Annotated in this window: 45 protein-coding genes (1 of these 45 running past the window's edge); 26 read left to right on the top strand and 19 right to left on the bottom strand. The window is 68.9% G+C overall.

Annotated features, from left to right (window positions below; genetic code table 11):
* From HUK65_RS10245 to HUK65_RS10230, 4 genes are all read left to right on the top strand, one after another.
* Positions 1–497: the 3' end of an ABC transporter substrate-binding protein gene (locus tag HUK65_RS10245; protein WP_179906074.1), read on the top strand. 1102 nt of this gene lie to the left of the window's left edge; only the last 497 of its 1599 coding nucleotides appear in the window; its start codon lies beyond the left edge, outside the window; the stop codon is at positions 495–497.
* 116 nt (positions 498–613) lie between these two features.
* A complete protein-coding gene (locus HUK65_RS10240; RefSeq protein ID WP_179906073.1) occupies positions 614–1591 on the top strand; it encodes an ABC transporter permease in 978 nt (325 codons plus the stop codon).
* Positions 1588–3309 carry an ABC transporter permease subunit gene (locus HUK65_RS10235; RefSeq protein ID WP_179906072.1) on the top strand — a complete coding sequence of 574 codons (1722 nt, stop codon included), beginning with the start codon at positions 1588–1590 and terminating at the stop codon, positions 3307–3309. Before HUK65_RS10240 ends, HUK65_RS10235 begins: the two co-directional genes overlap by 4 nt.
* Positions 3306–5600: a dipeptide ABC transporter ATP-binding protein gene (locus HUK65_RS10230; RefSeq protein WP_235441887.1), complete on the top strand. Its 2295-nt coding sequence runs from the start codon at positions 3306–3308 to the stop codon at positions 5598–5600. The genes HUK65_RS10235 and HUK65_RS10230 overlap by 4 nt, the downstream gene beginning before the upstream one ends.
* 195 nt (positions 5601–5795) lie before the next feature.
* On the opposite strand, the gene HUK65_RS10225 is transcribed toward HUK65_RS10230, so the two are convergent.
* Together HUK65_RS10225 and HUK65_RS10220 are read right to left on the bottom strand one after the other, a co-directional pair.
* A complete protein-coding gene (locus HUK65_RS10225) occupies positions 5796–6890 on the bottom strand; it encodes a site-2 protease family protein (protein WP_179906071.1) in 1095 nt (364 codons plus the stop codon).
* Positions 6891–6964: 74 nt separating this feature from the next.
* Positions 6965–8749 (bottom strand): gamma-glutamyltransferase family protein, encoded by a 1785-nt coding sequence (locus tag HUK65_RS10220; protein ID WP_179906070.1) that lies wholly within the window; start codon positions 8747–8749, stop codon positions 6965–6967.
* Positions 8750–8952: 203 nt separating this feature from the next.
* On the opposite strand from HUK65_RS10220, the gene HUK65_RS10215 reads away from it, so the two are divergent.
* The 3 genes from HUK65_RS10215 (at position 8953) to HUK65_RS10205 (ending at position 13227) form a co-directional block, all read left to right on the top strand.
* Positions 8953–9390, top strand: a complete 438-nt coding sequence (locus HUK65_RS10215) for a rhodanese-like domain-containing protein (protein ID WP_179906069.1) — start codon at positions 8953–8955, stop codon at positions 9388–9390.
* Between the two features lie 63 nt (positions 9391–9453).
* A complete protein-coding gene (locus HUK65_RS10210) occupies positions 9454–11571 on the top strand; it encodes a methyl-accepting chemotaxis protein (RefSeq protein ID WP_235441886.1) in 2118 nt (705 codons plus the stop codon).
* A gap of 456 nt (positions 11572–12027) precedes the next feature.
* Entirely contained in the window at positions 12028–13227 is a 1200-nt protein-coding gene (locus tag HUK65_RS10205; RefSeq protein WP_327787098.1) for a CaiB/BaiF CoA transferase family protein, read from the top strand.
* 15 nt (positions 13228–13242) lie between these two features.
* On the opposite strand, the gene HUK65_RS10200 is transcribed toward HUK65_RS10205, so the two are convergent.
* The gene (locus HUK65_RS10200) at positions 13243–14211 is read right to left on the bottom strand and encodes an NAD(P)H-quinone oxidoreductase (RefSeq protein WP_179906068.1); all 969 of its coding nucleotides are present in this window, start codon (positions 14209–14211) and stop codon (positions 13243–13245) included.
* 313 nt (positions 14212–14524) lie between these two features.
* Here HUK65_RS10200 and HUK65_RS10195 point away from each other — a divergent pair, with 313 nt between their 5' ends.
* From HUK65_RS10195 to HUK65_RS10185, 3 genes are all read left to right on the top strand, one after another.
* Positions 14525–16180 (top strand): thiamine pyrophosphate-binding protein, encoded by a 1656-nt coding sequence (locus HUK65_RS10195; protein WP_179906067.1) that lies wholly within the window; start codon positions 14525–14527, stop codon positions 16178–16180.
* A gap of 77 nt (positions 16181–16257) precedes the next feature.
* A complete protein-coding gene (locus tag HUK65_RS10190) occupies positions 16258–17217 on the top strand; it encodes a Bug family tripartite tricarboxylate transporter substrate binding protein (RefSeq protein ID WP_179906066.1) in 960 nt (319 codons plus the stop codon).
* Positions 17218–17288: 71 nt separating this feature from the next.
* Positions 17289–18011 carry an RraA family protein gene (locus HUK65_RS10185; protein ID WP_179906065.1) on the top strand — a complete coding sequence of 241 codons (723 nt, stop codon included), beginning with the start codon at positions 17289–17291 and terminating at the stop codon, positions 18009–18011.
* Positions 18012–18057: 46 nt separating this feature from the next.
* Here the strand turns inward: HUK65_RS10185 and HUK65_RS10180 are convergent, their stop codons facing one another.
* Complete coding sequence (locus HUK65_RS10180) at positions 18058–18843, bottom strand: IclR family transcriptional regulator (protein WP_179906064.1); 786 nt, start codon at positions 18841–18843, stop codon at positions 18058–18060.
* Between the two features lie 115 nt (positions 18844–18958).
* On the opposite strand from HUK65_RS10180, the gene HUK65_RS10175 reads away from it, so the two are divergent.
* The 7 genes from HUK65_RS10175 (at position 18959) to HUK65_RS10145 (ending at position 25704) form a co-directional block, all read left to right on the top strand.
* A complete protein-coding gene (locus HUK65_RS10175) occupies positions 18959–20137 on the top strand; it encodes an acyl-CoA dehydrogenase family protein (protein ID WP_179906063.1) in 1179 nt (392 codons plus the stop codon).
* 1 nt (position 20138) lies between these two features.
* On the top strand, positions 20139–20912 hold the full coding sequence (locus HUK65_RS10170; protein ID WP_179906062.1) for an enoyl-CoA hydratase/isomerase family protein: 774 nt from the start codon (positions 20139–20141) through the stop codon (positions 20910–20912).
* 14 nt (positions 20913–20926) lie between these two features.
* Positions 20927–22117, top strand: coding sequence for a CaiB/BaiF CoA transferase family protein (locus tag HUK65_RS10165; RefSeq protein WP_235441885.1), 1191 nt, complete (start codon positions 20927–20929; stop codon positions 22115–22117).
* On the top strand, positions 22114–23247 hold the full coding sequence (locus HUK65_RS10160) for a thiolase family protein (protein ID WP_179906060.1): 1134 nt from the start codon (positions 22114–22116) through the stop codon (positions 23245–23247). The genes HUK65_RS10165 and HUK65_RS10160 overlap by 4 nt, the downstream gene beginning before the upstream one ends.
* Positions 23244–23645 (top strand): Zn-ribbon domain-containing OB-fold protein, encoded by a 402-nt coding sequence (locus tag HUK65_RS10155; protein ID WP_179906059.1) that lies wholly within the window; start codon positions 23244–23246, stop codon positions 23643–23645. Before HUK65_RS10160 ends, HUK65_RS10155 begins: the two co-directional genes overlap by 4 nt.
* 95 nt (positions 23646–23740) lie before the next feature.
* Positions 23741–24184 carry a tripartite tricarboxylate transporter TctB family protein gene (locus HUK65_RS10150; RefSeq protein WP_179906058.1) on the top strand — a complete coding sequence of 148 codons (444 nt, stop codon included), beginning with the start codon at positions 23741–23743 and terminating at the stop codon, positions 24182–24184.
* Entirely contained in the window at positions 24184–25704 is a 1521-nt protein-coding gene (locus tag HUK65_RS10145; protein ID WP_179906057.1) for a tripartite tricarboxylate transporter permease, read from the top strand. The genes HUK65_RS10150 and HUK65_RS10145 overlap by 1 nt, the downstream gene beginning before the upstream one ends.
* A 94-nt stretch (positions 25705–25798) precedes the next feature.
* On the opposite strand, the gene HUK65_RS10140 is transcribed toward HUK65_RS10145, so the two are convergent.
* The 4 genes from HUK65_RS10140 to HUK65_RS10125 all read right to left on the bottom strand — a co-directional run bounded on the left by HUK65_RS10140 (position 25799) and on the right by HUK65_RS10125 (position 29891).
* Positions 25799–26605: an enoyl-CoA hydratase/isomerase family protein gene (locus tag HUK65_RS10140; protein ID WP_179906056.1), complete on the bottom strand. Its 807-nt coding sequence runs from the start codon at positions 26603–26605 to the stop codon at positions 25799–25801.
* A gap of 51 nt (positions 26606–26656) precedes the next feature.
* Complete coding sequence (locus tag HUK65_RS10135; RefSeq protein ID WP_179906055.1) at positions 26657–28027, bottom strand: MmgE/PrpD family protein; 1371 nt, start codon at positions 28025–28027, stop codon at positions 26657–26659.
* Between the two features lie 32 nt (positions 28028–28059).
* On the bottom strand, positions 28060–28854 hold the full coding sequence (locus HUK65_RS10130) for an SDR family NAD(P)-dependent oxidoreductase (protein WP_179906054.1): 795 nt from the start codon (positions 28852–28854) through the stop codon (positions 28060–28062).
* A gap of 113 nt (positions 28855–28967) precedes the next feature.
* Complete coding sequence (locus HUK65_RS10125; protein ID WP_179906053.1) at positions 28968–29891, bottom strand: LysR substrate-binding domain-containing protein; 924 nt, start codon at positions 29889–29891, stop codon at positions 28968–28970.
* Between the two features lie 129 nt (positions 29892–30020).
* Between HUK65_RS10125 and HUK65_RS10120 the strand changes: the two genes are divergently transcribed.
* Genes HUK65_RS10120 through HUK65_RS10105 form a run of 4 tightly spaced genes read left to right on the top strand, consistent with a single transcriptional unit; the run spans position 30021 to position 33506 of the window.
* Positions 30021–30821 (top strand): SDR family NAD(P)-dependent oxidoreductase, encoded by an 801-nt coding sequence (locus HUK65_RS10120; RefSeq protein ID WP_179906052.1) that lies wholly within the window; start codon positions 30021–30023, stop codon positions 30819–30821.
* Complete coding sequence (locus HUK65_RS10115) at positions 30814–31935, top strand: AbrB family transcriptional regulator (RefSeq protein ID WP_327787097.1); 1122 nt, start codon at positions 30814–30816, stop codon at positions 31933–31935. Before HUK65_RS10120 ends, HUK65_RS10115 begins: the two co-directional genes overlap by 8 nt.
* 14 nt (positions 31936–31949) lie before the next feature.
* Positions 31950–32951: a D-2-hydroxyacid dehydrogenase family protein gene (locus tag HUK65_RS10110; RefSeq protein WP_179906050.1), complete on the top strand. Its 1002-nt coding sequence runs from the start codon at positions 31950–31952 to the stop codon at positions 32949–32951.
* 3 nt (positions 32952–32954) lie between these two features.
* Entirely contained in the window at positions 32955–33506 is a 552-nt protein-coding gene (locus HUK65_RS10105; RefSeq protein ID WP_179906049.1) for a carboxymuconolactone decarboxylase family protein, read from the top strand.
* Between the two features lie 119 nt (positions 33507–33625).
* On the opposite strand, the gene HUK65_RS10100 is transcribed toward HUK65_RS10105, so the two are convergent.
* The 3 genes from HUK65_RS10100 to HUK65_RS10090 form a co-directional block, all read right to left on the bottom strand.
* Entirely contained in the window at positions 33626–34576 is a 951-nt protein-coding gene (locus HUK65_RS10100) for a Bug family tripartite tricarboxylate transporter substrate binding protein (RefSeq protein WP_179906048.1), read from the bottom strand.
* 186 nt (positions 34577–34762) lie between these two features.
* Positions 34763–36277 carry a tripartite tricarboxylate transporter permease gene (locus HUK65_RS10095; RefSeq protein ID WP_179906047.1) on the bottom strand — a complete coding sequence of 505 codons (1515 nt, stop codon included), beginning with the start codon at positions 36275–36277 and terminating at the stop codon, positions 34763–34765.
* Positions 36277–36729, bottom strand: a complete 453-nt coding sequence (locus HUK65_RS10090; RefSeq protein ID WP_179906046.1) for a tripartite tricarboxylate transporter TctB family protein — start codon at positions 36727–36729, stop codon at positions 36277–36279. Before HUK65_RS10090 ends, HUK65_RS10095 begins: the two co-directional genes overlap by 1 nt.
* Before the next feature lie 167 nt (positions 36730–36896).
* Between HUK65_RS10090 and HUK65_RS10085 the strand changes: the two genes are divergently transcribed.
* A complete protein-coding gene (locus tag HUK65_RS10085) occupies positions 36897–37331 on the top strand; it encodes a PaaI family thioesterase (protein ID WP_179906045.1) in 435 nt (144 codons plus the stop codon).
* Between the two features lie 15 nt (positions 37332–37346).
* Here HUK65_RS10085 and HUK65_RS10080 read toward each other — a convergent pair whose 3' ends face one another.
* The 5 genes from HUK65_RS10080 to HUK65_RS10060 form a co-directional block, all read right to left on the bottom strand.
* A complete protein-coding gene (locus tag HUK65_RS10080; protein ID WP_179906044.1) occupies positions 37347–39446 on the bottom strand; it encodes an acetate--CoA ligase family protein in 2100 nt (699 codons plus the stop codon).
* A gap of 66 nt (positions 39447–39512) precedes the next feature.
* Entirely contained in the window at positions 39513–41582 is a 2070-nt protein-coding gene (locus HUK65_RS10075; RefSeq protein WP_179906043.1) for a 3-hydroxyacyl-CoA dehydrogenase NAD-binding domain-containing protein, read from the bottom strand.
* The gene (locus HUK65_RS10070) at positions 41579–43654 is read right to left on the bottom strand and encodes an acetate--CoA ligase family protein (RefSeq protein ID WP_179906042.1); all 2076 of its coding nucleotides are present in this window, start codon (positions 43652–43654) and stop codon (positions 41579–41581) included. Before HUK65_RS10070 ends, HUK65_RS10075 begins: the two co-directional genes overlap by 4 nt.
* A 14-nt stretch (positions 43655–43668) precedes the next feature.
* Positions 43669–44817: an acyl-CoA dehydrogenase family protein gene (locus HUK65_RS10065; protein WP_179906041.1), complete on the bottom strand. Its 1149-nt coding sequence runs from the start codon at positions 44815–44817 to the stop codon at positions 43669–43671.
* A gap of 135 nt (positions 44818–44952) precedes the next feature.
* Entirely contained in the window at positions 44953–46110 is a 1158-nt protein-coding gene (locus tag HUK65_RS10060; RefSeq protein ID WP_179906040.1) for a PrpF domain-containing protein, read from the bottom strand.
* A 245-nt stretch (positions 46111–46355) separates the two neighbouring features.
* Here HUK65_RS10060 and pcaF point away from each other — a divergent pair, with 245 nt between their 5' ends.
* A complete protein-coding gene (gene pcaF / locus HUK65_RS10055) occupies positions 46356–47555 on the top strand; it encodes a 3-oxoadipyl-CoA thiolase (RefSeq protein WP_179906039.1) in 1200 nt (399 codons plus the stop codon).
* 16 nt (positions 47556–47571) lie between these two features.
* Here the strand turns inward: pcaF and HUK65_RS10050 are convergent, their stop codons facing one another.
* Both HUK65_RS10050 and HUK65_RS10045 read right to left on the bottom strand, forming a co-directional pair.
* The gene (locus HUK65_RS10050) at positions 47572–50730 is read right to left on the bottom strand and encodes an efflux RND transporter permease subunit (protein WP_179906038.1); all 3159 of its coding nucleotides are present in this window, start codon (positions 50728–50730) and stop codon (positions 47572–47574) included.
* Positions 50731–50798: 68 nt separating this feature from the next.
* Positions 50799–52013, bottom strand: coding sequence for an efflux RND transporter periplasmic adaptor subunit (locus HUK65_RS10045; RefSeq protein WP_179906037.1), 1215 nt, complete (start codon positions 52011–52013; stop codon positions 50799–50801).
* A gap of 249 nt (positions 52014–52262) precedes the next feature.
* Between HUK65_RS10045 and HUK65_RS10040 the strand changes: the two genes are divergently transcribed.
* A complete protein-coding gene (locus HUK65_RS10040) occupies positions 52263–53342 on the top strand; it encodes a hypothetical protein (RefSeq protein ID WP_179906036.1) in 1080 nt (359 codons plus the stop codon).
* A gap of 91 nt (positions 53343–53433) precedes the next feature.
* Here the strand turns inward: HUK65_RS10040 and HUK65_RS10035 are convergent, their stop codons facing one another.
* Entirely contained in the window at positions 53434–54150 is a 717-nt protein-coding gene (locus tag HUK65_RS10035; protein ID WP_179906035.1) for a hypothetical protein, read from the bottom strand.
* Positions 54151–54644: 494 nt separating this feature from the next.
* Here HUK65_RS10035 and HUK65_RS10030 point away from each other — a divergent pair, with 494 nt between their 5' ends.
* Positions 54645–55949, top strand: a complete 1305-nt coding sequence (locus tag HUK65_RS10030) for an AAA family ATPase (RefSeq protein WP_179906034.1) — start codon at positions 54645–54647, stop codon at positions 55947–55949.
* On the top strand, positions 55946–57007 hold the full coding sequence (locus HUK65_RS10025) for a ParB/RepB/Spo0J family partition protein (RefSeq protein ID WP_179906033.1): 1062 nt from the start codon (positions 55946–55948) through the stop codon (positions 57005–57007). Before HUK65_RS10030 ends, HUK65_RS10025 begins: the two co-directional genes overlap by 4 nt.
* The last annotated feature ends 664 nt before the right edge of the window (positions 57008–57671 follow it).

Here is a 57671-nt window from a genome sequence, read left to right as displayed (position 1 = left end):
GCTATGACCGCGGCGAGTTCATGTCCCTGACCACCTATGGGGATCATTTCCACGCCGATGAGATTGCGGTCGATGCGGTGGAGTTCCTGATCTTTGCCGATGCCGAAGGGGTGTTCACCGCCATGCAGACCGGGCAGATCGACATGACCGCCTGGCGGCTGGAACCGGGGCAGATCCCGCTGGCCGAGGGCAATGACGATCTGACCGTCGTCTCGGTCCCGGATTTCGGGTATTACCACATGACCTTCAACCTGCGCCGCGCGCCCTTCGATGACCGTGCCGTGCGCCGCGCGCTGACCATGGCCATGGACCGGGAGCGGATGGTGAATGTGCTGCTGGACGGGCGCGGCGAGGTCGGCACCTCGATCATCGCGCCGGTCAATGCCTTCTGGCATGCGCCCTTCATTGAGCGGTTCGAGTTCGACATGGACGCCGCGCGGGCCGAGCTTGAGGACGCAGGCTACAGCTGGGACAGCGACGGCCGCTTGCAGCGCTGATCCGGCCGGACGCACTTGCCCGTCGCAGCACCGCTGCGGCGGGCCGCTTTTTTTGAGTATTTCTGGCAAGAAAATGACAGGGCCGGGCGCGCGCGCCTGCCGGGGGACCAAGGGCGATGACGCGACGTAGCTATCTGATCAAGCGCGTGCTGCAGGCGATATTCTCGCTCTGGATCATTGCAACGATCCTGTTCTTCCTGTTCCGCATGGGTCTGCCGGACCCCACGGCGGCGCTGGTGACCGAGGGGCTGAACGCCGAGCAGCGCGCGGCCATCCGTGCCCAGTTCGGGCTGGAGGAGCCGCTGTGGCGGCAATATGTGCTGTTTCTGGGCAATGCGGTTCAGGGGGAGTTCGGGACCTCGTTCAGCTATCGCGCGCCGGTTTCGGAGATCGTCTGGGAGCGGCTGGCCAATACCATGGTGCTGATGCTGGCGGCGATCGTGCTGGCCTATGCGATCGGTGTGCCGCTGGGGGCGTGGCTGTCCTGGCGGCGGGGGTCGCGCACCGATACTGTGGGCATCTTCTTCGGGTTGATGTTCCGCTCGGCGCCGATGTTCTGGACGGGGATGATCGCCATCCTGATCTTTGGGGTGGGGCTGTCGATCCTGCCCACATCAGGCATGCGCACCCTGCCCTATGATGCGGACGGCTGGTGGGACAAGATCCTGACGCTGGATTTCCTGTGGCACGCGGCGCTGCCGGTGCTGATCGTGGCGCTGTATTACCTGGGCTCGCCGCTTCTGATCATGCGCAACACGATGCTGGAGGTTTACGGCGAGGATTTCATCGAGATGGCCCGTGCCAAGGGCCTGCCGGAGCGCGACATCCTCTACAAGCACGCCGCGCGCAACGCGCTGCTGCCGGTGGTCACGCAGCTGGCCGTCACCATTGGCCTGGCCGCGGGCGGGCAGGTGGTGGTGGAGGTCGTCTTCTCCTGGCCGGGGCTGGGGCGTGAGATCCTGAACGCGGTGCGGACCTCGGATTTTCCGCTGGCGCAGGCGTCATTCCTGATCATGGCGGCCTTTGTGATCTTCCTGAACCTGCTGGTCGATATCCTTTACACCACGCTTGACCCGAGGGTGAGCTTCCGATGACCCTTCCCCCTGTTTTGCGGGCCGCTGCCGGTCCGTTGCGGATCATGATGCAGGACCGGCTGGCCGTGATCGGCATGTGCGTTCTGGGCGTGATCATCGCCATGGCGCTGTTTGCGCCGCTGCTGTCCACCCATGACCCGCGCCATATCAACGAGATCGAGGATGGCTCGGTCCTGCAGCGCGGGGCCGAGGGGTGGGAATTGCAGGAGAGCCTGGGCCCGCTGGCGCTGAATGATGCGGACCATCGCGGTGATGTGGCGATCATCGTCGGGCGGGGCGGCATGGGCTGGGCGCGCGAAGGCGCGGGCGACTGGGCCCCGCTGGACCTGCCGACCGAGGCTGATCTGCACGCCGTGGCGCTGTCGCCTGCGGGGCGGGCGCTGGCGGTGGGCGAGGATGGCGTGATCCTGCTGCGCACGGGCGCCGACTGGGCGCAGATCGACGCCCCCGAACCCGCCCGTTTGCGCGGCGCTGTCTGGCTGGATGACGCAAGCGCGCTGATCGTTGGCACGCGCGAGGAAATCTGGCTGCTGGAGGTCGATAGCGGTGCGATCACCGCGATCGACAGCCCCGTGGGCCGTGGCTTCCCGCTGCAATCGGTGGCGCTGGATGTGGACGGCACCGCGCTGATCGTGGGTGAGCGGGGGCTGGCGGTGCGCTATGACCCCGAGGGTGGCAGCGCCACGCTGGAGCGCCTGGGCTCCTCGCGCGATCTCAACCATATTCATATCGACGAGGGCGGCGCGGCGCTGGTGGTGGGCGAGCGCGGCACGCTGTTGCGCCGTGAAGGCGCCGATACCGGTTGGTCCGTGGATCAGGCACCCGATACGCGCGCCCTGCGCGCCGGCTGGATCGGTGATGATGGCCGGGCGATTGCTGCCGGGCGCAACGGGCTGATCATGGAATGGGACGGCGCGGCCTGGCAGATCATCCCCACCGAGAGCGAGCGCCATCTGCGCGCGCTGCTGGTGGTGGGCGACGAGATGCTGGCGCTGGGGTCGGACCGGTTTGTGAGCCGCCTTCTGCCGCCCTCGCGCGAGCATTGGTTCGGCACGGATCATCTGGGGCGGGATCTCTTCAGCCAGAACGTGCATGGCAGCCAGATCGCGCTGCTGGTGGGCTTTCTGGGGGCCACGCTGGTGGTGCTGATCGGCACCAATGTGGGCTTGATCGCGGGCTATTACCGGGGGCGGACGGAAACGGTGCTGATGCGCACGGTGGATGTGATGTATGGCATCCCGTTCGAACCCTTCGCGCTGATCCTGGTGCTGCTGTTCCAGCCATCGCTGACCATCGTCATTCTGGCAGTCTCGCTGCTGACATGGCGCACGGTGGCGCGGCTGATCCGAAGCCAGGTGCTGTCCCTGCGCGAACGCCCGTTTGTGAAGGCCGCGCGGGTGGCCGGCGCCTCGGACCTGCGGATCATGTATCTGCATATCTTCCCCAACGTGTTGCCGCTGGTGTTTCTGGAACTGGCGATCATCGTCGGCGTGAGCATCATTGCCGAGGCGACGCTGTCCTTCCTGGGCCTTGGCCCGCCGCAGGCGATTTCCTGGGGTGGTATCCTGCATGATGCGCGGCTTTCGGGCGCGTGGCGGACGGCGTGGTGGTGGAACCTGCCACCGGGCATCCTGATCATGACCACGGTGCTGTCGGTCTTCTTCATCTCGCGGTCGCTGGAAGTGGTCGCCAACCCACGGCTGAGGGCGCGGCAATGAAGGATATGGCGCAGAAGACCCTGCTGGATGTGCGCGATCTGGCGATCCATTACCGCACCGGCGCCGGGCCGGTGCAGGCCGTGGACGGGATCGATTTCACGATTGCCCCGGGCGAGGCTTTGGGGCTGGTGGGCGAATCCGGCTGCGGCAAGACTACCGCCGCCAAGGCGATGCTGAAGCTGCTGCCGCCCAATGGCGAAATCCCGCGCGGGGCGATCGATTTCGCCGGGCGCGATCTGGTGCCCTTGCAGGGCGAGGATATGCGCCGCGTGCGCTGGAAGGAGATCGCCTGGATCAGCCAGGCCGCGATGAACGCGCTCGACCCGGTCTATCGCGTGGGCGACCAGATCCTGGAGGCGATGCAGGCGCATATCCAGATCGACAAGGCGACCGGATGGGCGCAGGCCGAGGATCTGTTCCGCGCCGTGGGCCTGGACCCCTCACGCCTGCGCGCCTATCCGCATGAGATGTCGGGCGGCATGAAACAGCGCGCGGTGATCGCCATGGCGATGGCGTTGCAGCCGCAGCTTCTGATCGCGGATGAGCCGACCACGGCGCTGGATGTGGTGACGCAGGCGCAGATCCTTTCGCGCCTGGCGCGGCTGCGGCGGGAACGGGGCATGGCGCTGCTGTTCATCACGCATGATATCTCGGTCGTGGTGCAGACCTGCGACCGGGTGGCGGTGATGTATGGCGGCAAGATCATGGAGACGGGGCCAGTGCGGCAGGTCTTTGGCCAGCCCTTCCACCCCTATACCATGGGCCTGACCAATGCCTTTCCCACGCTGGAGGGCGCGCAGCGGGAGCTGATCTCCATCCCCGGCACGCCGCCCAACCTGCTGAACCCGCCCGCGGGCTGCCGCTTTGCCGAACGCTGCCCCTTCGCCACCGACCGCTGCCGCGCCGAAGAGCCCGCGCAGCACCCGGTGGGCGACGGGCGCTTTGCCGCCTGCCATTACCCGGACCGGGTAGAGGAATTCCGCCGCACGGCCGCCACCAATGACGCCTGGGTCGAGGTGGGGCGGCGGTTGAATGAGGAACTGGTTGCCGCCCCCCTGCGCGAACGGCGCGAGGGGGCCGAGGTGCTGAAGGTCGAGGGGCTGGTCAAGCATTTCCCCGTGGCGGGCGGGTTCTTCGGCGGGTCCGATGACAAGGTCCATGCGGTGGACGGGATCGATCTGGACCTGCAGGCGGGGGAAATCCTGGGGCTGGCGGGCGAATCCGGGTCGGGCAAGACGACCACGGGCGAAATGCTGGTGCGTCTGCAGGAGCCCACTGACGGGCGTATCCTGTCCGAGGGCGAGGATATCGCGCATCTGAAGAAGGGCGATCTGAAAGCCTTTCGCCGCCGCGCGCAGATGATGTTTCAGGACCCGTATCAGACGCTGAACCCGCGCTTTACCATTCAGGATATCGTGGGCGAGCCGCTGACCATACACGGGCTGGCGCGCGGGGCGGACAAGCGCGCCCGGGTGGTGCAGGCGCTGGAACGCGCGGGGCTGAAACCGGCGGCGACCTATATGGAGCGCTTCCCGCATGAACTTTCGGGCGGGCAGCGCCAGCGGGTGGCGATTGCCCGCGCCATCGTGCTGGAGCCGCGCTTCATCGTGGCCGATGAGCCGGTGTCGATGCTGGATGTGTCCATCCGCGCGGGTGTGCTGAACCTGATGCGGCATTTCCGGGATGAGATGGGGATTTCCTTCGTCTATGTCAGCCATGACCTGCCCACGATCCGCTATGTCGCCGACCGCACCGCGATCATGTATCTGGGCGAGATTGTCGAGGTTGGCCCCACGGAAAAGGTCATCGCCGAGCGCAAGCACCCCTATACGCAGCTGCTGCTCGATGCCTCGCCCGAGCCGGACCCGAGCGTGGAGAAACCGCCGCTGGAATCGGCGGGCGAGATCCCCTCGGCGGTGGACCTGCCCAATGGCTGCCGCTTTCACAACCGCTGCCCGCTGGCCACCGTCACCTGCGGCTGGGAAGGGCGCGATGTGATCGCGGCGCTGGCGGAACGGGACCTGCTGGAGCGCCCGCGCGATGCACTGGGGGTGCCAGAGCGCGACGGTCTGGACCTGCGTATCCCGGCGCCCAAGGGCGTGGCGGCGGCGCGGGCGCAACTGGCCGAGGTGCTGGCCGCGCGCCCGCCCTCACTGGCCGAGGCGGCGGAGGTATCCGAGGATGGTGCGGCGCTGCGGTTGCGCTTTGCGGCCCAACCCTCACCCCGCCGACGCCGGATCGCCGAGGGGCATGAGGTTGCCTGCGTGCTTTATCCCGAAGCTGACGCCTGAGGCTGAGGGAGGGAGCGCCCCCTCAGGGCGCGGTTTGCGCCCTTCGGGGGCGCTGCCCCTGCGGGGCAGATGGGGTGCGCCGGGGTGGCAGGCGCTGGAGCATGTTGCGCAAAGTGGGAACCGGTTTTGCGCGCAAAACATGCGACCACAATAAGTTAGAGCGTGTCGCGTGAATGCGAATGAACGCGACACGCTCTAACGGTCCTGCAATGCGGCCTGGATGCGCAGGAATTCCGAGATGTTTTCCATGTCGATCACTCCGATCAGCGCGCCGCGGTGCAGGATGCAGATCAGGCGCGCGTCCGGCGTCTGTTGCAGGGCCTCGAGCAAGGTCGCCAGGTCATCGCTGCTTTCGGCCGTGACGGGGGCGGACATGATATCGGCCACGCGCCCCTCCAGCCCGTGATCGCGCAGGCCCCGCAGGATGGCCGATTGCGTGGCCACCCCCACCAGCCGCGGCCCGTCCAGCACCGGGAAGTCCCTTTGCTTGCCCGCCAGTGTCAGGTTGACCGCGCGGGACAGGCGGCTGTCCGGGGACAGGATGTGGAAATCGGTGATCATGGCGCGGGCCACGGGTTTGCGCCGCAACCGGGTTTCCATCTCGGTGGCGCCAGCTTCGGAGGCGGCACCGATCCAGATGAAGACGGCGATCAGGATCAGCAGCGGATTGCCGAAGAGCCCCAGCACCCCGAAGCCAAGCGCCAGCGTCTGGCCGATGCGCGCGGCCAGCACCGTTGCCCCCGTCCGCCCCATGCGAAAGCTGAGCGCCGCGCGCAGCACCCGCCCGCCATCCATGGGAAAGGCCGGGATCATGTTGAACACCGCCAGGAAGATATTGGCAAGGAGCACGCTTTGCAGGAAGCTGGCGGGGATCATCAGGGGGGCTTCGGGGTCCATGGGCGTCCAGCCGCCGGTCAGGGTCAGCACCAGCGCCAGCCCCAGCGCGATGGCGATATTCACCGCCGGGCCCATCAGGGCGACGATGATCTCCTGCTGCGGGTCCTTGGGCATCCGCTCCAGCATGGCCAGCCCGCCGATGGGCAGCAGCGTGATATGGCGCGTGCCGATGCCGAATCGCCGCGCGGTCAGCGCGTGGCCGTATTCATGCGCCACCACACAGAGGAACAGCACCCCGATGAAGGCCAGCCCGAAGGCGACCCCCCCCAGCGTTCCGGTCTGCACCCAGTAGAGGAACCCCACCCACAGGAACAGCAGCGGAAAGGTGGCGTGCATGTAGAGGTCTATGCCTGCAAGGCGCCCCAGGCGCAGCGACCATCCGGACCATTGCATTGCGCGCGCTCCTGTTGCCTTTCATCTGCCGCCCCTTTCAGGTGGCGCCCCCGGCGCGGGGTTCAAGGGGGGCCTCAGCGTCCCAGCGCATAGGCCTGCATCAGCCGCGGCGAGGCGCCCGCCCGCAGCATCCCGTCCGCATCGCGCCCCGCCGCCGTCAGCCGCCCGATGGTCATGGGCGGCGAGGTCTGGACATCATGGCCGCGGGCGCGCAGGTCGGCGATGACATCGGGGCCGTAGGTTTCCTCGACCATGATCTGGCCGGGGCTGCGCGAGCGGGGATAGAAGCTGGCCGGGAAATGGGTGGTGTGGAACAGCGGTGCATCCAGCGCCGCCTGCAGCCCCATGCCGAATTGCGCGTGATAGAGAAAGAAGATCAGTTGCCACTGGTCCTGCTGGTCGCCGCCCGGGGTGCCGAAGGCCAGCCGCCGCCCGTCCGGGTGCCGCGCCAGCGAGGGTGACAGCGTGGTGCGCGGGCGCTTGCCGGGCGCCAGCGATCCGGGCAGCCCCTCTTCCAGCCAGAACATCTGCGCGCGCGAATTCAGGCAGAAGCCCAGCCCCGGGATGGTCGGCGCGCTTTGCAGCCACCCGCCCGAAGGCGTGGCGCTGACCATGTTGCCTTCGGCGTCGATCACATCCAGATGCACGGTATCGCCGGGTTTGCGCGCCAGATGCGCCATGGTGGGTTCATAGACCGCGCCATCGGTGCTGCTCAGGCGCTCCAGCGCCGCCAGCATGGCGGCGCGCTGGCCTTCGAACCCCGGCAGGGTGCCGGGGGTCAGGTCATGGCTGGCCCGGGCGCCGATCAGGGCGCGGCGCGCGGCGCTGTAGTCCGGCGCAAGCAGTCGGGCCAGCGGCACGGAGGCAAAGGCGGGATCGGCCAGATAGACCTCGCGGTCGGCATAGGCCAGCTTCATCGCCTCGGTCACGCGGTGGAGGAATTCGGCCCCCATCGGGTCCAGCGCGCCCAGGTCCATGCCCTCCAGCAGGGCCAGCGATTGCAGCAGCACCGGCCCCTGCGACCAGGGCCCGCATTTGGCGATCTGCCAGTCGCCGTAGCTGCCCCAGACGGGCGCCTCCATCCCTGCGCTGTAGCCGGCCATGTCATCGGCGGTCAGGATGGCGCGCTGCATGTGGCCTTCGCTGTCGGGCAGTTCCTGCCCGGCCAGCCAGCGGGCCATCTCCTCGGCCACGAAACCGCGATAGAAGGCATCGCGCGCGGCCTCGATCTGGGCTGTGCGGTCCCGGCGGCTTTCAGCCTGGGTCAGGATGCGGGCATAGGTGTCGGCCAGCACCGGGTTGCGCAACAGTCGCCCCCCCCGGGGCAACGCCCCGCCCGGAACCCATGTGGCGTAGGAGCTGGGCCAGTTGTCCCGGAAGAACCCCGCCAGCCCGGCGATGGTTTCGGCCACGCGCGGCATGCAGGGGTGGCCCGCGCGGGCATAGTGGATCGCCGGTTCCAGCACATCGCGCAGGGGCAGGCGCCCGTGGTCGCGCAGCATCAGCATCCAGCCGTCCCAGGCGCCGGGGATCACCGTGGCCATCAGCCCGTCGCCGGGCACATGGGTCAGGCCCTGATCGCGGAAATGGGCGATGGTGGCCCCGGCGGGGGCGGGGCCCTGCGCGCAGAGCACCTGCGCGCGCGCCGAGGCACCCTCCCACAGGATCGCGGGCAGCTCCCCCCCGGGGCCGTTCAGATGCGGCTCTGTCACCTGCAGCACCAACCCGGCGGCCACGGCGGCGTCAAAGGCGTTGCCGCCGCGTTCCAGCATGGCCATGCCAACCCCCGAGGCGATCCAGTGCGTACTGCTGACAACACCGAAGGTGCCGGTGATCTCGGGGCGGGTGGTGAAGGTCATGGGCCGGGCACATCCCTGTTGCCAAAGGGTCACGCGGCCCTGTCTAGCGGCGCGGGCCGCGGGATGGAAGGGGGGCCGCGGTCCGTAAAATGCCGTGCATTTTAGGCTGTGGCATAAAGCCGCCCGAAAGGAATCAGGCGGCACAGTTTGCCTCTGTCCGCGCCGTGCATCCCCGCCGGCGCCCGCATCCGAAGGAGACTGCAATGCCCCAGACCCTGACCCGCCGCAGCGCGCTTTCCCTGGCGCTGGCCCTTGGCCTGCTGGCCGCCCCGGCCGCCCAGGCCGGCGCGCCGATGAACATCTCCGGCGCCACCACCGTCGATGCCGAAGGGGTGATCGAACTGGTCACCGGCACGCCGGGGCTGGTGATCTTCGACACCCGTGTCGAAGGCGATTACGCCGCCGGTCACATCGAAGGGGCGATCCGCCTGATCGACACCGACATCACCGGCCCCGAGGTGCTGGCCGAACATGGCGCCCAGGCCGATACCCCGGTGCTGTTCTATTGCAACGGCCTGTCCTGTGGCCGCGCCGCCAATGCCGCCGAAATGGCCGTGGGCTGGGGGTACGGCAATGTCCATTACTACGCCCTGGGCATGACCGAATGGCGGGAGATGGGCCTGCCGCTGGTGTCGCACTGACCACGGCCACGCAGCCGCGCCCGCCGCCCCGGGCGGCATCTTTTCAATGGATGAGGGATCATCATGCACCGCTGGAACCCGGGAAAATACCGCACCCTGCTGATCGCCGTGGCGGTGGCGCAGACCCTTGTGGTCTGCGCCACGCTGGCCATCACACTGGTGATGACACGCAGCTATGACGGGCTGGTCTCCGAATACAGCCAGCAGCGCAGCCATGACGCGGCCGAACGGGCGGTGGATGACCTTCTGTGGCGCGATCATGCCGCACTTGTCGGCCAGACCAGCGCCGAAATCGCGCGCGAGTTGCAGCCCATGCTGGCCGCGGGGGACCGCGCGGCGATCGCCGCGCATCTGGGCGGTATCCATGCCCGCGGCAGCATCAGCAGCGGCGCCATCGCGCTGCTGGGGGTGGATGTGCTGGACACGGATCTGCGCCCGCTTGACCGCATCTGGCGTGATGGCGCGGCCCCGGCGATCCCCGATGCCATGCGCACCGCCGTGGCCGCGCGCGACGGGACCGACCGGCTGCGCCCGCTGGCCCATGGCTGGACCACTGCGGGCACGCCGGTGCTCAGCGTTACCCTGCCGGTGGGCGGGTTGATCCTGCAAGGCTATGTGGCATTGCATGTCGATGCCACGAACGCGCTGCGGATGCTGGACACGCGCCTGGCCGCGCCGGTCCGCATTCGCGCCGGTGACGGCGGTGCTCTGCTGCTGGAGACGCAGAATGTCGAGATCACCCCCGAAGCCGCCGAACTGCCGCAGCCGCTGGTGGTCGCCGGGTCGGACGGCAGCCCGTTTCTTGCCGTCAGCATCCTTGAGGACCGCAGCCATCTGATGGCGCAGCTTGCCGCCACCCGCAACGGCCTGCTGGCAATCATGGCGGCGGTCAGCATCGCGCTGGCGGCGGCGATTTCCGTTACCCTCTGGCTCTATCTGGCCCGCGCCCACCAGCGCGAGGAAACGCTGGCGCAGGATATCGCCGCCGCGCGCACGGCCGAGGCCGACCGCACCGCGCGGGAGGTCGAAGCCGCCCGCGACCGCGAAGCCCGCCAACAGGCCGAGGCCGACCGCCAGACCCGCGTGGTGTCCGAAATCTCGGCCGGGCTGGAACGGCTGGCGGCGGGGAACCTGACCCAGCCCATCGACAGCCCGGCGCAGGACCCGTTCCCCGCCGAATACGACGCCCTGCGCGCCAGCTACAACAGCGTGCTGGACCAGCTGGGCAGCATCGTGGCGCAGATCGAACAGATCTCCGGCAGCGTGCGCGACGATTCCGGCGAGATCGAGAAAGCCGCGCAGGACCTGTCCGCCCGGGCGGAAACCCAGGCCGCCACGCTGGAACAATCCGCCGCCGCCCTGACCCAGCTGACCGAAAGCGTGCAGGCCGCCGCCGCCCGCGCCGCCGAGGGTGAAACCGTCAGCGGCCAGAACCGCGACCGGGCCGAAGGCGGCGCGCGCGTCGTCCGGGACGCCATCACCGCCATGGGCGCGATCGAAAAGAGCGCCGCGCAGATCACCCGCATCATCGATGTGATCGAGGATATTGCCTTTCAGACCAATCTGCTGGCGCTCAATGCCGGGGTTGAAGCTGCCCGCGCCGGAGAGGCCGGGCGCGGCTTTGCCGTCGTCGCCTCCGAGGTGCGGGGGCTGGCGCAGCGGGCCTCGGATTCCGCGCGAGAGATCAAGGGCCTGATCTCCGAAAGCGGGGAGCACGTAAAGACCGGGTCCGATCTGGTGGGCCGCACCGGCCAGAGCCTGCAGGACATCCTGTCCATGGCCAGCGATGTTGAAAAGCTGATGGTCGAGATCTCGGCCTCGGCCCGGGAGCAGGCCACCGGACTGGCCGAGATCAACACAGGCGTGACCCAGCTGGACCAGGTGACCCAGCAGAACGCCGCCGTGGCCGAACAAAGCACCGCCGCCGCAGGCTCGCTGCGGCAGAACGCGGCCGAACTGGTGCAGGTGCTGGGCCATTTTCAGGCCGCAAAGGGCAGCGCAACCCCCGGCTGGCGCAGCACCCGGGGCAAGAGCCGCGCGGCCGGTGGCGATGAGCTCCGCTCCTGGGACGCGGCCTTGCAGGCGATGGAGCGTGACGCCCCCGCGCCGCAGGACGCGGCACCCCCGCCCGCGCAACGGCGCGCCGCCGGGGGCGCAGGTCCGGACTGGCGGGATTTCTGACCCAGCCCGGCCCCGGCCCGGCGCCCTCTGACCCCGGCTCACAGCCGGGGTCCATGGCCTTCAGGCAAGGACCAATCCGGCGCATATGCGCAGAAACAGACGGTTCTGCATCTTACCGCCCGAACTCTGCCGCGCCTGCCCTTGCAGCGCTGCGCCACCGTGCGGCCCGCGCGGGAACGGCGCGGCACAGGGGCAGGAAACACCGGCAATCTGCGCCCTGGGCCCGGCGTGCACAGGTTTGCACTCGCTGCCAAACGGTCGTTTCATAGCATCATCTGAAACTGCAAACGCCCCCCTTGCCCAACCTGCACCCGGCGCGCCGGCACCACAGGCAAGAGCGCCCGCAAGCCCACAGCCCCGCGCCGCAAAGGCGCGGGCGGGGCAGGATTGACACCGGCGGGCGGCCCTCGCATCCTTGCCGCCGACCGATCACCCCTGACCACAGGAGCGCGCGACGTGCCATCCCAGACACCCTTGCAGGGGGTCCGCATTCTGGACCTGACCAATGTGCTGTCCGGGCCGCTGGCCTGCTATCAGCTGGCCAGCCTGGGCGCCGAGGTGATCAAGATCGAACCGGTCGGGCGCGGCGATCTGGCCCGCCAACTGGGCGAGGTTCCGGCCCAGAATGACAGCGCCATGGGGGTGTCCTTTCTGGCGCAGAACGCGGGCAAGCAATCCGTTTCGCTGAACCTGAAGGACCCGCGCGGCGCCGATATCCTGCGCGCAATGGTGCGCCGCGCCGATGTGCTGGTGGAAAACTTCCGCCCCGGGGTGATGGCGCGGCTGGGGCTGGATTACCCGGCGCTGAAGGCGGAAAACCCCGCGCTGATCTATTGCGCGATCTCGGGCTTCGGGCAGGAGGGGCCGTGGCGCGACCGGCCCGCCTATGACCATATCATCCAGGGCGTGGCCGGGGTCATGTCGGTCACCGGCGAAGGGCCGGACAGCCCGCTGCGCGTGGGCTTCCCCATGGCCGATTCCATCGGCGGGCTGACCGCCGCCATGGCCATCAGCGCGGCGCTGAACGCCCCCGAACGGGGCTGCTTTCTGGATGTCTCGATGATGTCCGCGGTGCTGTCCACCATGGGCTGGGCGGTGTCGAACTATCTGGTGGCCGGGGTGGAACCGGCGCCGGTGGGCAACCGCAATGTGACCTCGGCGCCCTCGGGGACCTATCGCTGCCGGTCCGGGCTGATCAACATCACCACCAACCGCCAGGAGCAATGGGAGGCGCTGGCCCGCCATCTGGGGCTGGAGCATCTGCTGGCGCGCCCCGAATTTGCCACGCGCGAGGCCCGCAAGACCAACCGCGAGGCGCTGGACGTGCTGGTGGCCGCGCAACTGGCCACGCGCGATGCGCAGGTCTGGGCGCAGCAGCTGTCCGCCCTGGGCGTCCCCGCGGGCGAGGTTCTGACCGTGCCCGAGGCCCTGGCCCATCCGCAATTCGCCACCCGCGACCAGATCGCCGAATACCCCGGCGTGCTGGCCGATGGCGCCCCCCTGCGGGTGCTGCGCCCGGGCTTCATGGTGGATGGCCAGACCCCCGGCGCCAGCGCCCCGCCGCCGCGGTTGGGGCAGGATACCGATACGGTTCTGGGCGAGCTGGGGTTTGACGGCCCCGCACTGGCAGCGCTGCGTCAGGACGGGGTGATCTGACGGGCGCAGACCGGTTCAGGGCCTCAGCACGATCTTGCCCATATGCGCGCCGCTGTCCATGTAGCGATGCGCCTCGGCCGCGTCTTCCAGCGGAAACACCCGGTCGATCACCGGGCGCAGGGTGGTGGTGGCATGGGGCCAGACGGTGGCGCGGATGGCCTCGGCCAGCGCGACCTTGCGCGCCAGCGGCAGGCCACGCAGCAGCGCGCCGGTGACCCGCGCGCGCCTGGCCATGATCGCCCCCAGCGGCACGCAGAATTCGGGCGGGGCGGGCGACAGATGCACCAACCGGCCATCCGCGGCCAGCGCCTCGATATTGCGGGCGGCATAAAGCCCGCCGACGGTGTCCAGAATCATGTCCGCCCCATGCCCATCGGTGGCCGCGTGGACGCGGGCGGGGAAATCCTCGGACCGGTAGTTGATGGCCAGATGGGCGCCGTGGTCCGTGGCCCGGGCGCATTTGGCATCGGTCCCGGCGGTGACCAGCGTGCGCGCGCCCAGAAGGGCCGCAAAACGGATCCCCGCCATGCCGATCCCGCTGGTGCCGCCGTGGATCAGCAGCCAGTCGCCCCGGCCCAGCCCGCCCAGCTCCACCAGATTGAGTTGCAGGGTAAACAGCGCCTCGGGCAGGGCGGCGGCCTCGATGGCGCTCAGATCCTCGGGCCAGTCCAGCAGCAGCGATGCCTCGGCCAGGGCGTGATCGGCATAGCCGCCGCCATCGGTCAGCGCAGCGACCCGGCGCCCCTGCCATGCGGGGTCCACCCCGGCGCCGGTGGCCTCTACCGTGCCCGCGACCTCCAGCCCCAGGATATCGGTGCTGCCTTCGGGGCCATGCCCGCGCTTGCGCTGGTTGATGTCATGGCGGTTGACCCCGGCGGCCTGCACGCGGATGCGCACCTGCCCCGGGCCGGGGTCCGGCACGGGCCGCTCCCGCATCTGCAGAACCTCGGGGCCGCCGGGGCCGTTGGGGATGACCGCCCTCATGGCCGGGCCTGCGCGGGCCGGGGTGCGATCGGGGGGTATGGGTCCAAACCTCCGGTCATGGTTGAGCAAGCATTAGTCATTTCGGCGCGCCTCCGTTTTCCGTCACAGTCAAGCAACCAACCGCGAATGGAGCACAGTGCACCGCTGAAATCCAGAAGATGCCGCGATGAATGATATGAAATGTCATTATATGACGCTTTGCCTTGTTATTTGACATTGCGTGGAGGGCACTGTCAGATACCCTTGGCCAGAGATGCGGGGTCATCCCCCGCACCGCCAGGACGCAGGGCACAGAACCGGAGGAGCCGTCCGCATGACGGGCAAGCTGATCTACGAAACCGTCGCCGCGGCTTTTCATGCCGAAGGGGTGCGCACGCTGTTTTCGCTCACCGGCGATGGCAACATGCATTGGGAAGCCGCCCTGGCCGCCCTGCCCGGCGTGCGCAGCATTCATGTCCGCCATGAACACGCGGCCTGCGCCATGGCCACCGCCTGGGCCCGCGCCACGGATCAGGTCGGCGTGGCCTCGGTCACCTGTGGGCCGGGGCTGACCCAGATCATGACGGCGCTGGCCACGGCGGCGCAGGCGCGCATCCCGCTGGTGGTCTTTGCCGGCGAAGACCCGATCAACGCGCCCTGGTACAACCAGCGCATCGACCAGGCGCCGCTGGTCACGGCCACGGGCGCGCTCTATGTCGCCGCCCGCAGTGCCAAGCTGACCGATCATCACGTGCAGGAGGCCTTCCTGCTGGCCCGCAGCCGCCGCCTGCCGGTGGTGCTGGGCATGCCGCTGGACCTGCAGAAACAGACCGCGCCCGAGGGCAGCTATACCCCCTCACGCGCCGTGATGCCGGACATCGGCCCGCGCTATCCCCACCCGGATCAGGTGGCCGCCGCCGTCGCGCGCATCGCCGCCGCCCGGCGTGTGCTGGTGCTGGGCGGACGGGGCGCGGGCGCCGAGGCCGCCCGCGCCGCCTGCATCCGGCTGGCCGATCTCTGCGATGGCGCGCTGAGCGAGACGCTGCCCATGCGTGGCCTGTTCCATGACCAGCCGCGCTACATCGGCGTGGCCGGGGGCTTTGCCCATGAAGTCACGCGTGAGGCCTTCGCCCGGGCCGATCTGGTGGTGGCCGTGGGCACCAGCCTGACCCGCCACACCAGCGATCTGAACACGCTCTTCACCCCCGATCAGGTGATCCAGATCGATGACGACCCGCCGGTGATCCGCCACGGACAGGTCCCCGCGCGCCAGCATGTTGTGGCGGATGCCGCCCTGGCGCTGACGGCCATCACTGACGGGCTGGGCGCACAGCGGACCGGTGACTGGGATGTGGCGGATTACGGTGGCCGAGTGCGCTCTGAACCCGCCGACACCCACCCGCGCCCGGATGGCGACAGCTCCCTGCTGGACCCGCGCGCCGTGGCCGTCGCCCTGTCGCAGCACACCCCGCCGACATGGGCGCATGTGGGCGCGGCCGGGCATTGCTCCTATTTCGCCACCCATATCCACGGCCGCGGCCCGCATCAGTTCCTGACCATCCGCGAGTTTGGCGCCATCGGCAACGGGCTGTCCTATGCCATCGGCCAATGGGCCGCCGACCCGGACCGCCCCGTGATGCTGACCGAAGGCGATGGCGGGTTCCTCATGCATGTGCAGGAGCTGGAGACCATCATGCGCTACCGCATGAAGATCCTGGTCTGCATCTTCAATGACGGCGCCTTCGGCTCTGAAATTCACAAGCTGCGCGCCGACGGGGTGCCGGATCACGGCGCGATCTTCGGCTTTGGCGATCTGGCCGCAATCGCCCGCGGCTTCGGGCTGGAGGGGCATGTCGTCACCGACCTCGCGCAGATCCCGGCGCTGGCCCGCGCCTTTGATGACGGCGACGGGCCCGCGCTCTGGGATATCCGCGTCTCTGACCGGATCATGGCGCCAACCATGCGGCGCCAGACCAGCCGCGCCCCCTGAGGAGGGGGGCGGACCGCTGCGCGGCCAGGAGGAGGCCGCCAGCATCCAGAAACTGCAATCAAGGGAGGAAAGACCAGATGAAACGCATCCTTGCCACCACCGCCATTGCCACGCTGATGGCCGCAGGCCCGGGCCTGGCCCAAGACTATCCCACACAGACGGTGACCATCGTCGTGCCCTACAGCCCGGCGGGGTCCACCGATCCGGCCGCCCGCTTCATCGCCGGAGAGCTGCAGGAGAAATGGGGCGTCAATGTGGTGGTGGAAAACCGCCCCGGCGCCGGGTCCACCATCGGCACCGCCCATGTGGCGACCATGGACCCTGACGGCTACACCATCCTGCTGACCACCTCGGCCTATACCACGGCGCCCGCGGTCCATCATGACCTGCCCTATGATCCGGTCAATGACCTGCGCGCGGTGGCCATGCCGTCCTCGGCGCAGTTCGTGGTCACGGCGGGGTCCAGCATCCAGTCGGAAACGCTGGATCAGTTCCTGGAGAACGAGGCCGCCGAGCGTGACATCTTCATGGCCACCGCCGGGCTGGGCAGCTCCACGCATTTCGCGGGCGAGTTGCTGGCCGCGGCCACCGGCATGGATGCGACCGCCGTCCATTACAGCGGCGGCAGCGATGCCATGGTGGACCTGATCGGCGGGCGCGCCGATATCTATGTCGGCTCGATGACGGCGGTTCTGGGCAATGTGCAGGCCGGTCAGATCAAGGCGCTTGGCGTGCTGGGGGCAGATCGTGCCCGCGCCCTGCCCGATGCGCCCTCGACCGAGGAGCTGGGCATCGAAGGGGCCAGCTCCGGCTTCTGGCTGGGGGTCTTTGCACCGGGCGGCACCCCGGATGAGATCGTCGAGAAGCTCAACGCCGATATCACCGCCGTGATGACCTCTGACGCCGGGATGGCCTATCTGGAGAACCTCGATTCCGATGTGGGCACCATGTCGGCGGCCGAATTCCAGGCCATGATCGAGGCCGAGATCGAGCAGTGGACCGTGCTGGCCGCCGAGCGCGGCATCTCGGCCGACTGAGCCGGTCCGGGGATCGCATCAGCCGGGGCGGCACCCGCCGCCCCGGCGCTGCAAGCGCACAGGAACACAGCATGAAACGACTGACCGGCAAGATCGACGCCGACCGCATCCGCATGATGGAAACCCCCCGCCCACCCGAGGGGATCATCGACCGCATCAAGGCCTTGGGCTGCGACACAAGCCTGATTTCCGATGCGATGGATGATCTGGGCATCGGCGGACGGCTGGCGGGGTCCCACTATCGGCCGACCATCGCCGGGGCGGGGATCGTCGGCCCGGCGCTGACCGTGCGCAATGTCATCTCGCCGCGGCTGGACACCGTGCCCGAACGCGCGAAGGCCAAGCGCAACGGCATGGCCGAGATGGAGGCCCATAACCTGGCCACCCCCGGCGATGTGGTGGTGATCGAAGGCGTGCCGGGGCTGTCCAACATGGGCGGGATCTCGGCGCTGATCGCGCAGCGCCATGGCGTGGCCGGGGCCGTGATCCAGGGCGGCATCCGCGATGTGGCCCATTCCCGCGCCGATGGCTTCCCCATCTGGTCCAGCGAGATCAGCCCCATAACCGGCAAATGGCGGCTGGACACGGTGGAAATCAACGGCCCCGTCTCCCTGCACGGCCAGCATGTCCGCCCCGGCGATCTGATCATCGCCGATGACACCGGCGTGTGCATCCTGCCCCCCGAATTCGCCGACGCGGTCGTCAGCCGCGCCGAAGCCCAGTTCGCGCTGGAGGCCAAGCGGATCGAGGCCGTGAAGGCCGGGGTGCATGTCGCCGATCTGCCGAAATGGTAGGTCGGTGACCTCCGCGCCCGCCATATCCTGCCCGCGGGGCAGCGGGCTAGAGCGGCCCCAGCTCGGCGGTGTTGCGAAAGGCGGCACCGCCAAGGCTGATGGTGGCTTCCTCGGCCAGTTCCAGCACCCGCGCGCCATATTCGGGGAAATCCCCGGCGCGCAATTCGGCCTCGCTGGAGGTCAGGACAATCGCGCCCACCGGCTCGGGCCCCTTGGACCAGACCGGCGCGGCCACCGAATTCATGCCCTTGCGCATCCCGCTGGCCGAGAACGCATAGCGGTCCCGGCGCACCTGGCGGGTGATCTGGTCGATGATCTGCCGCTCCAGCCCCGGAAAATGGACAAAGCCGGTGCGGTCGGTGGCCGGGTGCGCCAGCAGCGCGCGGCGCTCGGCGGGCAGGTAGGGAAAGATCGCCCGCCCCGAGGCCGTGGCCGTGATCGGCACCTTGCGGCCCGGTTCGGCCGAATGCGGGCGCCCGCGCGGCCCTTCGACCCGGTCGAAATAGACCACGAAGGGAAAGCTCTCGATCGCAAAGAAGCAGGTCATGCCGGTGACATGCGCGCCCAGCCGCAGGGTCGGACGCAGCAGGCGGCGCAGGGCGTTATCCTCGACCGAGCGCTGGCCCAGTTCCCACAGGGTCTGGGTCAGCCGATACTTGCGCGTCCCTTCGGCCTGCCGTGCATAGCCCTGGTCCACCAGCGTGTTCACCAGCCGCTGCACCGCGCTCTGGTTCATGTCCAGCATCCGCGAAAGTTCCGTGATCCCGCGCGGCTGGTTGCTGTGGGCCAGCGCCTCGATCACGCGCAGCCCCTTGGTCAATGTCTGGCTCATGGTGCAAATTCCTCCGAATATCGCGGCAATGATGCGCTATTCGAGATGAAAGTTCAAATAAGGACACAAGCGGGACGAAACCCTCGCTGTGCTGTCGTAATCGAAGGAGGCTGACATGTCGAACAGCACCGCACAGATCGCAGACCCCGCCGACAGCGGCGCCTGGGAGATGCCGGAACAGTTCGTCATGCTGCGCGACACCATCCGCCGCTTCATGCGCGAGGAGGTCCAGCCGATCGAGGAACGCCAGCCCCATGACGCATGGGCCCTACCAAGCGCCGACCTGCAGGCCCTGCGCGCGAAGGCCCGCGCCGCGGGGCTGTGGTGCCTGGCCTCTCCGGCGGAATACGGCGGCGGCGGGCTGGGGCTTCTGGGGCAGGTGGTGGTGGCCGAGGAAGCCGCCAAATGCCGCATGGGCGCCTATGTGCCCGCCTGCGGGGCCTTTGGCATCGACCCGCCCTCGGTGATCTGGCTGGGCACGCCGCAGCAGCGCCAGACATACGGCGTGGCCGGGATCGAGGGCGGCAAGAAGAATTTCGTCGCCATATCCGAGGCCGCGGGCGGCTCTGACCCCGCGCGCAAGATCGAAACCCGCGCCCGGCGCGAGGGCGATGCGTATGTCATCACCGGCACCAAGCTGTGGATCACCGCCGCCGACAAGGCCGACTGGGGCATCGTCTTTGCGCGCACCGATGCGGGCATCACCGCCTTCATCGTGGACCGTGACACACCCGGCATCACCTGCCGCGAAATCGGGGTGATCCGCTCCTACGCGCCCTATGAGGTGCATTTCGACGATGTGCGCGTCCCGGCCGAAAACATGCTGGGCGAGGACGGCAAGGGCTTTGCCATCTGCCAGAAATGGCTGGTTCATGCCCGCGTGCCCTATTCCGCAGCGGTCATCGGCATTGCCCAGGCCGCGCTGCAGATCGCCATCGACCACGCCCGCCAGCGCCATGTCCACAAATCGCTGCTGGCCGACAAGCAGGCCGTGCAATGGATGATCGCCGACAGCGAGATCGAACTGCGCGCCGCCCGCCTGCTGACGTATCAGGCCGCCTGGAGCGGCGATCTGGGCCGCGACATCAAGACCGAGGCCTCGATCGCCAAGGTGGTGGCCACGGAAACCGCCGGGCGGGTGGTGGATCGCTGCATCCAGATCCTGGGCGGGATGGGGGTGGCGCGCGAAATGCCGCTGGAGCGCTGGTACCGCGAGTTGCGGATCAAGCGCATCGGCGAAGGACCAAGCGAGGTGCACCGCATGGTGCTGGCCCGCGAATTGCTGAGGAGCTGACATGTCGATCGATCTGGACCTGCACGAAGGTGTTGCCACCATCACCATCAACCGCCCCGAAAAGCGCAACGCCCTGGATGCCGAGCATTATGAGGGCCTGTCGAAAGCCTGGACCGAGGTGCGCGACAACCCTGAAATCCGCGTGGCCATCATCACCGGCGCCGGTGACAAGGCATTCTGCGCGGGCGCCGATCTGAAAAGCTGGATCGGCCGCAAGCAGCCCCTGTCCGACATGTGGCTGACCCAGAAGGACCAGTTGCTCAACCGCGGGCTGGAGGTCTGGAAACCCGTGATCGCGGCCATCAACGGCGTCTGCGTGGGCGGCGGGACCACCCTGATGCTGGCCAGCGACCTGCGCGCGGCCGTCCCCGAAGCCCGCTTTGGCCTGGCCGAGGTCAAGCGCGGGATCATCGCCGCCAATGGCGGCACCCAGCGGATCATGCGCCAGCTTCCCTATGCGGTGGCCATGGAAATGCTGCTGCTGGGGGACATGATGGATGCCGAAACCGCCCTGCGCTGGGGCTTCATCAACCGCGTGGTCCCGCGTGAGGGGCTGATGGAGGCCGCGCAGGACATGGCCGCGCGGGTCGCCGCCAACGCGCCGCTGGCCACCCAGGCCGCCAAGGAGCTGGCCATCCGCTCCATGGACATGAGCCTGGCCGAAGGCCTGCGGATGGAGCAGTTCACCAACCGCATCCTGTCCCATTCCGCCGATGCCGCCACCGCACGCGAGGCCTTTGCCGCCAAGCGCAAGCCGGAGTTCCGGGGCGAATGACCATGCCGCAGACCTTGCCCCTTCCCCTTGACGGGATCCGCGTGCTGGATCTGACCCAGATCTACAACGGCCCCTATGCCACCTTCCTGATGGCCATGGCCGGGGCCGAGGTCATCAAGATCGAACCGCAGGACGGCGAATACCTGCGCCGGCGTGATGCGTCATCGGGCGCAGGCATGCCCTTTGCCATGCTCAATGCCTGCAAGGAGTCGGTCTCGCTCAATCTGAAGACCGACAAGGGGCGCGATATCTTCCTGCAACTGGCGGAAACCGCCGATGTGGTGGCCGAAAACTTCGCGCCCGGCACCATGGACCGGCTGGGCATCGGCTGGGAGGCGCTCTCGGCGCGCAATCCGGGGCTGATCCTGGCCAGCAGTTCCGGCTATGGCCAGGACGGCCCCTACCGCGACATGATGGCCATGGATATCACCGTGCAGGCCATGTCCGGGCTGATGAGCGTGACCGGCACCCCCGATGGCCCGCCCCTGAAGACCGGCGCCGCCGTCTGCGATTTCGGCGCCGGCATCCACCTTTACGGCGCCATCCTGACCGCGCTTTATGACCGCACCCGCAGCGGGCGCGGCGCCCGGATCGATATTTCCATGATGGAATCGGTCTATATGATGATGGCCTCGAACATGGGGATGCTGTTCGGGGCGCGCCGCGGCGAAATCCCGCTGCGCACGGGCAACAATCACGGCGGCCTCAGCCTGTGCCCCTATAGCGTCTATGCCACGCGTGACGGGCATGTGGCGATCATCTGCAACAGTGACCGGCACTGGGCGGCGCTGGCGCGCTGCATGGACCGGGCCGATCTGGTCGAGGACCCGCGCACCCGCCACAACCGCGACCGCGTGGCGCATATGGCCATGGTGGACGGGCTGATCGCCGAATTCACCGGCCGCCACGGGACCGAGGACCTGGCCGCGCGCCTGCGCGCCGCCAAGGTGCCTTCGGCCCCCGTGCGCCCCCTGCCCGAGGTGATGGCCGATGACGCCCTGCACGAACGCGGCTTCCTGCAGCGGGTCGATCACCCGGATTTCGGCCCGATCAGCCTGCCGCGCTCGCCGCTGCGGATGGGGGGTGCGGCGCAGGCGGATTACAGGGCCAGCCCGCCGCTGGCGCGGGACAATGCCCGCATCTTTGGAGAAATTGGACTGGACAGCGCCGCATTGGAGGCCCTGCGCCAGGAGGGGGTGATATGACAACGCTACGGGGCAAGACCGCCATTACCGGCGTGGGGCACACGGCCTGGGGCAAGCACCCGGACCGCGACCGCCTGTCGCTGATGACCGAGGCCGCCGCCGCCGCCATCGCCGATGCCGGGCTGGAAAAGGACCAGATCGACGCGGTGCTGGTGAAGATGGCCAATTCCGCGCCCTCGATCCTCTGGGGGCAGAAGGTGGCCGAGGCCCTGGGCCTGCAACCCACCATCGGCCTGTCGCTGGATCAGGGCGGGGCCGCCTGCACCGGGCTGGCCACCTATGCCGCGCTGGCGATCGAGGCCGGGATGATCGAAAACGCGCTGATCCTCTATGCCGACACGCCGCGCACCGGCTCGCGCGCGGCCATGCACCGCCCGCGCGGGGATGATTCCGTGATGGGCTGGTATTCGGTGGCCGCGGGCTATGCGATGCTGCACCGCGCCTATCAGGAGGCCCATGCCGCCCCGCCCGAGGATTTCGGCATCATCGCCGTGCAGGCCCGCGCCCACGGCGCCGCGAACCCCCATGCCCATCTGCGCCTGCCGCTGAGCATGGAGGAGTACCTCTCCGGCCCGCTGCTGATCGAACCCATGCGCCGCGATGACTGCTGCCTTGTGTCCGACGGCGGCGCGGCCATCGTGCTCGGCGCCACGGCGCGGGCAAGGAACCCCGCCCGCGCGGTGCCGGTGCTGGGGCTGGGCCAGGCGCAGGAAAGCTGGGAGGTGCATCTGCGCCCGGACCTGCTGCGCACCCGGGCCGAGGCCTCGGGGCAGATGGCTTTTGACATGGCCGGGATCGACCGGGGCGACATCTCCTTTGCCCAGCTTTATGATTGCTTTACCGTGACGGTGCTGCAGACGCTGGAAGATTACGGCCTGGCCCCGCGCGGGCAGGCCGGGGCAAAGGCGCGGGCCGAGGGGATCGGCCTGGACGGCTGGTTGCCGCTGAACACCTCGGGGGGGTTGCTGTCGGAATCCGGCACGCCGGGGCTGCAACTCATCATCGAGGCCGTGCGCCAGTTGCGCGGCGAGGCCGTGCTGCAACTGCCCGCGCCCCGGTTCGGGCTGGTATCGAACCAGGGCGGCACCATGCACACCCATGCCACCATGATCCTGGGAGAACCGCAATGACCCGCCCCACCCCCGAGATCACCGCCATCAACCGCCCCTATTGGGACGGGCTGGCCGAGGGCGCGCTGCGCTTCCAGCGCTGTGACGGCTGCGGCCATGCCTGGCTGCCCCCGCGCAGCCATTGCCCGGCCTGTCTGGGAACGCAGACCCGGTGGGAGGCCGCCTCGGGCGGCGGCAGGATCGTGTCCTGGGTGGTCTATCACCGCGCCTATGCCCCGCATCTGCAGGACCGCATCCCCTATAATGTCGCTATCGTCGCGCTGGACGAAGGCCCGCGGCTGCTGACCAACATCACCGATTCCGCCACCGGCGAAGGGTTTGCCACCGGCGCCCCGGTGGCGCTGACGATCGAAGAGGACGACGGGCTGCATCTGCCCCGCTTCCGGCTGCGCGGCTGAGGCACGCGGGCCCCGATCAGCCCCGTCAGCCGCAATGCCGCCACGATGAGGCCGCCACCGGGAGGGGGGCGGAAAATGAACAGGGGGAAGGCCACATGCGTATCGACAGGGGCGAGGTTCTGTCCGGGCTGATCGTGATCGCCATCGGCGCCTGGTTCGCCTATGGCGCATCAGACTACCGCATGGGCACGCTGGCGCGAATGGGGCCGGGGTTCGTGCCCTATTCCCTGGGCCTGATCAGCATGGGGCTGGGGGCGCTGATCCTGCTCAGCGCCTTTGGGCGTGAGGGGCGGGTGCCCTCCTTCGACTGGCGGGGCATGATCTTCGTGCTGGGGGCGGTGGGGCTGTTTGCCTGGCTGCTGCCGCGCACCGGGCTGATCCCGGCGGCAGTGGCGGCGGTGGTGGTGGCCGCGGCGGGCTCTCCGCTGACGCACCCGCCCGCGGTGCCGTTTCTGGCCGCCGCGGTGGCCGCCGGCGCCTGGGTCGTGTTCGGGCTGATCCTGGGCATCCAGATGCCCCTGTTGCGGAGTCCCTTCTGATGGAGCTGATGGACAATGTCATCCTGGGCTTCGGCATGGCGCTGTCCATGCAGAACCTGTTCTGGTGTTTCATCGGCGTGTTTCTGGGCACCATGCTGGGCGCGCTGCCGGGGATCGGATCGCTGGCGGCGGTGTCCATGCTGCTGCCGCTGACCATCGGCCTGCCGCCGACCACGGCGCTGGTGATGCTGGCGGGGGTTTATTACGGGTCCGAATATGGCGGGTCCACCGCCTCCATCCTGCTGAACCTGCCGGGCACGCCCACCAATGCGGTGACCTGTCTGGACGGCTACCCCATGGCGCAGCAGGGCCGCGCGGGTGTGGCGCTGTTTGCCACCACCATCGCGTCGTTCATCGGCGGGACGTTCGGGATCATCCTGCTTTACACCGTCTCGCCGCTGCTGGCGGGGGCGGCCATCGCCATCGGCCCGGCCGAATATTTCGCGCTGATGGTGGCGGGGCTGGTGGCCGCGGCGGTGGTCAGTGACGAACGCCCGCTGAAAGGGGTCGCCATGGTGGTGCTGGGGCTGATGCTGGGCACCATCGGCACCGATGTGGACAGCGGCGTGGCCCGCTACAGCCTGGGCTATCTGGAACTGCGCGACGGGATCAGCTTCATCGCGCTGGCCATGGGCCTCTTTGGCGTGTCCGAGGTGATCATGTCGCTGCGCTCCTCCATGGGCGCGCGGCGGCCCATCGGCAAGGTGACCTTCCGCTCCATGCTGCCCGCGCGGGGGGAATGGCGGGCCTCGGCCGGGCCGGTGGCGCGCGGGTCGGTGCTGGGGGGCATCTTCGGCGCGCTGCCCGGCACCGGGCCGACCATTGCCACCTTCCTTGGCTATGCGATGGAAAAGAAGCTGGCGCGCGACCCCTCGCGCTTTGGCAAGGGCGCGATCGAGGGCGTTGTCTCGCCGGAATCGGCCAACAATTCGGCCGCGCAGACGGCGTTTATCCCCACGCTGACCCTGGGCATCCCGGGCAGTGCCACCATGGCCATCATGCTGGGCGCGCTGATCATGAACGGGGTGGCGCCGGGGCCGCAGCTGATCACCAACAACCCGGAGATCTTCTGGGGGCTGGCGGCCAGTTTCTGGATCGGCAATGTGCTGCTGCTGGTGCTGAACATCCCGCTGATCGGACTGTGGATACGGCTGCTGCAGATCCCCTACACATTGCTTTACCCCGCGATTCTGGTGCTGATCTGCATTGGCACCTACACGGTGCGCAACAGCGCCTTCGATATTGTGCTGGTGCTGATCTTCGGGCTGGCGGGCTATGTGCTGCGGCGGCTGGAGTTTCAGCTGGCGCCGGTGCTGATCGGCTTCATCCTGGGCCCGATGATCGAGGAAAACTTCAAGCGCGCCATGCTGTTTTCGCGCGGGGATTTCATGACCTTCCTGGAGCGCCCGGTGTCCGGCATCACCCTGACCCTGACCGCTGGGCTGCTGGGCTGGGCCGTGTTCAAGACCCTGGCGGGGCGGCGCAAACGCGCGCGGCCGGGCGCACCCCCCGGGCCATGAAAAAGCGCCCGGCCCGTGATCCGCGCAGCGGAGGGGGGCCGGGCGTGAGGAACCGCGCGGGGAGCAAGCGCGCGGGCAGGCCGTCGGGGTCGGATCAGCGCGGCTTGCGCGCCAGGAACTCCTCGACCGACTGGCGGTGCTCGGTGGTGGTGTAGCAGATGGCCTGCGCCTCGCGGCCCAGGGCAAAGATCTCATCGGCGCTGCTCTCCAGGCTCTGGTCCAGAATGGCCTTGGTCAACGCAATCGCCGCCGGAGAGCCCTGGCTCAGTTCCTCCGCCCAGGCCTGCGCCTGCGCCAGCAGATCGTCGCCCGCGCAGACCCGGTCCACCATGCCGATGGCCAGCGCCTCGTCTGCCTCCAGCACGCGGGCGGTCAGGATCAGCTCCTTGGCCTTTGCCAGCCCCACGCGGCGGGGCAGGAAATACATGCCGCCCCCGTCCGACACCAGCCCGCGCTTGATGAAGCTCATGGACATCTTGGCGCCCCGCGCGGCGATGATGAAATCGCAGGCCAGCGCCATGTCCAGCCCCAGGCCAAAGGCCGCGCCATTCATGGCGGCGATCACCGGCTTGGTCATGTGGTGGATCACGGCAATGCCGCGATGGGTGCGTTTCTGCCGCTTCCAGCCGTTGAAGGCCACATCGCCCGCGGGCGCGTCCAGCCGCTCGCGCATGCCGCTGATATCGCCCCCCGCGCAGAAGCCCTTGCCGGTGCCGGTCAGCACCACGGCGCGGACCTCCGTGGCGCTGTCGGCCCATTCGAAGGCGGCGATCAGTTCGGCGCGCATCTGGTCATTGATGGCATTGCGCACATCGGGGCGGTTCAGGGCAATAGTGGCAATGCCATTGTCCAGCGTGACGGCAATATATTCGGCCGGAGTGGAGTCGGAGCGAAAATTCATGGTGTTTTCCTTCTTGCTTGCATGGCGCGCCGCGGCTCTGCGGCGGCGCCGTCAATCCCTGTTCCGGCCGCCCGCGCGCGCCACCGGCGCAACCGCGCCCAGAAGCTCGGTGCCGGTCATGATCCGGTCGCGCAGGGCGCGGGCCGTCTCAGGGTCCAGCGCGGTGGCGGCCAGTTCGTCATATTTGGCAAACAGCTCGGCGTCCGACAGCGGGTCATCCGGGTCGCCCTTGCGGGTGCGCTGGAAATGCTCCAGCACGCGCCCGTCATTGAGCGTGACCGCCAGCCGGGCCATGCGCTTGCGCGGGTATTCGCGGGCGATATCCTCGGCGCGGGTAACGCTCACGCGGTCCATGAAGGCGCGGATATCGGCGCGGGCCAGCGCGTCAGGCGTGAAGGCGGCAATGCGCACATCGCCCAGATGCAGCAGCGCCGACATGCAGTATTGCAGCGAAAAGCGCGCATCGCGCGGGCTGTTCACCGCCATCCGGTCGCAGATGGATTTCGTGGGGCCATAGCCTTCGACCGCGATGGTGCGAATGTCATCGCGGCCAAAGCCATGGGCGGCGATCAGCGCGCGCATCCCGTCCAGCGCGGGAAAGATATGGCCGCAACAGCCGTGGTTCTTCAGCGTCAGCCGCGCGATGGGGGTCCAGTCGCCCAGGCCCGCAAAGGCCGCGCCCCAGTTGCCGGTGCTGTCGCTGGTGGCGGCGGCATAGCCGTGCGGCGCATGCAGGCTGTCGGGTGATCCAGTCACGCCCGCCGCCGCCGACAGCCCCGCCAGCACGCCCGCATCGGCGGCATGGCCGCAATGCAGCGGCTTGGTCAGCCCCTGCCCGACCAGATTTTCCTGATGCCCGCCCGCGAAACTGCTGGCGATGGCGATGGCATGGCCGATCCCTTCGGCGTCGCAGCCTTTGAGCATGGCGGTCGACACCGCGGCCCCCATGGTGCCCACAGTCGCCGTGATATGCCAGTTTTCATAATGGCTGGGCTGCAGCGCCATGGCGATCCGGCAGCCGACCTCATATCCGCCGATCACCGCGCGCTGAAAGGCGTCATGGCTGGCGCCCAGATCCTGCGCCACGGCCAGCGCGGCGGAAATGGTGGGGCTGCCGGGGTGATAGCCGCCATCGCGGAAGATATCGTCGAATTCAGCCGTATGGCTGGCCACACCGTTGAGCAGCGCGGCATGACGCGCGCTGCCCCGCTGCCCGTCGGTATAGGTGACCGCGCCGCCCGATCCGCGCCCGCTTTCCAGCGCGCGGGTCAGCAAGGGCGCAGGGCCGTCCACGCAGCCCGGCAGCATGGCGCCGAACCAGTCCAGCACCGCGCGGCGGGTGGCGTGGTCGACCTCGGGCGTGATCTCGCGCGCGCTCCAGTCGGCGGCGGCCCCGGCGAGGGTGTGAAGCGGGTTGTCCATGTCGTCCTCTTTGCGTCGCTCAGCCATGTCGGTCATCCGCGCTTCAGCAGCAGCCCGCCATCCACGGGCAGCACCACACCGGTGATATAGGCCGCCTCGTCCGAGGCCAGGAACACGGCGGCATTGGCCACATCCCAGGCGCTGCCCATATGCCCCATGGGCACCAGCGCATCGCGTTCGGCGCGGATGTCATCGCGCGACCGCCCGCTTTCCTGCGCGCGCCGCTCGATCGCCATGGGCGTGTCGATCAGCCCCGGCAGGATCACATTGGCGCGCACGCCAAAGCCCGCGTTTTCCGCGGCGATATGCTGGGTCAGGGTGTTCACCGCCCCTTTCGAGGTCTTGTAGGTCACTGTCGGGCGCTTCGACAGCGCCGAGGTGGACGAGACATTGAGGATCACCCCCGCCCCCTGCGCGCGCATCACCGGCAGGGCGAATTTGCAGGTCAGGAACATCGCCTTCAGGTTCAGGGTCATCAACTGGTCCCACACATCGGGGTCCATGTCCGATGTGGCCCGATCCCCGCGCGACTGGCCGACATTGTTGTGCAGGATGTCGATGCTGCCAAAGCGGGCCAGCGCCGCGTCGATCACCGCGCGGCAGGCTTCGGTGTCGGTGACATCGGCCTGATGCACCACAGCCGCCTGCGGATCGGGCAGCATGTCGCGGGTGGCCTCGGCCGATGCGGCGTCACGGTCCACCAGCAGGCAGCGCGCGCCTTCCTGGGCAAACCGGATCGCCGTTGCGCGCCCGTTGCCGGGGGTCGCCCCCTCCTGCTGGCCCGCGCCAATGATGACCGCAATCTTTCCCGCCAGCCGTCCGCCCAAGGCACCGCCCCCCACATTCTGTTCGCTTGGAAGGTCATACCATCTATGCGCGGCACTTCAGGCTGAGAGATTGTCATGCAAGCCCAAGCTCATTTTGCCAAAGGCGGGCCGCATCACCCCGGGGCACCGGCCTTGAAGAACTCGGGCGCCGCACCGACCTGCGCCATCATCCAGTCGATGAAGCGCTTGGTGTTCACATTGACCGAAATGATCGTGGGCCAGACCACATAGAAGGCCGCGCCCGTGGGCACGCGCATGTCCAGCGGGCGCACCAGCCGCCCCTGCCGCACCGCGCGTTCCAGGATGCCAAGCTGCCCCACCGCCAGGCCAAAGCCGTTTTCCGCCGCCGCATAGGTCAACAGCGAGGTGTCGAATTCGGTGCCGCGCTGATGGTCCAGCGGCACGCCCACCGCCTGCGCCCAGTATTCCCAGGCCCGGCGCCGGTAGCGGGCATGCAGCAATTCCCCCCGCGCCACATCCGCCGGTTCAGTCAGCGCGCCGAACTGCTCCAGATAGCCCGCGCTGCAGACGACATCGACCTCTTCCTCGAACAGCTTGCGGCAACGCGCATCGCGCCACACGCCCGATCCCAGCTGCACCGCCACATGCAGATGCGTGCCCCGGAAATCCAGCGGCTCCACCCGCGTGTCAAAGCGCACGCGGATGCCGGGATGGCGGCGGGTGAAATCCGGCAGGCGCGGCATCAGCCAGTGCTGCGCGAATGTGGGATGCACCCGCAGGTTGATGGTGCTTTCGGTCTCATGGGTGATCAGCCGCTGGGTCACGCGCTCGATCTCATCGAACAGCCCGGCGATTTCAGAGCCAAAGGCCCGCCCCACATCGGTCAGCTTGGCCGAGCGCGTGCCCCGTTCGAACAGCGACACGTTGAGGTAATTCTCCAGCGTGGTAATCTGGCGGCTGATGGCCACCTGGGTCACGCCCAGCTCGCGCGCGGCGGCGGTGAAGGTCTTGTGCCGCGAGGCAACCGCGAAGGCCCGCAGCGGATTGAGGGGGATGCCCAGGCGGCGCTCTTGCATGATCTTAAGTTTCCCTTGGCTGATCTGAAGCCTGTCATCATGAGCGTAAGTTAGTTTATGCTGCGCGTCAAACGCAGAAATATCAGGCAGGATGCCCCGCATCGCTGCCGGGCAAGGCATGGGGAACACATGGCGGGACGGCTGGACGGCAAGGTCGCAATCATCACCGGGGCGGGCAGCGTGGGGCCGGGCTGGGGCAATGGCCGCGCGGCGGCGGCGCTCTTTGCGCAAGCGGGCGCGAAAGTGGTGGCGACCGACATCACCCCCGATGCCATGGCCGAAACCGAGGCCCTGCTGCAGGACGCGGGCGGCGACTACATGCTGGCGCGCTGTGACGTGACCGACAGCGGGTCAATCCGCGATCTGGTGGCGGCGGTGAGCGACCGGTTCGGGCGGATTGACGTGCTGGTCAACAATGTCGGCGGCTCGGCCAGGGGCGGCGCGGTGGAACTGTCCGAAGAGGACTGGCTGCGCCAGCTCAATTACAACCTGACCAGCGTGTTCCTGACCTGCAAGCATGTGCTGCCGGTGATGAAGGCGCAGCGCGCGGGGTCGATCGTGAACACGGCCTCGACCTCGGGGATCCGCTGGACGGGAGCGGCCCAGGTGGGCTATGCCGCCTCCAAGGCGGGGGTGATCCAGTTTTCGCGCGTGACCGCGGTGGAATACGCCCCCTGGAATGTGCGGGTGAACACGGTGGTTCCGGGACAGATGCATACACCGATGGTCGAGGCACGTCTGGCCCATCAACGCCAGGGCGGCGATGTGGAGGCGCTGCTGAAGCAACGTCAAAGCCGCATCCCCCTGCCCTTCATGGGTGACGGGCGCGACACCGCGCAGGCGGCGCTGTTCCTGGCCTCGGATGACGCGCGCTTTGTCACCGGGACAGAGCTGCGCGTCGATGGCGGGATGTCGGCGCGCTGTGACTGACGAACGGCCCGCCCCCCCGGCCGAGGCCGAACGCGACCCGCCGCTGGCCCAGGCGCTGCTGCGCCTGCTGCCGCTGCTGCTGGCCGCCGCCGGTGCGGGCTGGGTGTTCGAACGGCTGGGCGTGCCGCTGCCCTGGATGATCGGCCCGCTGGTGCTGACGGCGGTGCTGTCGGTCACCGGGCTGATCCGCCCGCATGTGCCCAACCGCATCCGCGCGGGCGGGCAGATCGTTGTGGCCTGTCAGGTCGGGCTGGCCTTCAGCCCCGAAGCGCTGGCCCAGATGGTCGCGCTTGGCCCCTATCTGGTGGGGACCACGCTGCTGACGCTGGCCAGTGTGGGCGCCACGGCGGTGATCATGGCGCGGCTGACCGGGCAGGGGCTGGCGCAATGGTTTCTGGGCATGGTCCCCACCAGCCCGGTCGAGGCCGCGACCATCGCCCTGAAATCCGGGATCGCGCCCATGCAGGTGGTGCTGGCGCAATCGCTGCGGCTGGCCGCCGTGGTGATCGTGGTGCCGGTGGCGATCTATACGATCGAGGGCTGGCCCACCGGCAATGGCCGCGCGGGCATGGATCTGGCCGCCGCCTTCGACCCGCTGGACGTGGTGGTGCTGGCCGCGCTGGGGTTGGGGTCGGCGGGGCTGATGCGGCTCACGCGGCTGTCGAACCCGAATTTCCTGGGCCCGCTGGCGGTGACGGCGGTGCTGGCGGGGCTGGGGCTGGGGGTCACGCCCTTTCCGGACCTGGTCTTTGCGCTGGCGCAGATCGTGCTGGGGACCTGGCTGGGCGCGACCTTCAAGCCCGATTTCCTGCGCTCGGGCGTGCGGGATCTGATCTCGACCCTGGGCGCCACGCTCTTGCTGCTGGCGCTGTGTTCGCTGGCGGCGGCGGGGCTGGCGCATCTGGCCGGGCACAACTGGCGCGAATTCGTGCTGGGTGCGGCGCCGGGCGGCGTGGCCGAAATGGCGCTGACCGCGAAATACCTGGGCCAGGATGTGGCGCTGATCGCCGCCTTTCACGTCACCCGCATCTTCATCCTGATGCCGAATATCCCGTGGATCGTTGCCCTGATCCATCGCTACGAAACCCGGCGCCACGGCGCGCCACCGCACTGACCGAGGAGGACATGATGACCGACCCCCGAACCCCGCCCACCGACCGCCCCGCGCGGATTGCGGTGCTTGATGACTACATGGCCGCCGCCGAAGGGCTGGCCGACTGGTCGCGCCTGCAGGACCGGGCCGAAGTCACCTTCCTGACCGAGCCCTTCCGCGACAGCGCCCATGCGATCGAGGCCCTGCAGCCCTATGACGCCATCTGCCTGCTGCGCGAACGCACCCCCTTTCCCGCCGAGGTGCTGCGCGCCCTGCCCAACCTGCGCGCCATTGCCGCCACCGGCAAGCGCAACCGCACCCTGGACGATGCCACCGCCCGCGATCTGGGCATCGTGGTCATGAGCACCACCGGCAGCGGCAACGGCATCTATGCCACCGCCGAACTGGCCTGGGGGCTGATCGTCGCCCTGATGCGCCATATCCCGGCGGAATCGGCGGCCATGCGGGATGGCGCCTGGCAGACCCGGCTGGGCAGCGCGTTGCATGGCCGGACGCTGGGGCTGGTGGGTCTGGGCAAGCTGGGCGCGCAGATGGCGGGCGTGGCCCGCGCCTTTGGCATGAAGGTCATCGCCTGGAGCCCCAACCTGACCCCCGAACGCGCCGCCGCGGGCGGGGCCGAATATGCCGAAAAGGAAACGCTGCTGCGGCAGTCGGACATCGTCTCGTTGCATCTGGTGCTGGGCGACAGCACGCGCGGGATCATCGGCGCGCAGGATCTGGCGCTGATGCCGCGCCATGCGATCCTGATCAACACCGCGCGCGGCCCGCTGGTGGACGAAGCCGCCCTGATCGCCGCGCTGGAGGGCGGCACCATCGCCGGGGCCGGGCTGGATGTGTTCGAAACCGAACCCCTGCCCGCCGATCATCCCCTGCGCCGCCTGCCCAACGCGCTGCTGACCCCGCATCTGGGCTATACCGTGCGCGAAACGCTGGAAAACTTCTATGGCCAGACGGTCGAGAACCTGGACGCCTGGCTCAACGGCGCGCCGATCCGGCTTTACGGGCAGGAGGGCTGAGCGATGGCACGTCTGGCCCCCCCCGCCCCCGAAACCCTGACCGAAGACCAGCGCCGGGTGCATGAGCTGATCGTCAGCGGCCCGCGCGGACAGGTGCGCGGCCCGCTGGCCATCTGGCTGCACCGACCCAAACTGGCCGAACGCGCGCAGGCGCTTGGCGCCTATTGCCGCTATGGCTCGTCCCTGCCGCCCCGGCTGTCGGAGCTGGCAATCCTGACCATGGCGCGGCTGTGGTCGGCGGAATACGAATGGTGGGCGCACAAACCCCCCGCCGAGGCTGCCGGGCTGGAGCCTGCGATCATCGAGGCCCTGCGCACCGGCGCCACCCCGGATTTCGGCACCGATGCCGAGGCGTCGGTGGTGCACCGGGTGGTGCGGGAACTGACCGAGAAACGCACCCTGACCCGCCCGCTCTATGACGAGGCGCAGGCGACCCTGGGCGACGGGCGGCTGGTCGATCTGGTGGGGCTTTGCGGCTATTACACGCTGATTTCCATGACCATCAACGCCTTTGACGTCGACCTGCCCGAGGGCACGGAACCCGCATTGGGCTGACCCCCAACCGCTGATCGCAGCCCGCAGCCCGCTGACTGCAAAACACCCGCGCGGAGCCTGTCCGCGCGGGTGTTCCTGTTGTGCTGCCGTGGCGCCCGCAAGGGGCGCCACTGCGGGGATCAGTCGGCCTCGATCCCGCGCTGCTCGGCCAGGTCACGCCAGAGCTGCATTTCCTCGATATACTGCGCGGCGAATTCTTCCGGGCTCGACTCGCCGCCGACGATGAAGTTGTTTTCCAGAAGCGCCTGGAACCCTTCGGACTGCATGGCGGTGCTGACATCGGCATCGATGCGCGCGACCAGGTCCGGATCCATGCCGCCGGGGCCGAACATGCCCAGCCAGGCGTTGATGTTGATCCCTTCGATGCCCAGCTCGCCGCTGGATTCCAGATCCGGCAGCAGCCCGTCCCGGTCAGGGCCCAGAACGCCAAGCGCCTTGACCTGTTCGTTGCGCACATAGGGGATCACGCTGGCGGTGTTGCTGACATAGATATCGGCATGCCCGCCCATCAGGTTGGTATTGGCATCCCCCCCGCCCGAGAAATGGATGATGTCGCCATCAACCCCGGCCTGCTGCAGGAACAGCTCGGCCGCGAAATGGCTGGAGCTGCCCACGCCCGCGGTGGCGAAGAACTTGGGGCTGGCGGCGGCTTCTTCCAGGAATTCGGACATGGTGTCCGATTCAACGCCCGATCCGGCGACCATGACATAGGCGCTCTGCCCGATCAGCTTGATCGGCGTCACATCGGTTTCCGCGTCAAAGGGCAGCGACTGGATGGCCGGGGCGGTCGATGCAGCGGCGGTGTTGACCAGCAGCGTATGGCCATCGGGGGCCGCCTGCGACAACGCGGTGGTGCCCACCATGGACCCGGCGCCGGGGCGGTTTTCGACGATCACCGACACGCCCCAGATCTCCTGCAGGTCAACCGCAAGCTGGCGCGACACCAGGTCGGTGGAGCCGCCGGGGCTGTAGGGCACGATGATGGTCACATTGCCGGACGGAAAGTCGCTGGCCTGCGCAAGCCCTGCGGACAGGATCAGCGCCAGGGCCGTGGTTGCGGGAAGTTTCATGTCATCTCCTCCATTTGGTTTTCGTATGCGACGGGCCGCGCGTCAGGCGCAGGCGCCACGGTCAAGAGCGCCGGTGCGGAGCCCTTGTGAACAGCCGGGGCCCGTCAGGGGCCCGGGCATGGCCGAAGACCGCGCCACAGGGGCGGGCGGCTTTCGGAATTTCGGTGCGGGACGGACAGGGCGCGCTCATTGGTCCAGCAGCCCCGACTTGTCGCGGGCGCGGCGGCGCAGCCCGGCCCAGACGCTCCAGACCACCACGGCCACGGTCAGCGCCAGCACGGTGGCGGTAAAGGGGCGCTCCAGGAAATACATCGCATCGCCGCGCGCCATGATCATCGCCCGGCGGAAATGGGTTTCCACCAGCGGGCCCAGCACAAAGCCCAGCAGCAGCGGCGCAGGCGGCAGCGAAAACACCCGCATCGCATAGCCCAGCATCCCGAAGCCCAGCACCGTGAACACGTCAAAGGGGCTGTAGCGCACCGAATAGGCGCCGATGCAGATGAACATCAGGATGGCGGGATACATCATCCGGTAGGGCACCATCAGCAGCCGCACCCACAGCCCGATCAGCGGAATGTTCAGGATCAGCAGCAGCAGGTTGCCGATCCAGAAGCTCATCACCAGGCCCCAGAACAGGCCGGGCTGTTCGGAAATCAGGTTCGGCCCCGGGTTGATCCCGTGGATCATCAGCGCGCCCAGCATCAGCGCCATGGTGGGGCTGCCGGGAATGCCCAGCGACAGGGTGGGGATGAACGCGGTCTGGTCGGCGGCATTGTTGGCCGATTCCGGCCCCACCACGCCTTCGATCGCGCCCTTGCCAAAGCGTTCGGGGGTGCGTGACACCCGGTGTTCCACCGCATAGGCCATGAAGGCCGACAGCGACGGCCCCGTGCCCGGCATGGCCCCGAAGAAAGAGCCGATCCCCGCGCCGCGAAACAGCGGCACCCAGGAGCGGCGGATGTCATCGCGCGTGGGCTTCATCGCCGCCCATGTGGCGCTTTTCGGGTCCACATCGCCGGGATGGATGCGCCGGACCGAGGTCACGATCTCGGCCACGCCGAACAGGCCCATGGCCAGGGCCACGATGCTCAGCCCGTCCATCAGCTCGATATTGCCGAAGGTGAAGCGCTGCGCCCCGCTTTGCGAATCCATCCCCACCGTGGCCAGCAACAGCCCCAGCACCACCATCGCCAGCCCCTTGACGGCCGAGCCGTTGGTGATCGTCGCCGCCGCCACCAGCCCCAGCAGCATCAGCGCGAAATATTCCGCCGATGAGATATAGATCGCGTATTTCGCAATCATCGGCGAGAATGAGGTCAGCACCACGATCCCGATGGACGCCCCCCCGAAGGAGGCCAGCGTCGTCATCAGCAGCGCCACGCCCCCGCGCCCCTGCCGGGCCATGGGATAGCCGTCCAGGCAGGTCACCGCACTGGAGGGCGAGCCGGGGATATTCAGCAGGATCGACGCGGTGGAGCCGCCATAGGTGGTGCCATACCAGATGCCCGCCAGCATGATCAGCGCCGCCGTGGGCTCCAGGTGAAAGGTGATCGGAAACAGCATCGAGATCGCGGCCAGCACGCCGATGCCGGGGATCACCCCGATGATGGTGCCCAGGAACACCCCCAGGAAGCAATACAACAGGTTATAGGGCGACAGCGCGGTGCCCAGTCCCAGCGCCAGATTGGCAAAGATGTCCATCAGAGCTTCCAGGTGATCAGAGGAATGGACAGCCCGATCCCGAAGACGAAGATCCCCCAGGCGGCCGCGCTCAGCAGCAGGCCCGATACCAGGATGCGCAGCGGGCGGAATTCCTTTTCGGCCAGCGATGCCACCGTGGTGCTGGCCATCACCGCGGGCAACAGGCCGAAGGGCTGGATCATCAGACCAAAGACCGCGATGGAGCCGAAGACGCAGATGGGCGTCAGCACGCGGACCTCGGGGAGGATGCCTTTGCGGAACCAGCCCCCGATCATCAGCATCAGGCCCAGCCCGGCCAGCATCACCCCCAGCGACAGCGGCACCAGCCCGGCCCCCATGCGGGTGATCGTGCCGATGCGATAGTTCTCCGAAGCATACCAGGCCGCGGCCAGCCCCAGCAGCAGCAGCAGCGCGCCGGCCGTCATGTCGCGATAGTCACGTTTCGTCACCATTCGCCCCCCTTCGAACCACCGGGCGCCCTGCGCCGGGTGTGTGGATATTCTTGCGTTGCGGGTCAGGTATCAACTTGTGATGCTGCATGCTATGCTGACAAAAGATCAGGCTGGCACCGCCGATCAGCCCACTTGCGCGCGGCAGCGTGACGCCGGATAAACACGTTATGGTTACGCATATCCCCCCTGCCCCCCCTTCCTCTGCCGGCGATGGCTGGCGCCATGACCCCATGGACGGGCTGTTGCAGCATCTGGGCGGGCTGTGGGTGCGGCCGGTGGGGGACACCACCGAATACGGGCTGCTGGCGCTGGAGATCCACGCCAACCGCAACGGCGTGGTGCATGGCGGCATGATGATGACCTTCATCGACCGCGCCTTTGGCCAGTCCGCGCGCATCACCGGGCAGGCCCGGCGCGGCGCCACGATCAACCTCAATGTCAGCTTTCTGGCGCCGATGCCGCTTGGCAGCTTTGCCACCCTGCACCCGCGGATCAGCCGCGTCACCGGGCGCATGGCCTTTGTCGAAGGCACGGTGCTGTGCGCGGGCGAAGCGCTGGCCAGCGCGCAGGGGGTCTGGCGGATCAGCCGCAGCGGCGACTGATCCGGGCGCGTTCATTCAGGCGCCATCGTCCAGCACCACCAGCCCATCCGCTGCCGCCACGCCCTGCCCTTCGGGCAGCACGAACAGCGGGTTGATCTCGGCCTCGGACAGGCGCGGGCCCAGGGCAGCGGCCAGCCCGGCCATGGCCAGGATCGCATCGACCAGCGCGGGCACGTCATGCACCGCGCCCCCGCGATAGCCCCGCAACAGCCGCGAGAGGCGCAGGTCCTCCACCATGGATTCGGCATCGGCGCGGCTCAGCGGCAACAGCCGCATGGTGCTGTCATCGGCCAGTTCCGCCAGCGTGCCCCCCGCGCCCAGCAGCACAAAGGCGCCCAGCTGCGGGTCACGCCGCGCGCCCAGGATCACCTCGACCCCGCCCTGCAGCATCTTCTGCACCAGATAGCCCTGCGGCGCGGGCAGACCCTGGCGCGCGATCCCCGCCGCCATCTCCTCCAGCGCGGGGCCGATGGTGGCGGCATCAAGCGACAGACGCACGCCGCCCACATCGGATTTATGGGCAATGGCATCCGACAGCAGCTTCAGCACCACCGGTCCGCCCAGATCGCGCGCGGTCTGCTGCGCCTCGGCGGCATCCGCAACCACCCGATGCGCCGCCCCGTGCAGCCCCGCAGCGGCAAAGAGCCGGGCCGAGGCGGCCTCGTTCAGCGTGCCATATGGCAGATCGGCGGGAAGTTCCGGCAGCGGCGCAGGAGCACCCGGCGCCGCCGGGGCGGCGGGGGTCTGCGCCACGCGAAAGGCCAGCGCGCAGGTTTCCGGCGCGGTAAAGGCGGGGATGCCCTGCAGGTTCAGCGCGCGCAGGATATGCGGCGCATGGGGGCTGACATAGGCGATGATCGGCTTGTCGCTGCGCTCGGCCCCGGCGCGGATGGCGCCGACAGCCACATCGGGCTGCGCCAGCGCCGAGGACCCCACCACCACGGCCACCCCGTCCACGCCTTCGGCGTTCAGCAGGGTTTCGGTGGCTGCGGTCATGATCTGTGGCTTCACCCCGGCCAGGGTCACATCCACCGGGTTGCCGGTCATCGGCGCATCCTCGCCCAGGATCTGCGCCAGCCCCTGCGCGGTGGCCCCGTCCATCAGCGGCACATCCAGCCCCAGCACGCCGCAATTGTCGGCAATCAGGCTGCCCGCACCACCGGTCGAGGTCAGCACCGCCACCCGGTTGCCGCGCATGGCCCGCCCGGTGGCCAGCATGGCGGGCAGGTCCAGCAGGTCGTTGAAATCCCGCACCCGGATGGCGCCCACCTGCGCGAACAGCGCGTCATAGAGCCGGTCCTCACCGGCCATGGCGCCGGTGTGCGACACCGCCGCGCGCGCCCCCGCGCCCGAACGGCCCACCTTGTAGATCACCAGCGGCTTGCCTGCGGCGCGGGCGGCCTCGGCGGCGGTGCGGAATTTCGCGGCATCGCGGATGCCTTCGACATAGGCGGCGATCACCCGCGTCTGCCGGTCCTGCGCCAGCGCGCCGATCAGGTCGGCGATGTCCAGGTCCACCTCATTCCCGGTGGAGGCCAGCTTGGCAAAGCCGATCCCCCGCGCCGCGCCGCGCGACAGCAACGCGCCCAGGATCCCCCCGCTTTGCGACGCAACCGAGATCCCGCCCGCGGGCAGGTCCTCGGCCTCCAGTGCGCCGCTGGCCGACAGCACGATCCGGCTGTGCAGGTCCACCGCGCCGATGGTGTTGGGGCCAAGCAGACGCATGGAGCCCGCCGCTTCGGCCAGTTGGCGCTGGCGGGCCTGCCCCTCGGTGCCCGCCTCGCTGAAGCCGCTGGCCAGCACGATCGCCAGCTTCGTGCCCCGCGCGGCCAGGTCCGCCACGGCAGCGGCGGCGCGGTTGGCGCCCAGCAGGACAATCGCGGCTTCGGGCGCTTCGGGCAGGGAAGCGATATCGGCGTAGCAGGGCAGCCCGGAGATCTGATCCGCGCGCGGGTTCACGGGCATGATCCGGCCCCCAAACCCGTGTTTGCGCAGATAGTTGACCGGCCGCCCGCCGGTTTTCGACGGATCGGCCGAGGCCCCGATCACGGCCACGCTTTGGGGCGCAAAGAGGGCGTTGAACCAGTCGGCGGCGGGGGTGTCAGGGTTGGACATGAGGCAAACCTCCAGAAGCGGCAGGCGCGGGGGCGCTGCCAGCGTGTGACGAAAAAGGGGGCGGGATCAGCCCGCCTGCGGGTCCGGCGCGGGCGTGATCCCCAGCGCCGCCAGATCGGCCGCCATGCGCGACGGCCCCGAGGTTCGGGCGAATTCGGCGCATTCGGCCTGAAGCGCGGCGCCGCCTTCGGTGGCCGCCCAATGCAGCGGCCCGCCGCGCCAGCGCGGAAAACCATAGCCATTGACCATGACCACATCGACATCGCCCGGGCGCAGGGCCACGCCCTCGGCGATCAGCAGCCCGGCCTCGTTCACCATGGCGGCCAGGGCGCGGCGCTGGATGGTGGCGGCATCCAGTGGCGCCCGCGCGATCCCCTTTTCCCGCGATTGCGCGATGATCAGGGCGTCAACCTCCGGGTCGCGCTGCGGGCGCTTGCTGTCGCCGTAGCGGTAATAGCCCGCCCCCGTCTTGCGCCCGAACCGTCCCATTTCGCACAGCAGATCGGGGATACGCACATAGCGGTCGGCGGGGTCGCGCAGATGCGCGCGGGCGCGGCGCATGGCCCAGGCGATATCCAGCCCGGACATGTCGGTCACGGCAAACGGCCCCATGGCAAAGCCGAATTCCTCCAGCGCGGCATCGACCTCATGGGGCAGCGCGCCGTCTTCGAGCATGAATTCGCAGGCGCTGCGATAGGCCGAATAGATGCGGTTGCCGATGAAGCCAAAGGCATTCCCGGCCTCGACCGGGGTCTTGCCCAGCTTGCGCGCCAGCGCCAGACCCGTGGCCACGGCGCTGTCGGAGCTGCGCGCGCCGGCGATCACCTCGGCCAGTTTCATCACATGGGCGGGGCTGAAGAAATGCAGCCCGATCACCCGTTCGGGGCGCGTGGTCGCCCCGGCGATATCGTCGATATCCAGATACGAGGTGTTGGTGGCCAGGATCGCATCCGGCGCGGTGATCCGGTCCAGTTCGGCGAAGGCCGCCCGCTTGGCGGGCAGATCCTCGATGATCGCCTCGATCACCAGATCGCAGGCGGCCAGATCGGCGGCGGCGGGGACCAGGCGCAGCCGGTCCTGCGTCTGTTGCAGGGCATCGGCGGGCAGTTTCCCTGCCTCGGCGGCCGATGCCAGCGCGGCATGCACCGTCTGGCGCCCGCGCTCCAGCGCCTGCGGGCTGGCATCGGCCAGGGTGACGGGCAGGCCCGCCAGCAACAGCGCGGTGGCGATGCCCGCGCCCATGGTGCCCGCGCCCAGCACGCCGGGGGCGCGGACCGGCAGGGGTTTGGCCGTGCGCCCTTCGGCGCCGCGGGCGGCGCCGCGTTCGGCAAAGAAAATATGACGCAGCGCGCGGGCCTCGGGCGCGGTGCGCAGGGATTCGAATGTGGCGCGTTCCTCGGCCAGGCCTTGCGCGGGCGGGGTGGTGGCGGCGGCGCGCACATGGGCGATGGCGGCGGCGATATGGGGGCGGTTGCGCCCCTTGCGCAAGGCGGTGGCGGCGGCGGTGTCGATATCTTCGGGCGCTTCAGGGGGCACGGGGCGGTCGATCACGCGGGCCTTCTGCCCGGCCATGGCGCGGGCGCGGGCCACGGCCTGCCCGCGCAGATCGTCCGGGGCCAGCGCGTCGATCAAGCCCAGCTCCAACGCGCGGTCAGCACTGACCCGCGTGCCCGCGCAGATCAGCGCAAGCGCCCGGGCCACGCCCACCAGACGCGGCAGCCTTTGCGTGCCGCCCGCGCCGGGGATGATCCCCAGCGTGGTCTCCGGCAGGCCCAGCACCGCGCCGGGGGCAGCGATGCGCGCATCACACCCCAGCGCCAGTTCATACCCGCCCCCCAACGCCGCACCGTGCAGCGCAGCCACCACGGGCTTTGGCAGGGCTTCGACGGCGGCGATCACCGCCGGAAGCTGTGGCGGCGCCAGCGGCAGGTCGAATTCGCGCAGATCCGACCCGGCGATGAAGCTCTTGCCCGCGCCGATCAGCACCGCCCCGGCGATGCTGTCATCCCCGGCCACACGCTCCAGCGCCGCCAGCAGCGCGCCACGCACCGCCGCCGAGGACGCATTGACCGGCGGGTTGTCGATGACCAGCACCGCGATATCGCCCTCACGCTCGAAGTGAACGGTTCCGCTCATGGCTCTGCCTCCATCACTGCATCCACGGCCAGCACGCCCTGCCCTTCGGGCATCACCAGAAGGGGGTTGACCTCGGCCCCGGCCACGGGGTGTGTAGCGTCCCCGGCCAGCCGCGAAAAGGCCGCAACGGTTTCGGCCAGCGCCGCCAGATCCCCGCGCGCGCCGCCGCGATAGCCCTGCAGGATGCGGGTGATCTTCAACTCATCAATCATTTCGCGCGCGGTGGCCACATCCACCGGCGCCAGCCGCATGGCGCTGTCGCGGTAGATCTCGGTGAACACGCCGCCTGCGGCCAGCACCACCACCGGCCCGACCTCAGGGTTGCGATGCAGGCCCAGCAGCACCTCGCCCAGGCCGCGCGCCATCTGCTGCACCAGGATGCGGCGCACCACGGTGCCGGGCATGGCGCGGGCCACATGGGCGCGGATCTGCGCCATGGCCTGGGCCAGCGCCTCCGCATCGGCGATGTTCAGCACCACGCCGCCCGCGTCGCTTTTATGCGGCAGGACCGGGTCCAGCACCTTGGCCACCACCGGATAGGCAAAGGGCAGGTCCGGCACCGGGGCGTCGGCATCCAGCACCAGATGCGGCGCGGCGGGCACGCCATGGGCGGCCAGCCGGGCATAGGCTTCGGCCTCGGACAGGGGGCGAGGGGTGGCGGGGGCGGCGACAGCCTTTGGCGGGCGCGGGCTGCGGCGCTGGAGCGCGGCGGCCACCGCATCGGCGCAGGTTTCCGGGGTCTGGAACATGGGCACGCCCGCACCCGCCAGCAGGCGCGCGGCCTCGGGCGCGTCAGGGACCAGGAACACGCCCAGCGGGCTGCCCGGCTGGCCATGCGAGTCCAGCGCGGGCTGCACCGCCAGTTCCGGGTTGAACCGCGCCGAAGAGCCCACCGTGGCCAGCACCATGTCGAATTCCGGCGCGGCGCGCAGCACATCCAGCGCCGATTTCATCACGTCATAGCGCGTGCCCGCCAGCGTCAGGTCCACAATCCGCCCATCGCCCGGGTCCACGCCCGCCGCAGAAAGCTTCGCGCGGGTGGCGTCCGAGGGCGTCACCACATCCACCCCGCGCAGGGCCATGCGGTCCACCGCCATGGCCGCCCCGCCGCCGGTGGTGGAGACCACCCCCACCCGGCCCGCGCGCAAGGCCTGGGCTGGCGACACCTGCGCCAGCAGCGGCATCACCTCCAGCAGGGCCTCGAAACTGTCCACCCGGGCGATCCCGCAGTCGCGCAGGAATACATCGGCGACGGCGTCATCGCCCGCCAGCGCGCCGGTATGCGACACGGCCAGTTCCGCCGCAGCCTCGGACCGGCCCAGCTTGTAGGCGGCCACGGGCTTGCCGCGCCGGGCGGCCTCCAAGGCGAAACGGCGCAGGTCATCAGCGTGGCGGAGGCTTTCCAGAAACAGCGCAAAGCTGGTCACCGCCGGATCATCCAGCGCGGCCATGCAGATCGCGCCCAGTGACAGGTCCGCCTCACCGCCCACGGATACCAGCCCCGCAAAGCCCAACCCCTTGCGCTTCCCGCGCGACACCAGCGCGCCGATCAGGCTGCCGCTGTGCGAGGCCACGAAGACCCCCCCGCGCGGCAGGTCCGGTTCGGCAAAGGCGGCATTGGCGGTCAGCACCAGATTGTGGTGCAGGTTGACGATCCCGATGCTGGACGGCCCCAGCAGCCGCACCCGCCCCGATGCCCGCGCCATGATGCCCGCCAGCCGCGCCTGCGCCGCGGCCCCGCGCGCGCCGGCTTCGGCAAAGCCCGCGGCCAGCATGGTCACCACCGGCACCCCAAGCGCAACGCAGTCTTCCAGCGTGTCCAGCGCGCGATCGGCGCCGGTCAGCACAAAGACATGATCCGGCACCGCCGGCAGGTCCGCCAGCCGCGCATAAGCCGTTTCCCCCTGCACCGTGGCGCGGGCGGGGTTGACCGGCCAGACCTTGCCGCCGAATCCCGCGCGCCGCAGGAACTGCAAGGGCCGCCCCGAGGTCTTGGCCGGATCATCCGACACGCCCACCAGCGCGACATGGCGCGGGGTCAGCAGGGCCTGTGCCCAGGGTGCATTGGTCATGGTGGCAAGCCCTTTCATCCGGGGCGCTGGCTGAAGCGGCGGTCGAACACATGTTCGGCGATCCGGTTCTTCAGCATTTCGATGGACCCGCCCGCGATCATCCAGCCCCGGGTGCGCTTGACGCAATATTCCACCAGCGATTCCGTGCTGTAGCCATAGCCGCCCATGACCTGCATCGCCTCGTTGGCAACCTCGAACCCGGCCTCGTTGCAGGCCAGTTTCGCCACCGCCGTATCAAAGGCCGAGGGCAGCGCCCCGTCCGCCCCCTGCGCGGCACGGTAAAGCAGCAGTTGCGCCGATTCCAGCTTCACCGCCATTTCGGCGAATTTCCATTGCAGCCCCTGGAATTCGCACAAGGGGCGGCCGAACTGCGTGCGCTCCAGCGCGTGGCGGCGGGCGACCTCATAGGCGTGGCGCCCCAGCGCCAGCGCGCGGGCGGCATTGCCGATCCGTTCCACATTGAAGCCCGCGATCTGCTTCTTGAACCCGCCCGGCCCCAGCAGAAGGTTCTCGCGCGGGATGCGGCAATCCTCGAAATAGAGCGGGCACCACTCCTCGCCGCTCATGAAGGCCGAGGGCTGGCCCACGGTAAAGCCCGGCGTGCCGCGTTCCACCAGCACCGATCCGATCCCCCCCAGACCGGGGCCGAAGCGGACATAGATCAGGAACAGGTTGGCCTCGGGGCTGTGGGTGGAAAACACCTTGGAGCCGTTGAGGACATAGCCATCGCCCTCCTCACGCGCCGAGGTCTTCAGCTCGGTCACCGCGGACCCCGCGTCCGGCTCGCTCATCCCCAGCGAAATCAGCGCCCGGCCCGCCAGAATATCCGGCAGGAAGCGGGCTTTCTGTTCGGGGGTGGCATATTCGGCAAAGGTGCGGATGGGGCCGAAATTGCCCGCCTGCACCACATCGGCGCTTTTGGGGCAGACCATGGCCAGTTCCTGAATGGTGATCACCGCATCCATGAGCGTGCCGCCGATGCCGCCATCCTCGGGGGTCAGAGTGATCCCCAGCATCCCCATTTCGGCCAGGCGCTGCGCGACATCCCAGGGGTAGCCGGGCGCATGGGCGCGCGCCAGCGCGCCATCGGCCAGGGTGCCTTCGGCAAAGCGCCGGACGGACTCGGCCAGTTCGATCTGATCTTGTGTCAATGCAGCGGTCATTGCGCCCTTCCCTGATCTGCAAGTGCTGAAACTGGCGCGAAGATGCGCGCGCAGGGCGGCGGCGGCAACTTGTCGAAAATCAGTCTTGCATGACTTTATGTTTAGGTTGGCCCGGTTGCACCGCCTGCAGCATGATCAACGGTAATATGCGGTTCCCTCCATCACCAGCCGCGCGGTGCGTCCGATCAGGGCCTTGCGCACCTGCGGGCCGCTGTCGCTGGCCGCCACCTCGGCGCCGACCTCCAGCACGCCGCCGGGGTGGCCGATGCGCAGGGCGTAGCGCCCGGCCTTGGCCGCCGCTTCATGCACCAGCGTGCCGGGCAGCCCCGCCGCCACCGCCGTCCCCGCCGCCCCGGACCCCGGATAGGCCTTGGAGAATTCGAACCGCGCCAGCGATCGCGCAAACAGGTCATGGTCGCGCGCGCGCACCGCCAGGTCATTGGTGGCGGCATAATCGCAGGGCGGGGCCACGGCAAAGATCAACGGGTTGGTGCTGACGCGCAGGCTGGCATCGGCCTCTGGCCCGGTGATGAAGCCCAGGCGGTCCGACACCACCTTGCGCACCGCCTCCAGCCGCGCAACCAGCGCGGTATCGGCCTGCATGTCATAGATCGAGGCGCTGCACTCCATCCCAATATCCGCCGCGCGCACGAAGATCAGGAAATTCGCCATATCGACCACGCTGACCTCCAGCGCGCCGATCCCGGGCACATCGAACCGGTCCCGTGCAGCCCCCGTGGGCAGCAGCCCGCGCCCCAGCGAGGACCCCGCGAAATCGGCGAAATCCACGTCAATCCGCGCCCCCGTCCCGGGCACGCCGCCGATGGCGAAATCGCCCGCCACCGCCGGGGCGCCGTCCTGCAGCGGCACGGTTGCCACCAGCACCCGCCCGCTGTTGACCTGGTGGATGCGCAGATGGGCGCAATCGCCCTCAACCCGCCCCGCGCCGGTCAGCGCGCCCCATAGCGCCGCCCCGGCCGAGAGGTTGCCGCAATTGGCCTTCCAGTCCACCCGGGGCAGTTCCGTGTTCACCTGCCCGAACAGATAGTCGATATCGCAATCGTCGCGCGTGGGCGGGCCCATGACCGCCACCTTGCTGGTCAGCTTGTCCGCCCCGCCCAGCCCGTCGATCTGGCGGCGGTCGGGTGAGCCGAAGACCCCCAGGATCACCGCGTCGCGCGCATCGCCCGGGGGCGGCAGGTCGCGGATGTCCAGATAGACGCCCTTGGATGATCCGCCCCGGATGATCCGGGCGGGGATCGCAGTCATGTTGAACCTGGGCTTCGGGGGCATGGGGCTTGATCCTCTGACGGTTTCGCGGTGCCCTTGTCTGGCGCAGGTGCGCGGGGCGGGACATTAACCAAAGGTCAGCATGCCTGCACCCGAAGTCTGGCAAACCCTGATCTGCAGCCTGCCTGCCCTGCCTGCAGATAAGGCCCCGCGCCCTTGATCCCGGCGCCGCCTGCTGCCAGCGTGGCGCCTGACCCCGCGCCGCGCGTTTTGCGCGCGCGCGCGCCCCGAACCTGCCCGGAGCCCCCATGACCGACGTTTTCATCTGTGACTACATCCGCACCCCCATCGGCCGCTACGGCGGCGGGCTTTCGTCAATCCGCCCCGATGATCTGGGCGCGGTGGCGCTGGGGGCGCTGATGGCGCGCAACACCGGCGTGGATTGGGAGGCCGTGGGCGATGTCATCCTTGGCTGCGCCAACCAGGCGGGCGAAGACAACCGCAATGTCGCGCGCATGTCGCTGCTGCTGGCGGGGTTGCCGGTGGGCGTGACCGGCACCACGATCAACCGGCTGTGCGGCTCCGGCATGGATGCGGTGCTGACCGCCGCGCGCATGATCAAGGCCGGCGAGGCCGATCTGATGATCGCCGGCGGGGTGGAGAGCATGAGCCGCGCGCCCCTGGTCATGCCCAAGGCGGATGCCGCGTTCTCCCGCCGGGCCGAGATCTTTGACACCACCATCGGCTGGCGCTTCGTCAACCCGGCGATGCACAGGGCCCACGGGACCGATTCCATGCCGCAGACGGGGCAGAATGTGGCCGATGACTATGGCATCTCACGCGCGGCGCAGGACGCGATGGCGCTGGCCTCGCAGCAAAAGGCCGCCGCCGCGCAGGACAGCGGGCGGCTGGCGCGCGAAATCACCGCCGTTTCCGTGCCCCGGCGCAAGGGCGACCCGCTGGAGGTCACGCAAGACGAACATCTCCGCGCGACAACGCCCGAGGCGCTGGCCGCATTGCGCCCGCTCTTTGCCGAAGGCTCGGTCACGGCTGGCAATGCCAGCGGCGTGAACGATGGCGCCGCAGCGCTGATCCTTGCCACCGCCGAGGCCGCCGCCCGCCACGGGCTGACCCCCATCGCGCGGGTTCTGGGCGGGGCAACGGCGGGGGTGCCGCCGCGCATCATGGGCATCGGCCCGGCGCCTGCCAGCCAGAAGCTGATGGACCGGCTGGGGCTGAAGGCCGATGATTTCGACGTGATCGAACTGAATGAAGCCTTTGCCGCGCAGGGGGTGGCCACGCTGCGCCAGCTTCACATCGCCGATGATGACCCGCGCGTGAACCCCAATGGCGGGGCCATCGCGCTGGGGCATCCGCTGGGCATGTCCGGGGCGCGGATCACCGGCACCGCAGCACTTGAACTGGCGATCTCGGGCGGGAAGCGGGCGCTGGCCACCATGTGCATCGGCGTGGGACAGGGGATCGCCCTGGCGCTGGAACGCGCCTGAGCCCCCTGCCCTGCCGTCACGCGGACCGGCGGGGACCGGCGGTGGTCAGCTCTTCCTCCAGCTGCATCTGCCCGGCCGAGCGCGGGGCGCTGAAGCGGGCCAGAAGCAGATAGGCCACCGGGGTCAGATACAGGGTGGCCAGCGTGGCCAGCCCCAGCCCGCCGACCACCACCCAGCCAAGCGCCTCGCGCGCTTCGGCCCCCGGTCCGGTGGACAGGATCAGCGGCACGCCCCCCAGCACGGTCGAGGTCATGGTCATCATCACCGGCCGCAGCCGGATGGTCGATGCGCGCAGGATCGCCTCATGGACCTGCGCCCCGGCATCGCGCAGCTGATTGGCAAATTCCACGATCAGAATGCCGTTCTTGGCCATGATCCCCACCAGCAGCACCAGCCCGATCTGTGAATAGACATTCAGGCTGACCCCGGTGATCAGCAGCGCAAACCCCGCGCAGGCCAGCCCCAGCGGCACCGTGGCCATGACCACCACCGCCGAGATGAAACTTTCGAACTGCGCCGCCAGCACCAGGAACACCACCAGGATCGCAAAACCGAACACCAGCAGGATCCCGGCCGAAGTCTCGTCCAGGGTGGCGGCCTCGGCCTGGGGCAGCAGGCGTTCGTTGGCGGGCAGCACCTCGGCGGCCAGGCGCTGTGCCTCGGCCAGGGCGGCGCCCAGGGGGAAATCGCCGTCCAGCCCGGCGGTGACCTGCACCGCGCGTTGCTGGCTTTCGCGGGTCAGATCCGGGGCCACGGCGCGCTCGGACAGGCTGATGAAGCTGGAAATCGGCACCATCTGCCCGGCGGCGGTGCGCACGAAGCTCTGTTCCAGATCGCCCGGGTCACGCACCGGCGTGCGGGTGGACAGCATCTGGATATCGAAGCTGCGGTCATCGATGAAGACATTGCCCACCGTGCGCCCGTCCAGCACCGCCTGCAGCGCCTCGCCCAGCCCGTCGATATCGACGCCGATGTCCGAGGCGCGCTCGCGGTCCACCTCGATCGACAGTTGCGGCTGGGTGGTTTCGAAATCCAGCCGGACCTGGCCGAAGCGGGGGTCTTCGGACATGCGGTCCACCAGGGCCTGCGCGTTATCGGCCAGATCATCGTAATTGCTGCCCAGGATGGCAAAGCGCAGCCCCTGCCCCGCACCCCGGATACGCAGCGAATTGGGCTGGATGGCAAAGGCGCGCACGCCGATGATGCCGCGCAGCCCGGCGTTGATATCGCCCACGATCTCCTGCTGGCTGCGGTCCCGGTCGCTCCAGTCGGCAAGCGTCATCACCACGAAGGCGCGGTTGTCCTGGTTGCCGAAGCCGATGATGGAAAACAGGTTCGTCACCTCACCCGTATCGCGCAGGGGGGCGATGATGGCCTCGATCTCGCGCAGCTTGGCGTCGGTATAGTCGATGGACACCCCCTGCGGCGCCGTCACCGACAGAAGCGCCACGCCGCGGTCTTCGGGCGGGGTCAGCTCCTGCGGGATGGACTGGGCGGCAAACCAGCCGGTCGCGGCAAACAGCAGCGCCGCCAGAACCACCGCGCCCGGCATGGCCAGCGCGCCGCGCAGGGTGGTTTCATAGACCCGCCCCGCCCCGGCGCCGAACCGCGCCAGGGGGCCGGGTTTCGCCGTGTCATCCACCGGGCGCAACAGCTTGCTGGCCAGCACCGGGCAGAGCGTCAGCGCCACAAAGGAGGACAGCAGCACCGCAATCGCCAGGGTAAAGCCGAATTCCCGGAACAGCCCCCCCGCCTGCCCGGGCAGAAAGGACAGCGGCACGAAAACGGCGGCCAGCGTGGCGGTGGTGGTGACCACGGCAAAGAACACCTGCCGCGTGCCCAGCACCGCCGCGGCCCGCGCCCCCATCCCCTGCGCGCGCCGCCGCACGATGTTTTCCAGCACCACGATGGCATCATCCACCACCATGCCCGTGGCCAGCACCAGCGCCAGCAGGGTCAGGATATTGACCGAAAACCCCACCAGATAGATCGCCGCCACCGTGCCGATCAGCGCCACCGGCAGGCTGACCATGGGCACCAGCGTGGCGCGCGCATCGCGCAGGAACAGGAAGATGATCGCCACCACGATCATCAGCGCCAGCGCCAGGGTCTTCAGCACCTCGACAATGGCGCCGCCGACGAATGTGGCCTCGTCCGAGGTGACGAAGATGCGCACATCCTCGGGCAGGATGTCCTGCAATTCGGCTACGATGGCGGTGACATTGCGCGAAATGTCCAGCGTGTTGCTTTGCGCCTGCCGGATGATCCCCAGGCCGATCCCGGTCTGGTCATTGGCGCGCAGGATGGTTTCGCCGGGCGCCGGGCCAAGGGTGACGCGGGCAACATCGCCCAGCCGGGTGCCCTCGCTCAGGACCAGCGCCTCGAAGGCCTGGGGCGTGGTGACATTGGCCGTGGTGCGCACCTGGATGGTCTGGCGTTCGTTGGACAGGGCACCGGCGGGCACGTCAAAGCTGACATTGCGCAGCGCGCCGCGCAGATCGGCCAGGCTGAGGCCCCGCGCGGCCAGTTCCAGCATGTCGATATCCACCCGGAAGATCGCATCGCGCGCGCCGAACACCTGCAGATCGGCCACCCCGGGGGCCGAGATCAGCCGATCCTCGACCAGCTCCTCCACCAGCCGGGTCAGGTCCTGCACCGACCGCGTGGCCGAGGTGACGGAAATCCGCATCACCGCATCGGCATCGGAATCGGCCTTGACGATCCGGGGTTCCTGCACGCCATCGGGCAGGCTGTTGCGAATGCGCCCGATGGCATCGCGCATATCCGTGGCGGCCACGTCGATATCGGTGCTGTCGCTGAATTCCGCCACCACCCGCGACCGCCCGAAGCGCGAACTGGACGAGATGCTCTGCACCCCCGAAACCCGCCCCACCGCGCCTTCGATCCGGCTGGTGACCTCACGGTCGATGGTTTCTGGACCGGCCCCGGCGAATTGCGTGGTGACGGTGATCACGGGGCGGTCCACATTGGGCAATTCGCGCACTTCCACCGCAAACAGCCCCGCCAGCCCCGCAATCACCACCAGCGCGCTGAGGACAAAGGCCAGGATGGGGCGGCGCACAAACAGCGCGGTGCCGGATTTCGCGGCTTCCGAGGCATCGAACCCGTCGCTGTCGGGGCTCTGGTTCGGGTCCTTGGTGTCGGGGCTGCTCATGGGCGTCTCCATGCGGGCGGTATGGGGCCGAGAAACCGGGGCGCAAACCGGGGCGGCAGATATCGGGGTCAGATATCAGGGCTGGCTTCTTCCTCGGCCTGTTCGGTGCGCCGGGTCAGCAGATCCCCCGCGCCGGGCGCGGCGGGGGTGATCAGCTCATCCACCGCAACCTCGGCGCCGGGGCGCAGGTTCTGCACCCCTTCCAGCACCACGCGCTGGCCTTCCTCCAGATCGGCGCGCAGCAACACCGCATCATCGCGGCGCTGGACGATCTCTATCCCCACGCGGCGGGCGCGGCCTTCGTCATCGAGCGCCCAGACAAAGGCGCCGCGCCGGTCCCACTGGATCGACAGCGGGTCCACCGCCGGATAGGCCGCGCCGGGCAGGATGACGGAAATGCGGAACGCCATGCCGGGGCGCAGCCGGTCATCGGGGTTGGCGATCTCTCCCTGAATGCGCAGGGTGCGGTTGTCCTGATCCACGCGCGCGGCAACGGCACGGATGCGCCCTTCGACCCGTTCCTGCGGGCGCGACAGGGGGCTGACCTCCAGCGCATCGCCGGGGCCGACCAGCCCCACAAACCGTTCCGGCACGTTGAATTCCACCAGCAGGGTGCTGCGGTCATCCAGCCGGGCGATCTCGGTCCCGGCACTGACCTGGTTGCCCGGTTCCAGCGCAATCAGCCCGATCCAGCCGGAAACCGGCGCAACAATCTGGCGGCGGCGCAGTTCGAATTCGGCATCGCGCAGGTCCAGCTCGGCCTGGTTCAGCGCCAGATCGGCCTCCTGGATCTGGACCTCGGTGGCGGTGCCGCTTTCACGCAGGCGGGCCACGCGGTCGGCGCGGGTGCGGGCGTCCTGCAGACGCAGGCGGGCGCGGTCCATGGCCAGTTCCTGCGCCTCGGCATCCAGCTGCGCGATCACCGCGCCCGCCTCCACCCAGTCACCGGAGTCGACCGAAACCACCTCCAGCCGCCCCGAGACTTCGGGCGTCAGGGACACGGTGCGTCGGGCCTCGGCGGTGCCGATGGCGCCCAGACGGTCATCGGCCTCGACGAGGCCGACCTCCTGCGCGACCACCCGCACACCACCGCCGCCGCCAAAGGACGGGCCACCCTCCGCGCCGTTCTCCGCCTCGGGGATCGGCAGGCCCATGGCCTTCATCGGCGCCAGCAGCCCCGCGCGGTCCAGAACGGGGTGCGAGGCCGGAAGGAACACCGCCCAGCCCGCCAGCGCCAGGGCGATCAACGCCACCGACACGGCCAGAAGCCTGATCGATTTCATGGCAATCCCCTGCCCATTGGTTCCGCAAATGATATTCACAGGCTGTCAGACGTAGCACAAAGCCGGACAGTTGACAGCTTTTGCACTGCACACGAAATGGTCAACTCCCATATTGCACACAAAATGCACAGCTGCGCGCACAGGAGCCCGGCGCGGCCCGGCGGGACCGGGCAACTCTGACATCATGCACCAGACTGCGGGCGCACAAAACCCCTTGGGAACGGCGCAAAACCGGCCTATTCTGCGCAGATGGCCCGCAACCCCACAGACTGGAACGCAGACTTCGCCCCACAGGATGAGGCTGACCTGTGGTTCCTGCCCGCCCCCCCCGAAGATGATCCCGGCCCGCTGCCCCCCCTGCCCCGCGCGCCCCGGACCGATCCCGCCCACCCGGAAGACTGGGCGCAGGCCGAGGCCGCGCAGGCGGCCGCGCTGGCGCGGGTGGCGGCCCGGCTGGGGGCGCTGGATGATCGCCTGCATCAGGGCCCCGAAGGCTGGCGCCACCGGCTGGCCCTGCTGGAGGCTGCGGACCTGAGCTGGTTCAGCGGCGACCGCGTGGCCCCGGACCGGCTGGCGCTCTGGGTGGGGTTGCGGCTGGCGGGGGTGCAGACCGATGCCGCCGCGCTGGCGCGGGTGGGCTGGGCGGTGCGGCGGCTTTCGGGGGGGCCGGGGCCGGACATGGACAGCGAAACGGCGCTGGCCGGGTTCCTGGGCCGCCATGACCCGGACACCCCCGGCCCTGAGGTGGCGCCGGACAGCCTGCGCACCCGCAGCGCCGCCTGGCTGGAGGCCCTGCGCACCGCCGAGGCGCTGCACCCGATCACCCGCGCCTGCATGGGCTATCACCTCTGGGCGCTGGCGGGGCTGGGCCAGCCCGGCGACCGGCTGGAGGCTGCGGTGACCGCCGCGCGGCTGGCCGCCACCGCCGGGCTGCACGGAGGCGCGGGCGCGGTCTTCGCGCCGCTCGCCCTGGGTGGGGCACGCGGCCTGCGCGCCAGCGGCGCCCCCGCCGCGCGGTTGGAGGCCTGGCTTTCGGGGATGGAGGCCGCAACCCTGGCCGCCCTGCGCGCGCTGGATCAGGTGGCGGAATGGAGCGCCCGGGCCCAACGGGTGATGGCGCCGCTGTCCGGGCGCACCCCCCCGGCGCTGGCGCGGGTGCTGGCGGAATGGCCGCTGGTCTCGGCCCCCATGGCCGAGGCGCTGACCGGCGCCAGCCGCGCCGCCGTCCAGCGCAACCTGGCCTGGATGGAAGCCCGCGGCCTGATCACCGAAGTCACCGGACAGGGCCGCTTCCGCATGTGGCGCGCCGCCCTGCAGCGGCAGCGCTGAACCCGGGCCGCAAAGGCGCCCCCATGGCGCGCCCCACCCGCCCACCCTTGCGCGCCATGGGGGCGCCTGGGTGCCAGCGGCAAGGGCCGGATCAACTCTGAACGGTGATTTCGCCGATGCTGTCATCCACCGCCGTGCAGGCGCGCAGGACACGGGCCTGCAGATGGGTCAGCACATAACTGGCGTGAAAGCGGCTTGGCGCGCGCAGGACCAGGCGGCTGCCCGCACGCTCCACCCGTTCCAGCGCGGCGATCCAGGTGGCGTAAAGCCCCGGGTCCTCGGCATGGAGAAGCGCGCGCGCCAGACCCCATTCGCTGGCATCGCCGGTGGCGGGGGGCGCCTCCGGTGCCGGCACCCGGCCACTGACCGGCAGGGCCACGACATTGCCGCGGCTTTCGGGGGCTGCCATGCGGTCTTCGAAATCCGGGCCGACCGCCGCCCAATGCGAGCGCGTATCCGCCAGCACCGCCGCGATATCCAGCCCGTATTCGCTGACCCGCCCCCGCGCCCCTTGCCGTTTCAGCCGCAGCCAGCCCATGGCGCGCAGTTTGGCCATCTCACGCTTGACGGTGCGTTCATCCACCGACCACAGCCGGGCGATCTCACGCTGGCCCACGGCCAGTTCGTCGCGCGCCCAGTTGTAGCGCGCTGTCAGCAGGGTCATCAGCCGCAACACCCGGCATTGCATCCCCCGGCCCGCGCCCAGGGCAAAGGCGCCCATGGCCGACAACAGGTCATATTTCAGCGCCGCCGCATTGCGGCCGACTGGGCGGGCCAGGGTCCCGCTGCTGACACGGTTGGCAGGCATGGCGTGCCTTTCTGCTGCGCCGGTGACGGCGGCCTCGGACGGTCGGGCTCTGACGGCCCTTTCTGGCGCTGGAAGGTCAAGATCCGCTTAACACAACGCTCTTTGCCAGCGCTGCCCTATTTGCGTCCGGCAATCCGATTCTGTCAAGCGGTCAATCACCGGGCGGGGTTTCTGCCCCCAATCCGAAGGATGAATCTGGGGTTCAATGGTATAGGGGGACATAGAGGCTGTCCCCTATTGCGCCGGATTTGTCCCCCAATATCTTGCGGTGGCCCCTGGGCTGTCCCCCATTATCCGCGCCGAGGCCCCGAATCGCCCGGCGTCCTGCTCAGGCTGTGGCGCGGGCTGCGACACAGGGCACTGTCCCCGCGGGGACAACGGTTTGCCACATGATATTTCCTTTTGCCAAAATTGCAAATTCAGCGTAAATCTGGAACAGGCAGAAATCAGCGTCCGCCGACCCCGGCGGGACAGGCATATGACAGAGGGGCAGCATGTTCACCCATACCGACCTGGCGCGGCTTCAGGCGCATTCGCTCAAGATGCAGGGCTGGATCCGGCAGCAGACCTTTTCCCCCGAACTGCAGAAGACCCTGCGCCGGTTTTCCAGCTGGGAGGTGGCCGAGTTGATCCTGAAGGTCAACCAGTCCACCCTGCGCGGGCGTCTGGCCGCCGATCCCAGCCTGCCCCAAGGCCAGGTGGAGGAAGACGGCCGCCAGCGGTGGTATTCGCTCGATGAGATCAACGCCCTGCGCCGCCGGCTGAAGGTCAACCGCCGGTCGCTGCTGCCGCCGCGCCCGGCGAACAAGCGCGCCCTGCGCTGCGCCATCGCCAATTTCAAGGGCGGCGCGGGCAAATCCACCGTGGCGCTGCATTTCGCCCATGCCGCCGCGCTGGACGGCTATCGCGTGCTGGCGGTGGATTTCGACCCGCAGGCCACGCTCAGCCATTCCATGGGCCTGTCGGATGTGGCCGAGGAATACACCGTCTGGGGCATCATGGCCCGTGACCTGATCCGCGAGACCGAGCGCATGAACGCCGCCGCCCGTGGCGCCGAAAGCGGCACCGCCCTGCCCCAGCGCAAGCTTCCGGCGGCGATCACCGACATGGGGCTGCATGACCTGCGCATCAATGATTTCATCAAACCCACCTGCTGGCCCACGATCGACCTGATCCCCTCCTGCGCCAATGCCGCCTTTGTGGAATTTGCCAGCGCGCAATACCGGCATCTGAATCCGGAATGGTCGTTCTTTGCCGCCGTGTCGCGCTATCTCGATGCGCTGCCCGCCGATGCCTATGATCTGGTGATCTTCGATTGCCCGCCCGCCATCGGCTATCAGTCCATGAATGCGGTCTTCGCCGCCGACATGCTGTATATCCCCTCGGGGCCCGGGTATTGGGAATATGACAGCACCACCTCCTTCATCGGGCAATTGTCCGAGGCGCTGGAGGATCTGACCATGTTCGAAGGGCTTGTCCCCGCGGGGACACTGCGCTTGCCCAAGGCCTTCTGCGATGTCCGTTTCCTGCTGACGCGCTATGAACAGGGCAATGACCTGCACCGCGCGATGAAGTCAGCCTTTGACAAGGTGTTCGAGGGTAGGGTGGCGCAACATCCGATCGAGATGACCCGCGCGGTGGAGCAATCGGGGCGGTTCCTGTCCTCGATCTATGAAATCGACTATCGTGACATGACGCGCGAGACCTGGCGGCGCGCGCGCACCACCTTTGACCGCGCCTATGAGGAATTTCGCGGCTACGCCCAGGAGGCCTGGGCCCAACTGGAGGATGAGGCATGAGCAAGCGGCGCGTCTTCGATATCGACTTTCCCGGCGGCGAACCTGCGGCCCCCGAGGGGCCCGAGCCGCAGGGCCGGCGCGGCCCCATGGCGGCGGCGATTTCCGAAAACGCCGATGCCCTGCGCGAACGCGCCAGCGCCGAGGCCGCCATCCGCGCCGAAAACGACCGGCTGGCCCATGAACATGTGCGGCTGAAAAAGGCCGGGCTGATCACCGATCTGATCCCGCTGGAGCGTATCCGCACCGACAAGCTGACCCGGGACCGCAGCGCCACCACCGACCCCGAGCTTGAGGAGCTGAAGGCCTCGATCCGCGCCATCGGCCTGTCGAACCCCATCCGGGTCGAAGCCGTGGATGATGGCTATGAGCTGATCCAGGGGTTCCGGCGGCTGGCGGCCTATCGTGCGCTGCATGCCGAAACCGGCGATGATGCCTATGCCTGCATCCCCGCCGCCCTGGTCGCCGGGGGCGAGGCACTGGAGGCGCTCTATCGCCGCATGGTCGATGAAAACCTGGTGCGGCGCGATATCTCGTTTGCCGAAATGGCGCAGCTGGCGCTGGCCTATGCCGATGACCCCGGCACCGATGTGGACAATGTCGAAGATGCCGTCGCCCGGCTCTATGCCAGCGCCGCGCGGCAGAAGCGCAGCTACATCCGCCATTTTGCCAGCGTGCTGCGCGCCCTGGAAAGCCGCCTGCGCTTCCCCGAGGCGATCCCCCGCAAGCTGGGGCTGGATCTGGAAAAGCGCCTCTCGGACCCCGGGTTCGCCACCCGGCTGAAGGCGCGTCTGGCGGCCGCCTTTCCCGCCACCGCCGAGCAGGAGCTGGAGGTATTGCGCTATGCCGCCAAGACCGGGCTGGCCACGCGCCCGGCCAGCGCGCGCGCCGGGCGCAGCGCTGCCAAGACCACCCTGCGCTGCACTGTCCCCGCGGGGACAGTCCGCTGCGCCGCCCGTGACGGCAAGGTGGAATTGACCATGGCGCGCGATTTCTCGTCCATCGACCGCCACCGGCTGGAGGCTGCCGTGGCCGCCTTCATGGCCCAGCTCGACGACTGAGCGCTGCCGCTGTCCCCGCGGGGACAGCGGTTTTCCACCCCGCGCGGCCCGCCGCCAAACCTGCCCGCCAGCACCTTTCCGCCAGTGCCTGTCCCCGCGGGGACAGGCTGCCAGACCCGCCCCCTTTCCCCGCCATGTTCCGCTGCCCTTGCCGCCCGCGCAACCCGCGGGCGACCCCTCCGGGCCGCGCGCCCTTGCCCTCGCGGGGGCAGGGCGGCTGCGCTTGGGGGGCGCCTTGTGCATGGAGGGTGCGCATGGAGGGGCGCCGCCTGTGCCATCCGTGTCAGGGCGGGTCCGGGCCTCTGTCCCCGCGGGGACAGAGGCGCCCAGAATGGCGCTGCGCCACCTTGCGCAGGGTGTCCGGGGCGCGGGCGCAGGTGAGGGGCGCACTTAACAGGCTGCTGAAAAAGAAAATTGGCCAGTGCCTGTCAGGGAAACTGTTCCTGTTCTTACATCGAAACCGGGAGCGAAGGGACGCGCCCGACCCTGGGTGGGCGCTTTGGGACCCTGGGTTTGTTGCGGTTTATGCCAGCCAAGCCCTCCATGCGCTGAGCTTTTTGCAATGTTGCAATGCGCCCTCCCGGGGGAGGGTCGGGCGCGTCCCGGGCTGGTCGCCCGGGACAGGGCTTGTGGAAAGCATGCCGAGGAACAGTTTCCCGGTCCC

It is taken from the genome of Rhabdonatronobacter sediminivivens (assembly GCF_013415485.1).
Lineage (GTDB): Bacteria > Pseudomonadota > Alphaproteobacteria > Rhodobacterales > Rhodobacteraceae > Rhabdonatronobacter > Rhabdonatronobacter sediminivivens.
The sequence above is the reverse complement of the archived record's forward strand: the minus strand, read 5'-3'. Positions and strand labels throughout refer to the sequence as shown.

Coding starts and splice junctions, on each gene's coding strand:
- HUK65_RS10185 (WP_179906065.1), top strand. CDS start 17,289: ATGAAACGACTGACCGGCAAGATCGACGCCGACCGCATCCGCATGATG.
- HUK65_RS10075 (WP_179906043.1), bottom strand. CDS start 41,582: ATGAGCGGAACCGTTCACTTCGAGCGTGAGGGCGATATCGCGGTGCTG.
- HUK65_RS10090 (WP_179906046.1), bottom strand. CDS start 36,729: ATGGTGACGAAACGTGACTATCGCGACATGACGGCCGGCGCGCTGCTG.
- HUK65_RS10235 (WP_179906072.1), top strand. CDS start 1,588: ATGACCCTTCCCCCTGTTTTGCGGGCCGCTGCCGGTCCGTTGCGGATC.
- HUK65_RS10030 (WP_179906034.1), top strand. CDS start 54,645: ATGTTCACCCATACCGACCTGGCGCGGCTTCAGGCGCATTCGCTCAAG.
- HUK65_RS10060 (WP_179906040.1), bottom strand. CDS start 46,110: ATGCCCCCGAAGCCCAGGTTCAACATGACTGCGATCCCCGCCCGGATC.
- HUK65_RS10120 (WP_179906052.1), top strand. CDS start 30,021: ATGGCGGGACGGCTGGACGGCAAGGTCGCAATCATCACCGGGGCGGGC.
- HUK65_RS10135 (WP_179906055.1), bottom strand. CDS start 28,027: ATGGACAACCCGCTTCACACCCTCGCCGGGGCCGCCGCCGACTGGAGC.
- HUK65_RS10105 (WP_179906049.1), top strand. CDS start 32,955: ATGGCACGTCTGGCCCCCCCCGCCCCCGAAACCCTGACCGAAGACCAG.
- HUK65_RS10110 (WP_179906050.1), top strand. CDS start 31,950: ATGACCGACCCCCGAACCCCGCCCACCGACCGCCCCGCGCGGATTGCG.
- HUK65_RS10065 (WP_179906041.1), bottom strand. CDS start 44,817: ATGACCGCTGCATTGACACAAGATCAGATCGAACTGGCCGAGTCCGTC.
- HUK65_RS10045 (WP_179906037.1), bottom strand. CDS start 52,013: ATGAAATCGATCAGGCTTCTGGCCGTGTCGGTGGCGTTGATCGCCCTG.
- HUK65_RS10160 (WP_179906060.1), top strand. CDS start 22,114: ATGACAACGCTACGGGGCAAGACCGCCATTACCGGCGTGGGGCACACG.
- pcaF (WP_179906039.1), top strand. CDS start 46,356: ATGACCGACGTTTTCATCTGTGACTACATCCGCACCCCCATCGGCCGC.
- HUK65_RS10225 (WP_179906071.1), bottom strand. CDS start 6,890: ATGCAATGGTCCGGATGGTCGCTGCGCCTGGGGCGCCTTGCAGGCATA.
- HUK65_RS10190 (WP_179906066.1), top strand. CDS start 16,258: ATGAAACGCATCCTTGCCACCACCGCCATTGCCACGCTGATGGCCGCA.
- HUK65_RS10150 (WP_179906058.1), top strand. CDS start 23,741: ATGCGTATCGACAGGGGCGAGGTTCTGTCCGGGCTGATCGTGATCGCC.
- HUK65_RS10155 (WP_179906059.1), top strand. CDS start 23,244: ATGACCCGCCCCACCCCCGAGATCACCGCCATCAACCGCCCCTATTGG.
- HUK65_RS10170 (WP_179906062.1), top strand. CDS start 20,139: ATGTCGATCGATCTGGACCTGCACGAAGGTGTTGCCACCATCACCATC.
- HUK65_RS10215 (WP_179906069.1), top strand. CDS start 8,953: ATGCCCCAGACCCTGACCCGCCGCAGCGCGCTTTCCCTGGCGCTGGCC.
- HUK65_RS10085 (WP_179906045.1), top strand. CDS start 36,897: ATGGTTACGCATATCCCCCCTGCCCCCCCTTCCTCTGCCGGCGATGGC.
- HUK65_RS10040 (WP_179906036.1), top strand. CDS start 52,263: ATGGCCCGCAACCCCACAGACTGGAACGCAGACTTCGCCCCACAGGAT.
- HUK65_RS10140 (WP_179906056.1), bottom strand. CDS start 26,605: ATGAATTTTCGCTCCGACTCCACTCCGGCCGAATATATTGCCGTCACG.
- HUK65_RS10035 (WP_179906035.1), bottom strand. CDS start 54,150: ATGCCTGCCAACCGTGTCAGCAGCGGGACCCTGGCCCGCCCAGTCGGC.
- HUK65_RS10025 (WP_179906033.1), top strand. CDS start 55,946: ATGAGCAAGCGGCGCGTCTTCGATATCGACTTTCCCGGCGGCGAACCT.
- HUK65_RS10050 (WP_179906038.1), bottom strand. CDS start 50,730: ATGAGCAGCCCCGACACCAAGGACCCGAACCAGAGCCCCGACAGCGAC.
- HUK65_RS10095 (WP_179906047.1), bottom strand. CDS start 36,277: ATGGACATCTTTGCCAATCTGGCGCTGGGACTGGGCACCGCGCTGTCG.
- HUK65_RS10210 (WP_235441886.1), top strand. CDS start 9,454: ATGCACCGCTGGAACCCGGGAAAATACCGCACCCTGCTGATCGCCGTG.
- HUK65_RS10230 (WP_235441887.1), top strand. CDS start 3,306: ATGAAGGATATGGCGCAGAAGACCCTGCTGGATGTGCGCGATCTGGCG.
- HUK65_RS10220 (WP_179906070.1), bottom strand. CDS start 8,749: ATGACCTTCACCACCCGCCCCGAGATCACCGGCACCTTCGGTGTTGTC.
- HUK65_RS10200 (WP_179906068.1), bottom strand. CDS start 14,211: ATGAGGGCGGTCATCCCCAACGGCCCCGGCGGCCCCGAGGTTCTGCAG.
- HUK65_RS10180 (WP_179906064.1), bottom strand. CDS start 18,843: ATGAGCCAGACATTGACCAAGGGGCTGCGCGTGATCGAGGCGCTGGCC.
- HUK65_RS10070 (WP_179906042.1), bottom strand. CDS start 43,654: ATGACCAATGCACCCTGGGCACAGGCCCTGCTGACCCCGCGCCATGTC.
- HUK65_RS10240 (WP_179906073.1), top strand. CDS start 614: ATGACGCGACGTAGCTATCTGATCAAGCGCGTGCTGCAGGCGATATTC.
- HUK65_RS10175 (WP_179906063.1), top strand. CDS start 18,959: ATGTCGAACAGCACCGCACAGATCGCAGACCCCGCCGACAGCGGCGCC.
- HUK65_RS10080 (WP_179906044.1), bottom strand. CDS start 39,446: ATGTCCAACCCTGACACCCCCGCCGCCGACTGGTTCAACGCCCTCTTT.
- HUK65_RS10145 (WP_179906057.1), top strand. CDS start 24,184: ATGGAGCTGATGGACAATGTCATCCTGGGCTTCGGCATGGCGCTGTCC.
- HUK65_RS10100 (WP_179906048.1), bottom strand. CDS start 34,576: ATGAAACTTCCCGCAACCACGGCCCTGGCGCTGATCCTGTCCGCAGGG.
- HUK65_RS10195 (WP_179906067.1), top strand. CDS start 14,525: ATGACGGGCAAGCTGATCTACGAAACCGTCGCCGCGGCTTTTCATGCC.
- HUK65_RS10125 (WP_179906053.1), bottom strand. CDS start 29,891: ATGCAAGAGCGCCGCCTGGGCATCCCCCTCAATCCGCTGCGGGCCTTC.